The organism is Robertmurraya sp. DFI.2.37, assembly GCF_029211245.1.
GTDB classification, from domain to species: Bacteria; Bacillota; Bacilli; order Bacillales; family Cytobacillaceae; genus Robertmurraya; species Robertmurraya methanolica_A.
Window position 1 is genome coordinate 230,686 of record NZ_JARGEJ010000001.1, and the last position, 57,671, is coordinate 288,356.

Sequence of the window (57,671 nt, forward strand, 5' to 3'; positions counted from 1 at the left end):
TTTGAAATAGGGGAATAATCTACTTTCACATACTTTCCAAATAAATAACCTGCTCCCAAAATTATTAAAACCGGCACAATTACATTTATGACCAAAGAAACACCTTCTAAATTAAAATTCCTTTTATAAAATAGCCAAAATAACCTTCCTCCCTCTATCATTCGCTTTTACTTTTTGAGAAAGAGCAAGCTTAATGAATCTTGGAACGATAAAATCGGGCAGATTTTCTGTAAAAAATGCTTTCTCTTCATGCGATACTTTTTTCATTAGAGCAAAGAATAATAAGCATTTACTTTATCCTCATGACAGCAGGCTTGTTTTGCTATAAACGGCTGAATCTCCTTTAAAACAACATTTAAAGCGTTTTCAATAAATCTTTAATCAATCTCTATAAAAAAGTTCATGTTTAAGTGAGCCTAACAATTGATGACCCGATTTTGTTAATACAATATCATCTTCTACCATGACAGCACCTAAACCAGGAACCATAAACTTTGGTTCAAGTGTAATTACAGCTCCTTGGGGGAGTGGCTCCTGAAATCCTAGACCTAAGACAGGATCTTCATCAAGTTCTAAACCAATTGCATGACCAATATAGCTCCCCCGACTATTGCCAACCCCCATAAAATTGTTTAAATACCCTTTCTTTTCTGCGATTTTTTCCGCATAAAGAAACAACTCTTCCCCCGTAACTCCAGGTTTAACTTTTTCAATCACCAATAAATGTAATTCAACTAAATGATTCCATAGATCCTGCTGGTTCACTGTCGGCTTTCCAATACAATATGTTCGTGCCATATCGGCATGGTATCCTTTTTTACAAATGCCATAATCAACAACTATGAGCTCTCCCTTTTGAATTTTTCGAGAAGAGGCTCCCCATGGTAATGTTTCATCAAGACCTACGCCAGTAACCGTCATCGCATGACCGGATACTATCCAGCCATTGGGCCCTGAAGTAACAATTCCTCCCCCCGGTAAAACCGCATCCCATCTACGAAACCAAACTAGTCCATCTCCTCCGTTATTTCTTGCTGCAAACTCCATACTTGCAGATAACTCATATTCATGGATTCCTTCTCTCAATGCGTGTAAGATAGCAAGGTGCCCCTTTTCCCATAATTCAATTGATTGCTTGATTGCTTCTAACTCAATATCGTCTTTTACTAGCCGTTGCTTTTTAATCTCCTTCGAAATATTAACAAATTCAAATTGACTAAGGTTGTTCCTGATGCTAAAGCCAATATTTGTTGGCAATACATCCTCTTGAATCCCGACGACACTTCCTCTTTTCGGTAAGCTCCCTAACTCCGTTAGAGCTTTAAGCATATCTTTAAAGCTTCCTGCAGGAATCGAATCCTTTATCCAACTTGCTTCCTGTGCCAACTCATGAGCTCTTCTTGTAAATAAAACGGGTTTTCCGTCTGCAGGGATCCATAAATTTGCTGGTTGAGCAGTTCCCGCATAATAATAAAGATCACGAGAATACATTATGAGCGCTGCTTCGATTTCTCTCTCACTTAGCATTTTCTGGAGTTTTTGTATCCTTTGTTGAAATAACCGGCTTTCCATATTTCTCAACTCCTTTGAAAATGTGAATGTTTGTTCAAATGCCTCACTTAATCGAATTCATTAAAAACTCACTGGTTCTGTCTTCGAGCATGCCTTTGCAAACAAATTGTTTAGAGTCTTCTTTTCCATAGATACCAATGTTTTACATAGGATAAATTATTAATAGCACTGTTTTCACAAGAAAGTCTATTAGTCAGACAAATAAACTAAATTTGTGATTAAAAATGGTGAAAAATTCGCCATAGTCATTTTTGAAGACTTTTTTCCACCTGTAATAAGTTCAAAAATATTGATCTAAAATTGAAAAAGTGTAGCTTTCGATCATTTCGATTAGCGAGAGAAAGTTTGTTTGTCAGACAATATGATCTTTATTTAGCGATCTCAAGTAAAATTTGCTCGTATGCATTTTTTTCAAACCTCTGAATTTTTTTGAATGCGCTTACAATATGTTTATGAACCATTGAGTTCGCACACTCTAATTTCCTTGCTATTTCTGTTTTACTAAACCCTAGAAAAAAATACATCACTATCGCATCCTTTTGCTTCTGATTCAATAGTGCCATATAGCTTTCGACTAATAACTTATTAATAACACGCTCTTCAATATTTGAATATGAATCAGAAACACATTGAATATTCATAAATTTCATTTCATAAGAACCACTTTCAAGAAATATACTTACCATTTGCTGCATTCCGTACACTAAATCAAACGCATCATCACGAGAAATTCGAAATTCCTTCATCGTGTCTTCAATGCTTGGTTCTTTTGAATACCGCTCTCGGTATTTATCGTAAAACCTCAAATATTTAGGATATAGCGCTCTAATTCTTTGGCTAATGATCATCGAATTAGAGTTATTCGATCGTGAAAACTCCCTAATTTCCCCTTGGATACTTAAAAATAAAAAGCGAACATATTCATTCTCTGATTTCTCAAAATCCAATTTTTTTATGCCTTTATACAGGCCAATCAGGCAAGCTTGATATAGGTCTTCCCACTCCACTTTGTGTTGTTGCATAAAGCGAGCAGGATTTTTCGTATATGCCTTTATGACATATTTGATAAATCTATCCACCTCTTCATGCTCCATTAATTGATTCATATATTTTTCATCACAGCTTGCTTGTAAAAGAATGGATTTATTTCTTAAGATCAATTTATCCCCCTCTTTCTTTTCCCTTTGCTTAATAATATATTTTCAGTTATCCAAAAAGTCAATATATTTTAAATATTATTTCTTATTAGTTTTTTAAACATATAGTATATTTTTGTATTTGAATTTAAAATAAAAAAGTTATATGAATAGCATATATTCCTTCCCATTACTCACCTTTTCACACACTCGATACTATTTACTACCAGAACAGGAGGTGGCACGTTATAATTAATTCATCAACAAATAAGCGGAGGAAGATATATTGACAAAGATTACAATTTATACACAGCCAGATTGTCCACCATGTGAAATAGCGAAACTTTTTTTACAAGAATACGGCTTTACGTTCGAACTTAAAGATATAAAAAAGGACAGTAAGGCTCGCAATGACTTAATCAACAAGTATCAGTCATACTCAACCCCTACCTTTATCATCAATAATGACACTGTCATTACAGGTTTTGAAATTGACAAGCTTAAAGAAGCATTGGCGATCGAATCATAAATAATATTTCATCAAGCATAACCTCTACTTAAAAACAAAACCGCCAAGAACAAAGCGATTTTCAATCATCACAATAAAAAAACGATAGACAAACTCGGTTGTTAGCGAGTTTGTCTATCGTTAGCACGTATTTACCAATAAACTGCTGTAAAAATGATTAACAATAGAACTAAAACTGCAAAAGCAAAATAAGTAATAAAGACCGGATTACGTTGATAGATTCCTTCTTGAACTTTGCCAGGGATGGATGTATCCAACTCCCCCTTTAGTCTTTTTTGAGTTTTTGTAACGGCCAATGTGTACCCTAAAGCAAAAAGAACAATTGCAACTGCAATAATCGTCAAAACAAGCATATAAGTTGTCAATATTCTCACCCTTAAAGAATGTATTACTCTTACATTCCCTCTAAAGGCACGGGATTATTCGATTTCTCTTTTCCAAATTACAGCAATTCAAGATGCTCTAAAATGAAATCATACGATATATCTATAAATAAAAACTGCTTATCTTTCAATGGATAAGAAAATGTTCGCACATTTTCCCCTGTTTCAATGTCACTGTATAAATCCGAAAGAATTCCCTTCTTTTCTTTTCTCATTTTCAAAATATTCTCAAGAAAGTACGGCCGCCAACTCCAATTTTTGTAGGCATATTCATGTTGTACAAGCCATTCATTTTGAGTTTTGAAAAGATTAGGAGAGAGCTGAAAGCCGTTTTCATCGCAAATATACATCCTAAAGGCGAAATTTTCCATTTCCTTTCCTAAGACCAACAATAATTCCTCATATTTTTCTATTTTACGATACTTTTGCAATAACTCAGAAACAACGTTCTGGAACTTCTCCGTTTGTTCAAAAAGGGCAGCAAGTTTTTTCTTTTCACTATCAATAAATTGCTGACATTCATTTTTTAATTGTTCCTTCAATATATCCCGATCAACGAAATGAGGATGCGGTTTTTGCAAATAATACCCCTGATAATATCTTCCTCCATTTTTCCACGCATATTGAAGCTGATAGACCATCTCAATATTCTCGAATAAAAGGGTTGCCCCAATCTTTCTTGCTAATAGCGAGTAAGAATAAATAATATCTTGAAAGCTTGAGGCCAGTCTTGTTGATCTTAAAGCCTGCAAATCAACTTTTAGAATAGTAGGTGAAATCAGACCAATGAGGTCAATTTGATGACTATTATCTCCGAGTTTATCAAAGGCGATTTTAATCCCATACGTTTTGTAATAGTTAATTAAATGGCCCATTCTTTCAGCATCCTCTAATTGATTATTGAAAGAAATTTCAATGACAATCCTTTCGACTTTGATTCCTTTTTCACTAAATTCAAGAAGGAGATTAAGTAACTCTTCATTTTCATCATATAATAATAAATCTGCATCCCGATTAATAAAAAGAAGAACATCGTCATCAAGTGCCATTGCCTGTTGTAATGCTTTTCTTAAAACTGTATTGTCAAGCTCTAAGCGATATTCCTCAGGAATGCTATCATCAAGGAAATATGGACCAAGGCTAAGATGATCATCGTCAGTTTTAAATCTGCCTAATACCTCATACCCAATTACACGATGTTCATCGGCACTGAATATCGGTTGGAAGAATGGAATGACATTTTCTAGATTCGTTAAAATATCCAATGCATCCATTTACATCCCTCCTATCAAAATAAACTAGCCTTAAAAAAATTATATCATGTAATAAAGTTGATTTCACAATGGACAAAAGCAATGTAAAAAAACAGCACCGTTCTCACTGCTTTAGTACAAATTTAAAAATATTCATCTCCCCATTTAACTTTCCCCGTCGTCTTAAACTTCCACATTATTTATGCGATTCATTTAATTTCAAAATGAACAATTCCTTCCAAAGATAAACATCCTTCTTTTTCTTCTTATTTTTTGATAGTATTAACTATACAAGCTCATGCTTATTGCGTTCTTGAGTATTACCTATGACGATTCAATCATATGATCTAGGACAGTCCTATCATTCAAAAAATATACAATAAATGGTTTTTATTTCATGATAGAGAGAGCGGAATTTTTAAAGTTAGGTTGGTACAGAAAATGCCCAAAAAAGTTTCAAGAAGGTCTTTTTTAAAAAGATTTTTCGGTACATTATTAACGACAGTTGGATTGTCAGTTGGTGGATATACTTATGCTGGAAGGATAGAGCCGAAACTGCTAAAGATCAATAAATACCAGATTTCGCATCTTGATATTCCTGTTGATTTTGAAAATATAAAAATTATCCAATTCAGCGATACCCATTTAGGGTTTCAATATACATTAGAGCAGTTACAAGAATTAGTTGAAGAAATTAATAATCATAAGCCAGATATTCTCTTTTTTACAGGGGATTTATTAGACGAACCGAATAAATATGGAGAATTTGAACGTGTGATCTCGATTTTAAAAAAACTTGAGGCTCCATTCGGGAAGTACGCTGTATATGGAAATCATGACCACGGTGGATACGGGACAGACATTTTTAAAAGAATTATGGAAGAGTCTGGTTTTACTTTACTTCTAAATGATTCCATTAAAATTGAGAAAAATGCTCAAAGCTCCATCTATCTTCTTGGCATTGATGATGCCATGCTTGGCCGACCTGATATTAGTGCAGCACTTGCCAACGTACCTGATGAAGCGTACAAGATTTTATTATCCCACGCTCCAGATCTTGCGGATAACGCTGCAAACTTTAATATTCAATTGCAACTAAGCGGTCATAGTCATGGGGGACAAATTCAAATTCCGTTGCTGGGAGCATTAGTCAAACCGCCATATGGTGAAAAATACTATGAGGGATTTTACACAGTAGGAGAAGAAAAACCTTTAACATTATATGTAAACAGAGGATTAGGTACAACAAGACTACCCTTTCGATTCCTATCCGTACCCGAATTAACGATTTTCACTCTTTCCCGCAAGTAATGCTGTCGTTTTTACAAGTAGCGATGACTTTCTCCCTATTCAAAGAATAGGAGGTTTTTAGTCTCTACCTGCTGCATTATGCTCATGTTAACATCGAGCCAAAAGTATGAACAACATGTGCTAAAGATTCAGTCACAGCGCTTTTTTTGAAAAAATTCAGCTTTTCTACAAATGGGATCGAGAGTATTAATGTCTATTATTTTCACACGAAATTGCGGGTGAATTCATTAATTTCCACTCCAGTACGTACTTTCCACGGGGAGTTCGCCAAGCTTTCTCGTTTTCAATTTTCCAGAACCGTTATGTAGCTCTCAGGTATATGCTTAATGAATACTTTGTTTTATGCCGTTGTTGATTTTTGGCTCATCTCGTGTGAAACCAAGGTTTCACACGCCTTTCAGGTCCTCTGATTCCACGAAACAAAGGTGAATTCCGGGAAAATAGTAATTAATCCGGAATTTTTCTGTTTAATTCCGGAAAAAGCAGACGTATTTCCGGAAAAATTGCATTGATTCACCCTTCATTTCCGGAAAGTGTTAAAATGATTTTAGGCCCATTTCATGTGAAATGGGCCCAAAATCAACACCAAAATATAACAGAGCCTTCTTAAAAAATAACCATTTCCTCATTACCGTTGTTAAAGATTTTGAATTCAACATCTTTTGCACTGATCGGTCTGGAGAACAAGTATCCTTGACCTTTATGGCAATTCGCTCTCATCAGAAACTCAGCTTGTTCCTTATCTTCAATACCTTCAGCCACTACTTCTATACCAAGACTATTGGCTAGATGGATGATCGTTGTGGTAATTGCTGCATCCTTCTCATTATTAATAACATCTCGAACAAATGACTGATCAATTTTTAAAACATCAATAGGGAATTGCTTAATGTAATTTAATGATGAGTAACCGGTTCCGAAGTCGTCAATGGAGATGGTTACCCCCAGTTCTTTTAAACTATTAAGAATAGGTGAAGTTTCAGCTGTATCTTGCATCGCACCTTCCGTTATTTCAATTTCTAACAGTGACGGTTCGATCTTATATTTCCGGATCGATTCTTTAATCGTCTCGACAAGCTTTGGTTGTAAAAACTGTTTTGGCGATATATTGATGGCAATTTTTATTCCTTTTTTGCCCAATTCAGACCATTTCTTAATTTGCTTGCATGCAGTGTCGATCACCCAGTTACCGATCGGAATAATTAAACCTGTATCTTCAGCCAAAGGAATAAAATCTGCTGGTGAAATCAGCCCTAACTCCTTGCTATTCCAGCGTATTAATGCTTCAAAGCTCTTGACCTTCCCAGTAGCTAAATTCACCTGGGGCTGATAAAACAACATAAATTCATCTTTGGCAAGAGCTTTTCTTAAATGAGTTTCTAATGAAACAATATGGGCACCTACAGAATTCATTTCTGTTCGATAAAATTGGAAATGCGCTTTGCCCCTCTCTTTGACACGAAACAGCGCCTCGTCGGCATTTTTTATGATTGTCTCGGCATTCTTTCCATCATGCGGATATATGCTAATACCAATACTTGGTGAGATAAAATATTCTTGATAATGGAGATAAAAGGATTTAGTAAAAAGTGAAAGAATTTTTTGAGCTAACAATGTAATTTCTTTCCTTGAACCCTCAAAAAGGATGCTGAACTCATCTCCACCCTGTCGATAAACCTTAATATTGTCTTTGTTAAATACACTTAATCGCTCGGCAACCTGGATCAAAACTTGATCACCGGCTAGATGTCCTAGTGTATCATTCAAATATTTAAAGCGATCCAAATCGATTGAAAGGAGCGCAAACGTGCCTCTGTTTTTATTTGCCTTAATCAATTGCTCCAGATCATTTAACAAAGCTCGACGATTATAAAGACCTGTGAGGTGGTCATGGAAAGCCATATACTTAATTGTTTCAGCATTTTTCGCTTGTTCAGAAATATCTCTTGTGATGACATAAACCCCTTCAATTTTCGAATTGATGACAATCGGAATTGTCTTAATGTGAGTGGTTATGCTGTATCCTTTTGAATGAATTAAGCGACAATCAAGTGACTCCAAGGCAACGCCTGTTTCGACTGTTTGTTGAAATAACCCGATGAATTTTTGCACCTCTGCATCAGGAATTAAATCAAAAAAAGAACGTTGTGTCATCTGTTTTTCAGCATACCCTAACAATAGTTGCCCAGAAGGATTTACTTCTAAAATCTTGCCTTCTAATGATATGGTAAAAACACCATCTAATGTATGATCAACGATCGATCGGTATTTTTGCTCTGCATGAATTAGTCGATTTCGTTCTTCGACCAATTCTGTAATATCCCTTGTCACAGCAACAATATATTTTATTTTATTATGTTCATCTCTAACAGGGGTTAATAAGGATTCTGTATAGCCCATGCTTCCATTTGGAAACATGATTTGGTCCGAATAAGTAACCGAATCATTTAATAAGACAACACGATCGTAAGCCTTTTTGATTTCTAAGTAACGTTCATACGGCAGAACATCCTCCATCGATTTCCCAATCGCTTCTTCTGATATCCCCGCATAAATCAGCCCCATCTCATTAACAAATAAGTATTGAAATCGAGGACCTTCTTCTACCTTCATGACAAAAACCATATGCTTTACATAATTGAAAATTAAATTGTAAATGATCGATTCAACTGTACTATCATCTGATATTAGCTTCTCATTTCCCTTTGCATTGCTTCTCAGTGGCCCCACCATACCAACCTCATTCCATTGAGAAGGCTTTTTCCTTGATTATCACTTTGCCAGACACCGCTTTTTGAAGTTCTTCTGGGCTGCCACCACTCAGACTGAGTACAACAACGTTTCATCTTCCTTTAAGCAGGAAGAAATTAGTTTTGTAGACAAATAAATTCCAAAAAACAATGTTTGCAGAATACTCCTCATCAAGTAAAAAACCTTATCGTATCTATCTATTCGTTTAAATGAATTAATGCATTAGTATAATATATTATAGCATTGCTTAAATAGTTCAATCAATTTCATAATGTGGATGTTCTCCTAGAAAACGAACATTTCCAATCATTTTCTATTTTTTTTCGATATATTGACGAAATATAATTATCTTTTTAATGTTAATATTCGTTTTTAGCTGAATGATTTTATTTCACAAATCTTCAAATTTTTTAATTAGATTATTATTTTCAACTTTTTTTGCAAGATATGTTTAGTAACACCTTTCCTTATCGTTACCATTTATTCAAGATATTATCAATCACCATTTCCTTTTTTATCAAAAAAAGGGTATACTATGAGAAGAAGGAAATTTCATTTTGAAAGGAGCAAGCATTTTGAATCGGGATAGGAATCACTCTCCTCAATTGGACCCAACGATAGAAAACCTCTCACAAGCAATCTTCACGGTTAATCGTCATGCAAAAACGGCTCCAAACCCCAAATTTCTTTATAAGTTAAAGCATGATGCCTTAAAAAAATTACTAAAAGAAGGGAAAGCCAAAAAAGTTGGTCTTCATTTTTCAAATAATCCTAAATATAGTCAACAACAATCAGATGTATTAGTTGTCTGTGGCAAATATTCTTTCCACTTGCCCCCTTCAAAGAGCGATTTTACGTATTTACCTCATTTAGGAAAACTAGATAAAAATGTTCGCAACCCTAAAGCGCATCTTTCATTGTATGAAGCGAAAAAATTACTTTCACTATATACTGGACTAAAAGAAGAAAAAACACAGTCTAATAACAATAAAAAACGCTATGAGAAACCTGTATTTAAAAGACTCGGAGAAAATTATTTTTAATTCGAGAGCCAAAGCAATTTCACAAAAATGGTAAGCGTAGAATTTAACTAAGCCCATTTTACGTTCGATTAAAAGCATTGACAAAGACATTGGGAGAATCACTTCTCACAATGTCTTTTCTATTTTCCAAAGGATACATAAAAGTTGTTTAAGTTTCCCGCTTAAACTTAATTTCAGAGTTCACCTTCAGCAACAAGACTTTGTTAAATAATGATGCTGATCAAACAATTTTTAGCACAACATTTACATATGATAAAAACACCCCTAACTCGTTAAATTTTTACTTTTAACAAATTAGGGGGTAGGTATAGCTTTCGTTTATCAAGTTCGCATCCCGTTTTTAAGCATGCTCTTTTATCGGCGAATCTTCTCTACTAAGTTCTGAGGCAGCCAATGACCTCATTTATACATGGATGAAAGAGCGCAAAATCCGCTCACTTATAAGATAAATTCATCAATCAATAAGACTAATTCAGCTATCTCTGGTTTACTAACTTGCCCATCAGCTCCTACCATTTGACCTTTGTGGCGTAAATCATCGGTAATTAGGGAAGAAAAGATGATTACTGGAAGCTTTGCAAGTTGTGAATCTTCCTTAATTCTTTTGGTCAAATGGTGACCATCCATCTGTGGCATTTCAATATCTGTAATAACTAATTGCACAACATCTGCGACATCTTTGCCAGACTCTAAGACAGATTCTAAATAATTTAACGCATCACGGCCATTTTCAAAAAAATCAACTTGTTCATAACCTGCTTCACCGAGAGTGTCGCTAAGAAGTTTACGCAATAATGGGGAATCCTCCGCGACAACCAATTTTTTCGATGACCGCTCTCTTTTTCCTAACTTCTTAATTTGTCCAACATTAATACCTGAATCAGGGTTAATTTCCACAACAATCTTTTCAAAATCTAGCAATAACACCATTTCATTATTAATTTTTACAACACCGATTACTTGGCTATCTGCCCCCTGATACATGTCAGACGGTTTTTCAATTTGATCCCATGAAATACGATGAATTTGAGTCACACTATGTACATGGAACACTACCTTTTGTTTATTAAACTCTGCAACAATAAATTTATCGAGCTCAGGGGTAGCTGATGGTGGGAAGCCTAGAGCTGCCGCTACATTAACAACTGGTAAAACTTCTCCCCTTAATTCAATAATCCCTTCGACATTTTGGTGAGCATGGGGAATTTGCGTTATCGCAACAGGATTAATAATTTCTTTTACTTTTATTACATTAATTCCGAATTTATTTTGACCGATGCTAAATTCAACCATTTCTAACTCATTTGTACCGCTCTCTAATAATATTCCTTTGTTCATTTCCATCCCAGTTCTTCCTTCCTATTTCTTAAGTAACATATATACTTACTAATATACCATGAATAGGTGACAGAACTAATTCCATTTTTCATTTTCATGATAAAAAATTTACCTCCTCTTCATCATTATTGAGCATTATGTGAACTTTATAACAATCATCTAGACTTTTTAGCCCTAGAGGAATACAATTCAGTTGAACAAATACGTTAGGATTAAAAGAGGTGCAATTGCTAATGAAGGGAACAGCCATTCTGTATAAGAAAGACCAGACTCTTACAATTATTGAGAATATCGATCACTCTGTATTTAATGAAATCCAAAAACAATGTGGATGCGATCAATGTACCTGTAAATATGATAACAAGGTTGTTAATTTCGGAGCTGTGTCACCAGTATTTTGGCACGAAGACGAAATTGATTGGGATTATGGATATTAATTATTAGTGCTCCCTCTGCTTATCGCAGAGGGATTTTTTATTGTTTCTAGCAATGAATGATATTTCATAATCAACTTCACTTTGCTAAAATAGATCCATAAATGGAGGTTGAGGTTATTGGAGCATTTAATTAATGACAAAGTTAAAAATATAGAAATCTCAGGAATTCGGAAATTTTTTAATTTAGTTGCTGGCACGGAGGATATGATTTCCCTCACGATCGGGCAACCGGATTTTCCGACACCCTTTCACGTCAAAGCAGCGGGAATTAAAGCAATTGAGGAAAACTTTACTTCCTACACACATAATGCAGGAACGTTAGAACTTAGACATGCAGCAGCACAATTTGTCAAAGAAAAATATCAGCTTCACTATAATCCAGAAACAGAAATTATTACTACTGTTGGTGCAAGTGAGGCCATCGATATTACCTTCAGAACTATACTAACTGAGGAGTCCGAAGTAATCTTACCTGGTCCAGTTTATCCTGGATACGAGCCAATCATACGATTATGCGGTGCAAAGCCAGTATACGCAGATACAACGACAAATCAATTTCGATTAACTGCAGAGATAATCGCAAACTACATAACGGATAAAACTCGCTGTATTGTTCTTCCTTACCCTTCGAATCCAACTGGAGCAAGCTTAACAAAGGAAGAGCTAACCGAAATCGCTGCGCTAGTAAAAGAAAAAGATATTTTTATTGTCGCTGATGAAATTTACAGTGAACTCGTCTATGAACGGGATCACTTTTCAATTGGAACTATACTTAAGGAAAAAGCAATCATCATCAATGGCTTATCGAAATCCCATTCGATGACAGGTTGGAGAGTGGGCTTTATCTTTGCCCCCGATGTCATTGCAAAACATATTTTGAAGGTTCATCAATACAACGTCTCCTGCGCAACTTCAATCTCGCAACATGCTGCCCTTGAAGCGCTAACAAATGGAAAGAACGATGCACACGAAATGAAAGAGGAATACTTAAAAAGAAGAGATTATATGTATATGCGTCTTAAGAAGATGAACCTTAATGTCGTAAAGCCTGACGGCGCTTTTTATTTCTTTGTTAAACTGCCCTCCCAATACAAAAATTCCTTCGAATTTGCCCTCACACTCGTTGAGCAAGCTCGAGTAGCTGTTGTTCCGGGCAGTGCATTTTCTCCTCTAGGAGAAGGGTATGTGCGGTTATCTTTCGCCTATTCAATGGAAACCATAAAAAAAGCGATGGATCGCATGGAACAATTTTTCCTGACCTCCATCTAAAATATGAGCAATACTTGGCTGAAACGTTCCAAGCCGAAAAGCATCTTGGTGTCCCAAAAGCTGAGCTTTTAGGGGCACCTCTTTTTTAAAGAAATTGAAAAGATAAACAATCAGAAAAAGACGTAGGGTATAAAGGAAAAAGTAAATCCCCCTTTTATCCATCATAATAACTAAAAATACGTAATAACTTACACAAAATAAAAAACTGATATCAAAAAGTCGTTTCTAACGACTTTTTGACACAGCTTCATGCTTTTTTTATGCAAGCAACATTACGCCAAGTCGAGACAGCAGCCTTAACAATGTATATAAACCTGGCATGGATTAGCCTTAATAAGCTCCATTATTCTTCCCAGCTTTTTTCTTCTTCGCTTTATCTTTAGCTTTTTGATTACTATCTGCACTTCCCATTTCATGAGAAAATTCTTCATTTAATACGGCAGAATCAAAGCCTTGTTTATTTTTTTGCTTAGCACCCTTTTTGCTGCTCTTTTTTGCCATATATTGCACCTCCTCATTTGATGTTTTGCGCACTAATATTTTGTGGCAAATGAGGAATTCTATGTGCTTTTTTAATAACGGCTTAATTATTGGCATTTTAGCATGACGAATGACATATGATACCAAGGCTTCACACGAAATGAGTCAAAAATATTTGAGCAACAACCGTCGTTTACAAAACTAATTATTAAACAATCATTGCCAATATTTATATAACGCTTGTGTGCCGCTATTTTCCTCCCCTTGCTCAGCCAGCTCTTTATATAATGACAACGCTAATGCTAAACCTGGTGCTTCCATTCCCATACTTTCTGCTTCTTTAAGAGCAATAGACATATCCTTTATAATATGTTTAATAAAGAAACCAGGTTCAAAGTTCCCTTCAATCATTTTCGGTGCTAAATTAGAGAGTGACCAGCTTCCAGCAGCTCCAGAGGAAATGCTTTTTAAAACGTTTTCTGGCTCAAGTCCGGATTTGACTGCATAAGCCATCGCTTCACTAACCCCTATCATTCCTGACGCAATGGCAATTTGATTACACATTTTTGTATGCTGTCCAGCACCTGCCTTTCCTTGATAAACAATATTTGTTCCTAATACATTCAAAATCGGCAACACTGCTTCAAAATCTTCCTTTTCCCCTCCAACCATGATTGAGAGTTTACCTTCCCTTGCACCGATATCGCCGCCTGATACAGGGGCATCAAGTGCATGTATTCCCTTCCGTTTAGCTTCCTCATATATTTCAACAGCAAGACTAGGTGTGGAAGTTGTCATGTCAATTACATAAGTATCGTGATTCCCATTTGGAATTAAACCATGCTCACCTAAATATACTTCTCTGACATCTGAAGGATAACCGACAATCGTGATAATCACATTAGCTTTTTCAGCAACCTCTTTACTTGAATTCCCCCACATTGCTCCTTCTTCAAGAACGCTTTGTGCCTTTGCTTTTGTCCTTGTAAAAACGACAACAGGATAACCTGCTTTTAAGAGATTCGCGGCCATACTTTTCCCCATCACTCCTAAGCCTATAAAGCCGATGACTGTTTGCTCCTTCTTTAACATGCATATTCCCCTCTCATTTTTCAGCATTTTCGAAATTTATGTCATTATTCTATCATTTATTATCAAGACAGAGGAGACTTTAGATGAAAAAAAGCCGACCGGAAAAACCAGTCGACCTTAAAAAGGGAGAAAATAGGTTTACCAAGTGCCTTGGTACCTATACCCTTATTTTTATCCAATTAAACCTGCTTCTTACTTGTAGCAGCCGTCACCATTTCAATAACCTCTTCAGTTGTTGATTTCTGTAATGCCTCTGCCGCTAATTTTTCCATCTCAGTCTTGTTTAAATAACGGATCTGAGAGCGTGCTTTTAAAATCGAAGTTGCACTCATGGAAAATTCATCTAAACCAAGACCTAATAGTAGTGGAATGGCTGTTTCATCTCCGGCCATTTCCCCACACATGCCTGTCCATTTTCCTTCTTTATGAGCAGCATCAATAACCATTTTTACTAACCGTAAAATAGAAGGATTATATGGTTGGTAAAGATATGAAACTCTTTCATTCATACGATCTGCAGCCATCGTGTACTGAATTAGATCATTTGTACCAATGCTAAAGAAATCAACTTCTTTTGCAAATTGATCTGCAAGAACCGCTGTTGAAGGAATTTCCACCATAATTCCAACTTCTATTTTGTCTGAAACCGCGATACCTTCACTTTGGAGGTTTGCTTTTTCTTCCTCAAGCATTGCTTTCGCTTGTCTGAACTCATCTAAAGTCGCAATCATCGGGAACATTATTTTGAGATTTCCATATGTACTAGCTCGAAGTAATGCTCTTAATTGTGTTCTAAAGATTTCTTTTTCTTCTAAGCATAAGCGAATCGCCCGGAAGCCAAGGAAAGGATTCATTTCTTTCGGCAATTTCAAATATGGAAGCTCTTTATCTCCACCAATGTCTAACGTACGAACAACAACTGGCTTCCCTTCTAAGCCTTCGAGAACAGCCTTGTAAGATTCAAACTGTTCTTCTTCTGTTGGCAGCTCATCTCTTCCCATGTAAAGAAATTCAGTTCTATATAGGCCGACGCCTTCTCCCCCGTTATTCTTCACACCTTCGAGATCGTTTGGCGTTCCAATGTTAGCAACTAATTCCACTTGATGCCCATCTGCTGAATAAGTATGTTCATTCTTTAGCTTTGCCCACTCGGCCTTTTGTGCTTCAAAGTCTTCAGTTGCTTTTTTATATTGTTCAACAAGCTCAGGGGTAGGATTAATATGAACCTCTCCCTTTAGACCATCAACAATAACTAAATCACCATTCTCAATATCCTTTGTTGCTGTTTTTGTACCAACAACTGCTGGAATTTCTAAAGAACGGGCCATAATTGCTGAATGCGATGTTCTCCCGCCAATATCAGTTGTAAAACCTTTGACAAACTGACGGTTTAACTGAGCTGTATCTGAAGGAGTTAAATCCTCGGCAACAACGACAACCTCTTCTGAAATCATACTAGGATTGACAATTTTCACGCCAAGTAAATGGGAAAGAACTCGTTTCGTGACGTCACGAATATCAGCAGCTCTTTCTCTCATATATTCATTATCCATGGATTCAAACATGGAAACGAACATATCTGCTGTTTCCTTTAGAGCAAATTCGGCATTTACTTTATCAGACTTCACCTTATCCTTAATTGGATTTAATAATTCTGGATCGCTTAATACAAGGAGGTGAGCTTCAAAAATAGCCGCTTTATCAGCACCTAGATTTTCTCTCGCGTTATCGCGAATTGTTTCTAATTCACTTTTAGATTGAGAAATAGCTGCCTCAAAGCGTTCAACCTCTGAATCTACCTTCTCAATCGTCTTTTTTTCAAAAGATAAATCAGGCTCAACTAAACGATAAGCCTTCGCAATTGCAATTCCACTTGATGCAGCAATACCTTGTAAAAAGCTCATTATGCAGTTAACCCTTCTTTTTTCATTAGTTCTTCAAGGCTTTGAAGAGCATTGGCTTCATCTCCACCTTCAGCAGAAATTGTAATTTCAGCTCCTTGACCAATTCCTAAAGACATGACACCCATAATTGATTTCAAGTTTACTTTTTTACCTTTATATTCAAGTTGAATGTCAGCTTCAAATTTACTTGCAGTTTGCACTAATACTGTAGCTGGACGTGCATGGATTCCTGTTTCAGCGATTACTTTAAATTGTTTTTCTACCATAATTCATCAAACCCCTTATCAAATTTAATAATGTTACATGTTTACTTTATAATATATAATACCATTTTTATAAAAGGAATACCTACCTCCATTATTGTTTTACAAATAAACATGTTTCATGTAACCTCGAGGGAGCTTTTCTATCTAATTCGACAAAAAAAGCACTCAGTGAAAGAATAACAAAAACTTGAGTATTATACAAAAAAATCGCATCAACTTATGTGAAAAATTTGTGAACAATTACACAAAATTTTTCGACATTTTTCATATTGCTTTGTTTAGCAATTAACTGTATCATAATCAATAATTCATTTCCATAGCAAATTCTCATATACTGACAGAAAATTTCAGATCTTTTCAAATTACTCAGTAAAATTGTTGAGCATCTGTTTGCTACCATCTTGAACTTATGAAATAGTTGTTTGTAAGTACGAAAATATCACTTTCCTGCGCAGTCAACTATTCATTTCCCATGCTTTTTAACTTTATTTAATAGGAAGGCTTTGTTATATAAAGGTTATGATTTTTACTCATTTTAATTAAACCAATAAAGACTTGTGAAACGACAAGCTGAGTAAAAATCTTTTTCAACCATATTGTTTCTTAAAGCCCATAGAAAAAGGAGCGCTTCTGCATGCTTTTTAAAAGAGATGAGTCCTTTCGTTTTATGTTCGAGAGTCCGGTTGAGGCTACATTCAAAATTATTCGCTCAAATCAGCTCAATGCCCCTTTAAAAGAAGGCTCTGCCTTGATTATAGATTTGAGTCCTAACGGTTTGAGACTCTCTTCTCCTTTAGACCTAGCGATAAATGAAAAAAATAACGTATTGATGATTTCGTTTGTATTAAACACTCAACCACTTACGATCATGGCCGAGCCAATTTGGAAAAAACGTACTTCTGCTACTTCCTTTTCCTATGGGCTTGTAGGTGTGAATGACGAGGAAACAAAGGACATGATTATAACTGAATTAAAAGAGTTTACAAAGAAAAACAGCACTCATCATATCTAAACGGTCTGTTAATGCCTTAAAATTGTTAGTCAATTTTGGTTTATTTTCTCTTTGCCTCCATGTAAGCAAGTCTACACATGCACTAGGTCAAAAAACATTTTTCAATGATAAATCTTCATAAATAAAAATAATTGCGGATTTTCTACGATTTCACTAAAAATGTGGATATTCGCTAAATATTTACACCTTTTTCTTTACGAATGATGGAATTTAGTGCAAACTGTTACTTATAATCATTCGACTTTGGGAGAAAAAGGAGAGAGGACAGATGAAAAAAGCAGAAGTTGGGAATATTATAGAATTTCGCGATGGCCTTCAGGGTGTTGTTGAAAAAGTAAACGAAAACTCTGTTATCGTGGATTTAACCTATATGGATAATTACCGCGACCTCGAACTTGAACAAAGAACCGTTGTCAACCATAAGAACTATAAAGTAATTAAGGAATCAATTTTGTAATATGTGCAGCACAAAACCCTAATGGTTCTCCAATAGGGTTTTTGTATGCTACAAAAGGGAAATCCGTTTAGACTGATTCTTACCTTTACCTCTTCTATTAAAGGAATACATTTTATCTATATATAAGGTTGCTGTTCTTTGTTCTTATTCTCTTTTTCTTTTTTGTTTTAGTCAAATAATTGTCCTCCTTTTATCTAACCTATATAATGAACTAATAGATTTACTTCTCTTCCATTTTCGATGGAAAAGAGATAGTTCTTAAGTGGTTGCAGCCAAGTCAACTCCTGCCATTTGACCGATAGTAGAAAGGGGCGTTTTCATATGGCCATACCTAATTGGGCGAAAGATCATCGATTTATCATTGGTTTTCTTCTTGCTCATCTGTTGATCTTTTTCACCTTCCAAGATAAGAATATATTTTGGTATATTTTCACTGCGACAATGCTATTTCTTATTAGCTATTCAATTATACATGAAGAAATTGAAGATAAAGTTCCACTCTTCACATATTTATCTCTTGGAGGTATATCAGGGGTCATACTTTTTGTCATATTTTTACTAGGGAGTCTTCTAATCGATTTATTTCAGCTCCCCTTTACGAACGAAATTGCAAGGTTATACAGTCGTCTCTCTCCTACTGTTCTTTGGCATTATATCGTTTTGCTGCTTGTGATCATCCCAGGTGAAGAGATATTTTGGAGAGGCTTCATTCAAAAAAGACTTCAAAAGAATGCCAATGTGACAACAGCTGTACTCATGTCGTCTATCCTGTATGCATCCGTACATGTTTACTCAGGCTCATTTATTCTTCCCCTTGCTGCTCTTATTAGCGGTATTTTTTGGGGATATTTATACGCATGGAAAAAAAGTCTACCATTAGTAATCGTCTCTCATCTTATTTTTGATTTATTTTTGTTTGTCATCTACCCATTAAATTAAAGTTTATGGAACAATCCATTTCACAAAGCTGTTTTAAAAAAATGAGGGTGTCCCAAAAGCTTAGCTTCTAGGACCCCTCTTTTCTGATGTGCACTATAAAATAGATGATTTCCACTCCACTTTGGGGCCGCTCCTCTTCCCTTGCTCCTCTCGGTCCAGAGTCTCGATTTTCCCACTTTTCCTACACAAGTCGCCACCTTCCACTTCATTCAATAAAAATGAAAATCTTTCATTTTGGTATCATTAGCTCACCACGACCAACACACCTAAAGGGAGATTACCTTATGTACATGAATAATCCTGATACTACCAACTAGTTCTACCAGTGGATTTTGAAATTCTAAAGCGAGAACACCACCTAAGCCGAATTCCCGATTTAACAATAACAAATGAAGCCATCCCTACTCACTTCTCTTTATACCAGATGACTTTTCAACCACAGTTAGTTAAATTTTTTTTCAATCTTATCAAGTGGCTGCAGCCAGAGCAAAATGATGAAAATAATGCTAATATAGCCAAAAACTGGATACAAATAGGATAATAACGTACCATACTCAATTTGACTAATTAGAAAGGCAATCGCAAGTATACCTCCTACAATCGCTAAACTTGGCAAAGGCATAAAAGTTTTGATTTGTCTTTCTAAACCAAAAACATTGCCGATTACAGAAGTAAATATTTCACCATAAATAATTAATATATACAAACTGTACAAACCTGCTGCTAAATTTTTCATGACTACTGCCATTGGAATTTCAAATGCTTCCACGTTAGGTAGCATTACCAATGTGAAATGGCTTGATAAGAGAATGAGAGTTAGTGCAACCCCACCAATAATACCTCCCCATTTTACCGTTTGTTCATCCCTTATTTCTGCCGCAACCGGAACCAATACTGCTTGAGCAAGCCCTAAGTTCAACGCAGTATATGAAAATGGGGCAACAACTGACTTCCAGCCGTCATCTACATAGGGAATGAATAACAATTGGTCAAAAAAATTTGGCAGTTGCATCGAAATAACCATTAAAATAAAGCTAAAACTAATCATTAACGGAACTACAATTGTGTTAGCTGCAAATAGTCCTTTTATGCCGACGATCATAACGATGATGGAAAGAGATAATGTTAAAATTAGCCCAAAGCTTCTCGATAAACCAAGCTGCTCACTAAATACCGCTCCAGCTCCGGATAGCATAACAGCACACACTCCTAAGAGCATAATGAGCATAATGACATTTATGATTGAACCGAATACTCTCCCGAATAAAAAAATGTTAAACTCCTGATAAGAGGTAGCGCCGATCTTGGCAGAAATTCTCATCAGTTTTGAGCCTTGAGAGATAAAAATATAACCACTAATTAATATTCCTATTAACCCTATAAAGCCGAATCTCGTAAAAAACTCAACGATTTCTCGTCCTGTTGCGAATCCAGCTCCAACGACAGTTCCCACGTAAACAGCTGCAATTTGGAAGGCAGCTTTCCAATTTGTTTTCATAATATATCCTCCCTCCATTTCAATATATGAAAAGAAGGACAAACAATGACGAGCATTTTAAAATGAGCACAAATTGCATGCTAAATTGAACATTTTTTCCCCTTTTACGTTAAATTTCCAATACATATGGGTTAGATTCTCATGCAAAATACTTGAAAGTCAAAAAAGGTCAAATTATAATAAAGACATAAGGTCAAAGTTAGTCAAAGTCAAATAATTAGGAGGAATGTGAAATGCTTTGTCAAATTTGTCAGCAAACTGATGCTCAAGTACATGTAACGATGAATTTAAATGGGGTAGAGAAGCAGCTCCACCTCTGTCAAAATTGCTACAAGGTAGAGAAAGCAAAATTGACTTCATCCTTTGGTCCAAGCATGTCAGGTTTCTCTCCCTTCAATCAAACACCAATGGAAGATCTATTTAAGAAATTTTCAGAGGTAAATAATCAGCAGCAGATGAACATACAATCTTCACACGGCCATCGAGGATCCGGGGGCTTTATTGATCAATTTGGTCGTAATCTCACCCAAATGGCTCGAGCTGGGCTCATTGACCCTGTTATCGGCCGTGATGAAGAAGTTAATCGTGTAATAGAAATCTTAAACAGAAGAAATAAAAATAACCCTGTCCTAATTGGGGAACCTGGAGTTGGAAAAACCGCGATCGCTGAAGATTTAGCTGTTCGAATTGCCGATGAAAAGGTACCCAATAAATTAAAAAATAAAGAAGTATTCCTATTAGATGTTGCTTCTTTAGTTGCGAATACAGGAATTCGTGGTCAATTTGAGGAGAGAATTAAGCAAGTTATTGCAGAGCTACAGCAGAGAAAAAATATTATTCTCTTTATTGATGAAATTCATCTAATTGTTGGTGCAGGCTCTGCTGAAGGTTCGATAGATGCTGGAAATATATTGAAACCAGCTTTAGCACGGGGAGAATTACAATTAGTTGGTGCAACTACCCTTAAGGAATATCGTCAAATCGAAAAAGACGCGGCACTTGAGCGTAGATTCCAACCTGTTCAAGTGCATGAACCTAGCGCACAACATGCAATTGAGATTTTGAAAGGATTAAGAGAAAAGTATGAGAACTTCCATGAAGTTACTTTCTCTGATGAAGCTCTTGAGGCATGTGTCACACTATCACAACGCTACATTCAAGATCGCTTTCTTCCAGATAAAGCAATTGATTTGATGGACGAAGCAGGCTCAAAGCTAAACTTAAGCTCTGACTACAGTTCTGTAGAAAAAATAGAAAAAAGACTTGCAGAAATTGCAAAAGAGAAAGAAAAGATGCTAGAAACTGAAAATTACGAAGCAGCAGCTAAACTTCGCCAAGAGGAAATGAAGCTCGAAAAAATGCTTAGTGCCAATCCCAATCAGAAGCGACCGATTGTCGATCTAGCACAAATTCAAGCATTAATTGAGCAAAAAACTGGAATTCCTGTAGGAAAACTTCAAGTAGATGAGCAAACCAAAATGAAAAATCTTCATAAAGTGCTTGCAGAAAAAGTGATTGGTCAAGGAGAAGCTGTTGAAAGAGTTACAAAGGCCATAAGAAGAAGTCGTGCAGGATTAAAAGCGAAGAACAAACCAATTGGCTCCTTCCTTTTCGTTGGCCCAACAGGTGTAGGGAAAACAGAGCTGTCCAAAACGCTCGCACTTGAGCTATTTGGTTCTAAAGATGCGATGATCCGCTTGGATATGAGTGAATATATGGAAAAGCATAGTGTATCGAAGTTAATCGGCTCACCTCCTGGCTATGTAGGGCATGAAGAAGCGGGTCAATTAACTGAAAAAGTCCGCAGAAACCCTTATAGCATTATTCTACTAGATGAAATCGAGAAAGCTCACCCTGACGTTCAGCATATGTTTCTACAAATTCTTGACGATGGTCGTCTTACTGACAGTCAAGGTAGAGTCGTCAGTTTCAAAGATACAGTGATCATTATGACAAGCAATGCTGGTATCGGGCATAAACAAGTGAAAGTTGGGTTTGGTCAGGATCATACAGCGAAAGAGCTCAACATCTTGGATTCTCTTGGAAGCTTTTTTAAGCCAGAGTTTTTGAATCGCTTTGATAGCATTATTGAATTTAAACCGCTAGAGAAGGATGATTTATTAAAAATAGTTGATTTAATGCTGCAAGATCTAAATGCGATGTTAAAAGAACAAAATATGACGCTTAAGGTCACAAACGAAGCCAAGGAATATCTTGTAGAAAAAGGATACAATCCAACATTTGGTGCACGACCTTTACGAAGAATCATCCAAGAAATACTCGAGGACAAAATCACCGATCTAATCATCGATGATTCCTCAACGCAAAACTTCATCGCTGAACTAATTGATGGGGAGCCTGTCATCAACCGTTTATAATTGAATTCAGTTGACAGCACAAGTTATCCCTGTCAAAATAAAGAAAAACACTGTACATATTACTAATTGCACAGTGTTTTTCTTTTTTAAGCTTTTTTATTTTTTAGGCTGTTGAGCCGGGAAGTAATCATTTGTCGCATGATCCTTCTTCTTAAAGTTATCTGGCTCATTCTTAACAGCCTCTTTTACTTTTTCTATCTCTTTATCTAGCTCTTCAATACTTACACCTTTTTTCACTAATTCCTCTGTCGCTATTTTAATCGCTCTGAATGATTCTTCTGAGGAGATTTTCAGTGTATCCATTGCACCTTGTGGATTATGGAACCCAGCAGCATTTTCGGCTGCAACATAATCCCAGTACCACTGTCCTTTACGGATATGGTTCTGTGCCTCTTTTATCTTCTCTTCACTTACTCCTGAAGTAATCATTTTGTTGACGTAATAATGGGCATTAACAGATATATCCTCTGCTTCATGCAATGCTTTCATATGATTATCCTGAATTTCTTCTACACGATCTGCCAATTCATCTAAATCGCGATTACTATGACAGGTTGCACAAGACTGTTCCATCGTCTTCAAAGGAGATGTCCACCAATGGGAAGTAATTTTCTTTTTACCGTCAGCACGTTCATATGGCATATGACAGTCCGAACAAGTAACATCGGCCTGTCCATGAGGACCAGTCATATGGGTTTCAAACTCAGGATGCTGAGCCTTTAAAATCGGTGTCCCTGATATGTTATGAATCCAATCCTGGTTAAACCCACGATCTTTTGCAACAGTCTCATAGTATTCATACATATCCTCTGCTTTAAATCCTTCAGACCAAGGGAAAGTAACCTCGCTATTTTCTGGAGCAAAATAGTATTCAACATGACATTGACCGCAAACATAATTGCGCATTTCATTTTTTGTTGGATTAGACATGTCTACTCCTTGTGATTCCATTGCCTTAATAAAGCTAGGACGGGTAATGCGTAAATCCATTGTTTCTGGATCATGACAGTCAGAACAGCCGATTGGTGAGTGACCCATTGCTTCTGCTGCTGGCCAAATGTCATTATTGAAATTTCCACCCCAATAATCATCACCCATTTCTTCGATTAAATGTGGTACAGCAGTAGATTTACAAGTTAAGCAAGAACCGACTGAAGCATCAGTAATACGTGCAATTTCTCTTACATCTTCATTAGCATAAATGTGGCCGCGGTCTTCATTATACTCTGTTGCAAATCCATAACCATTAAATAATATTGGAAGCAGCGGTTCCTTATCTTGATCATACTTACTTCTCTTTACAGAACCACTATATTTTGTATCTTCCATTTCTTCATTTTTCATGTAGCTATCATACTGAAGCGGAAATAGATCTTTAAACGCTTCATTGCTTATTTCATCTTTGCTCAAACCGGTTTTGGCATCAGCGGATGCCTCTGTCTTATCTGAACTTGAACAGCCTGAAACAAGCAAAATGATAGCGACTAGGAGCAAATATGCCCAGTGAATTTTCCTAGCCATTATTCATTGTACCTCCTTTGTTCTCCAAAAGTTCTCCTGGTTTCGCTGGTTTAAAATAATCTTCTGTCTTGAAATCATTTCCATGCGGAAGGCCATCATGACAACTAGTACAGCTATCCTTTGCATCATGGGAAACATTGTTTAACGTCTGCTGATGACAGCCTATACAGTTTTCGTTTATGATCTCCTGCGAATTTTCTGTTGTGTGTAGCACTTTAGGAATTTTATCCGCTCCTAATGTGTTGTAATAAACATGCCCTACACCTGATTTTGCCTTATTTGCTAATTTATTGACAACTGAGTCATGGGGCAAATGGCAATCACTACAAGCTAATTCGGCATGAGTAGAATCAGCAAAAGAATCATGTACTTGAGTCATAATATGGCAGCTACTACAAAATTCAGGTGAATCTGTGTAAGCTAACCCTTTTACTGTAACGACAGACAAAATGATTCCTACGAAAACCCCGATAAACAAGAGTATTTTTTTATCGATTGACAGGAACTTTTTTAACATTTTCTCACCTCCCTCCAAGTAAAAGCTATTTAGCTAAACTGTTTTAGAGTGAGGCTTTCTCTTCAATTAATTTAATGAGCTCAGTTTTTTTTGTCGGCCCCGTAAAGCGCTCTACAATGACCCCTTCTTTATTAATGATGATGGTGTCAGGCTGACCGATTACCCCATATTTCTTTGAAATCTCCTCTTTCGTATCGAGCAAGTAGAGCAGTTTTGAATTCGTTTCTGAAATATATTTTTCCATTCGTTTCTTTGACTCACCCTTTGCAATAATTAAGAGCTGTGCACCTTTATATTCTTGGGCAAAAGCTTCCAGTTCAGGAGCTTCGTCAATACATGGTTGACACCAAGTAGCAAAAAAGTTTAACACAACGGTCTGCCCTTTAAAATCAGAAAGTTTATACATATTTCCGTTCACGTCTTTAAGTTCGAAATCAATCGCATCCTCACCTGGATTGGTCGTTGCTTTGCCTTCAAGACCACTTATCAGTGAAGCAACGATCCCAAGTAATGCACAGATGATCAATATTGGGACAATTTTTTTTGCCATCACTACCACCCACTTTTTGCTTTAAGCATTATTGTTCACTGTTCCATTCCTCTAATTGCTTCAATTCCTTTTTTAAAGACATTTGTCTTTTCCCCAGCACCATAATATAGCCTGCAATAAGCGCCCAAGTAACTGTATAAGCGATAAATAAATAATTCATCTTTACTACCTCCTTATTTTAAATAATTCTAGCCTGCTAATTTGTTAATTAATTTATTTTTAGACTTTTTAACGATATTCCGCATTTTATCAATCTCTGCGCCCTTACGCATAAGAAACACATAAAGAACGGTAATCGTAAAAACGGAAAATAGTAGAGTTGCCAGCATTTCCGGTTCAATTCCCCCTCCAGATTGATTTTTTCCTTCACCAAAAACAACTGGATGAAGCTTAGAATTCCACCAGCGGATTGCCATAAAAACAATTGGGACATTCAAACAGCCAATGATTCCAAACACGGATGAAAGCTTGGCGATTTTTTCCCATGAACCATCCATTTTTCTAATAAATAAATAAGCGACATAAATAAACAATAAAATCAGGGTTGTCACAAGTCTCGGTTCCCAGCTCCACCATGTATTCCAGCTTGCTCTTCCCCATGTCATTCCCGATAATAATGTAATTGTTGTAAAAACAACGCCGATTTCAGCAGAAATACCTGCGTAAATATAGCGATTCATATTTGGCTTTATCAGTGTCCAAACGCTATAGAAGCCGACAACAAAGAAGGCAAGAAAGGCTACCCATGCTGTTCCTACATGGATGTAAAATATTTTTTGTGTTTCGCCCATAATTTTCTCAACAGGGGACCAAATAAAAATCAAGTACAATAATATAAAAACTGACGGGATAAGAATATATAGCAATATTCGATCAAATAGATTTTCCTGTCTCATTAAGATTCCTCCATAATGTATTCAAATAGCAAAAAGCAAACAGCTAAAAACAGAAAATCATATGCTAACATTAACTTTAGCCATGAAATGGCGTCCGTTATTTCGAGATTCTCGAGAACAATTCTTGTAGCTTGAACTCCCGCGATCAATAATGGACTAATTAACGGAAGGAGCAAAACAGGTAGCAGCATCTCACTATTTTTTGCATTAGCAGCAAGTGCTGCTAAAAAGGTACCGACAATAATGAAGCCAAAAGTGCCACAAATTACGATACAGCTAAACCAAAGATATGACCCGGTAAAGCGATAACCAAATAAAAGAAATAAAACCGGGATGCTGATCAGTTGTACGGAAGTTACGAGCGAAAAATTTGCCATCACTTTTCCTAAATAAATGCTTGATGGATCAATCGGTGCTGTTCGCAAGCCTGTTAAACAATGATTCTCTAACTCTGAAACAAAGGAACGATTTAAACCGAGAATGCCTGCAAAAATTGTAATAACCCAGACAAGTCCCGGAATAACGGCCTTAACCGTATTATTGGTAGGATCAAAGGCAAAGCTAAATATAATGATGACAAGTGCCGAAAAAACGAGCATCATTCCTATCGTTTGCTTTGACTTTAATTCCCCCTTTAAATCCTTTCCTGCTATTGTTAGGGCATCTTGCAAAATTGTTTTCATCCTTTCGATACCACCTTTTCATACCATTCCTTCATCTCATAAAGGTTCGAGTCTCCTCTCATCGTAAGAGTGTCGATAATCCTTCCGCTTTTTAAAACGGCGACACGATCGGCCAACTTATGAACTTGCTCAAAATCGTGTGAAATTAGAATAATCGATATTCCTGCTGCCTTTTTGCTTAAGATAATGTGATTGAGAAGAGCTACTGCCTCTTGATCTAGTCCAGTATGAGGTTCATCAAGCATTAATATTTCCGGTTCAGAAAGGAGTACTCTAGCAATAGATAACCGTTGAATCATTCCTCTGGAAAAAGAGCGAATCGGTACGTCCTTAAATAAATGAAGACCTACCTCCTTAAGAAGTAAAGGAATCTTCTCTTCTAAATGATTCACCTTATATAATTTTCCATAAAATAATAAATTCTCAACAGATGATAAAGAATTATATAAATAAGATTCGTGACCAAGAAAGCCAATTTTACGTTTTGCTATTAGCGATTTTTTCGTCAATTGTTGTCCTGCAAAAGAGACCTCTCCACTACTTGGCTGTAGAAGGCCGACTGCGCATTTGAAAAATGTACTTTTCCCCGCCCCATTTGGTCCAATAACAGCTAGAATCTCTCCCTTATTTAATGTAAGAGTGATATTTTTTAAAACTAATTTATCATTAAGGACCTTGGTCAAATTTTTTATTTCAAGCATATCAGCCAACTCTTTCATCAAGTAATTTTCTTTTCCAATTCATAGGAGCTCAATTTCACTTTAACCGTCTATGTGAACTCTCGTAATTGCCCTTTTGTCAAACGTAATTGCCTTTCCAATTCCTTCTGCTTCCTTGATGTTTCACCCGATCCATCATGTTGAAGCATCAATAGTTCTTGTTCGAGCATTTGCTTTTTCTTGAGCAAATGTTGAAATTGAACCTCCTCCTGATCGATTGCCGCACCGCTCCTTTTCTTTCGCCTTATTAGAAAGATAACAACGATAATCGTGATGACAATTACAAGCATAAGATGAGGATCTACCTTATTTAATCCAGGAGTGCTAAGCCAAAAATGTATGAGCCAGCTCGGATGTAATGGAGGTGCATCCATTTTTTATCACCCTTCCTGTTTTCTAAGCTTGTGAAGCTCTGCTAATAATTCAAGTTCAAGATGGTCAGTATGTTTCGGTTGTGATCGCTTTTTCTTTTTAACTCCCATTTGCTTCATCATGTTAGCGGCAAGCAGTTGGTATTCTTCCTTTAATTGTAAGTAGTGCTCTTCGTTTACTTTTTTCATCAAATAATCCATCTCAAGTTCATTAACGGCTCGATAAATAGCTTCAAGCGTTACTTCATCTTCGATCCCGTCTACTTTTTCTCCATCGTTTTTCTTAGTGAGAAAAAAGGGAGAAAGTATAAAATAAATACATGCTAGAATAATAAACGAACTTATAATTAAAAAAATGTAAATCATGATTATCAGCTCCTAAAAATGCTTGCGGCGCTCTTCTTCAAAAATTTTCTCTGTGATCTCTTTATCTTCTTCAGACTCCCAGGCTATTTCTGACACAGGAGAATCAATACTTACTTTTTTCTTTCCTCTCTTTAACCAATAGAAGAGAACAGTGATTCCAGTTAAAACACCTACTATCGGCATGCTCCAAGCAATTAACCCACTTCTATCTTTTGCAGGCTCCTTTAATGCTGATTGGCCATATTCATCTACATAAAACTGGATGATCTCTTCAGGGGTCATACCTTCATCCAGCATTTCCTGCACTTCTTTGTAATACATTTGCTTGACCTTACAGGTTGCTAAATCATCATTGGAATGTCCTTGCATATCAAGCTGGTTCACTACTTCTTGAAATTCCTTTGAATTGTAATCATAATCATTATCTCCCCAAGCAACAGTAGGAAATGTTAGAAAAAGCAAAACAAACAGCAAGTATGTTCTTTTCACTTTAAACACCTGCCTTTTTGTGTTTTATTCCCGTTTTGTACGCACGAGAAGTGGTCGTTTTACCTCCAATTAAGGCTATAGCCGTACCAAATACCATTAGGATACCGCCAAACCAAATCCAGCTTACAAATGGGTTGACCTTAACTTGGAATGTCGCTTTATCCTTGCTTTCCCAAGAGCTTAATACTACATAGAGATCTTCTTTCCAATTTGTTTTAATCGCTACTTCTGTTGCTGGTTCTGGCCAGGTTTCATAGAAGATCTTTTCCGCATTTATGGTCCCGACGCTTTTTCCTTTATACGTAGTCTCCAAAGCTGCAACAACAATACCATTTCCGTTCTTCGAATGTTCCGTTAAACCGTTAAATGTTAATTGATAGTCGCCAATCTCCACTTTTTCACCAACACTTACCGTTTGCAGCGTGTCTTTTACATAGGCGTGCGACGAGATAACTCCAATGGCAATAACAGCGATGCCAATATGAACGATATAACCACCATATCTCCTTTGATTTTTAATTAATAGCTTAAAGGAAGCCATAACTACACTCTCTTTTGTTGCTTTTCTTCTTGCCCTAATACCGTCATAAAACTCCTTTAGGTGGGAAGCAAACATAAAAACGGTTGAGGCGAGACCAATAATTGCAAAGCTCCCTTTTATACCGAGCGCAACTAAAATGATAGCTGATATCAGTCCAGCAATAAGGGGCCATAGCGCACTCCTAATAAACCTTTCAAATGTGGCTTTTTGCCATGCAATAAGCGGACAAATTCCCATTAATAAAATTAATCCAAGCAGTATCGGCGCCATAACTTTTTCAAAGTATGGGGGACCAACATTTACTTTTGTTCCCGTCAGAGCCTCAGATATTAAAGGATACATTGAACCCCACAAAACTGCGAATGCTCCTCCAACTAGAATCAGATTATTTAATAAAAATGAGCTTTCTTTTGAAAAATACGATTCAATTGGATTTGTATCCTTTTTAATCAACTGGTATCTCGTTAACACGACATATAGTGATAATACAATCATAAAGACCATAAAAATAAGAAAATATGCACCTAAATCTCCATCACCAAAAGCGTGGACGCTTGTCAAAACACCGCTTCGAACTAAGAAGGTTCCGAATAATGTTAATAAGTAAGATACAATAACCAAGCTTATATTCCATGTTTTCAGCATTCCTTTTCTTTCTTGAATCATAACCGAATGCAAAAATGCTGAAACAGTTAGCCATGGTAGAAAACTGGCATTTTCAACCGGGTCCCAGGCCCAGTAACCTCCCCAACCTAACTCTAAATAAGCCCACCAGCCGCCAATTATGTTCCCTAGTGTTAAAAAGATCCAAGCGACCAATGTCCATCGTCTTGTCAGTTTAATCCATTCCGCATCCATTCGTTTTAAAATAAGGGCAGCAATGGCAAATGCAAATGGGACAGCGAGTCCAACATAGCCAAGATATAATGTCACTGGATGCAGAATCATACCAGGATGCTGGAGCATCGGATTCAAGCCCTTTCCATCTGCCGGTATCGTGTCTGTCATTTCAAACGGATTGCTACTAATAACGATGACAATAAAGAAAAAGAGAATATTTAGAAGCATAATAATGGCAGCATACGGCATCATCGGATTCCTTTTTTCCTTAGAAAAAACAAGAAATCCTGTATATAGACAAAGTAAAAATAACCACAGTAGTAGTGAACCGGCGTTGCCAGCCCAAAAGGCAGTTAATTTATAAACTAACGGTAGATTTTCACTTGTATATGCAGCTACATACTTGTATTGAAATTGACTTGTTCCTAAGTTGTATAACAAAAGAAACGTCGCTATGCTTGAAAGAAGAACAAGGGATAAAACTCCTCCACGTGCGCTGTTAATCATTTTATTGTTTTTATTTTTCAATCCCCAAACATACAGAATAATTGAATAAAACGCGATCCCAATCCCTAAATAAAGACTTAAATTACCAATAATATACATGCTGCTCACCGCCTGTCTGACTTAGTCTTTTTGCTCCCCTAAAATCTCTTTATGTGTCTCGACATCATAATTTTCCATATCTTCTCCCTCATATTTAGAAGGACATTTCGTTTGCACCTTCTCAGCTTCAAAGACGCCATTTTTATCGAGCATTCCCTCAACGATTACGATGATATCGTCTGAAAAATTGTCCGGTTTAATTCCTTTATGAAAAACAGGTAGTGCCACATTATTTTCATCGTAAATTTCGAACTGAAGCTCAATTTTATCAGCATCCCATTCAATAGAATCCTTTTTTAATAGACCTTGTGTCATTAAATATTCTCCAACATATTCAGCTTTATTTTGTTCTAATTCAGAAATCGAGATTTCCTTACTTCCCGCACTTGGCATCGATGAGAACATCATGATTGTAATGGCGGCTGCCGCAAGTATTAATCCCGTAATGATTTTTTTGTTTTTAGTCATTTTTTCAGCCCCCTAGCTTTTTCATTAATTCGTTGTATTCTTCCTCTGTAATGGTACCTTCAAGCAGCATTTCACGAAGCTTCGCTTTCTTTGCATGATTTTCATCTTTATTTTTAGATTGCTGTAAGTTTTTCTTTGGTGCTGCACTGTATTTTTTTAGAAAATACACAAGCAAAATCGTAGACATAACTGTAATGACACTAATGACAGTAATAATTAGCCATGTCGGAATCTTCTCCTCGTTATTTCGCACAGACGCTTGTTGCATTCCAGCACTTCCTGCCATTTCTTCCATGATTTTTGTGGTTGTTCGATCATCTGCTCGTTCATATTCCAATTTTATTGATTTTTCTTCTCCTTTTTTCATCCCTTGAACTTGGTACAGAAACATATTCATGTTATAACTATTCTTTTGATGCGTTTCAGCTTCCGGTTCAAGCTTAAAGCTTTCGGTCTTTAGCGGCTCCACGAAAATCAAGTTCATTAAACCAATATCGGCAAAGCTTTCGAAATGAAAGTCCAATGTCTTTTTATCTCCATCAACGATAGAGTCTGTATAATACTCAATCACAAAGCGATACAATTCCTGCGGTTGAATTTCTTCACTTGTCTCCCATGAGATAAAGCCCTCTTTTTCATCCAATTCATACTCAATTTCATACATATCTCGCATATCTGCTGAGTAATCTGCAACAAAACCTATTTTAAAATTCTTCTCCTTTGTTGGAAGAGGAATCTGAATTTTCCCTTTCTGTGCCTTGTCTGTATTATTTAATAACGAACCATGATAGCCAACAAGCAAAGGCGGTCGCTTTCCTTCCTTATCTTTTGGATGATAGGAATACTCAGGCAATATCTGGACAGTAAGTTCTTCCATTTTCAGTGAATCTTTTGTTTCTTCAGCACTTGCACTTCCCGTTACCATCAAACTTAAACAAAAAACAAACGTCCATAAGAACGATAATCTTCTCAATGTGTGTACACCCTTTCTCCCTTTATGAACACAATAGTGACATTTTTGTGAACTTATTCACATTAATGCTAATTAATAACGAATTCCTCTCCATCATTCAATCATTTATATCAATTCCTCTTCTGTGATATATCGCACAAAATATGATCATCCTATTACCAAATTGTGAACAAATAGAGAGCCCCTTATTTACAACAAAGCATTATAAACAAAGAAAGCATCGCTCACCCAATGGTTCGAGAGAGCAATGCTTTCTTTTACAAAAGTATGTATTAAATCGTCTTTTTCGTTATTTCAATTTGAGTTAATTTATTATCCTCAATTGCTTTAATTAGGAAATGCAAATGATGATATTCTAATGTCTCCCCTACTTTAGGGAAATAACCGAACTCCTTAAATAAAAAACCAGCTAGAATATCTTCATCTTCTGGAATCTTTGTTTTAAATACTTCGTTTAGACGACGAATGCCTAATTTTCCATGACAAACGATATGAGAATCGGTCAGTTCTTCAATTAGAACTTCTTCATTTAAATCGGTTTCATCTTCAATTTCCTGACCAAGCATAGCCTCGATAATGTCCTCATGACTAATGATTCCTTTCGTACCGCCGTACTCATCTAATACGATTGCAATATGCTTTTTTTCCTTAAGCATCATCTTAAAGAGCTTCTCTATAGAGAGTGCTTCTATAACAAAAAGTGGCTTTGTATCAATAAACTCTTGTAAATCTTTCTCTTCCTGCAATGACCACTCTAATAACTGCTTTGAGTGAAAGACACCAACAATATTATCCATATCCTCTTTATAAACTGGATATCTCGTATAATTGTTACTTATAACAATATCTCTTACTTCTTCATACTTAGAATTCAGTGGGATCCCAACAATATCCATTCTCGGTGTTTTTAGGGCATCGCGCACGTCCATATCATAAAAATCGATAACCCCTTTAATTCTCTTTGTTTCCTCGTTTTTAAAGGTTCCTTCTGTCGTTGCAATATCTACCATTGTCATAAGCTCTTCCTTGGAAATGGAAACCCCCTCAGCATTTTCCTTTGCCAAAAATTTAATAATAATTCTTGTGAATTTCGATAGCAAAAACGTCAACGGCTTCAGTAAAATCAAGAGACCAGAAATCACAGGGAAAACCAGATACGATATTTTCTCAGAAAAAGTAGCTGCAATAGATTTCGGAAGCACCTCGGCAAAGATAATCAAGACAACAGTCAATATTCCTGTAGCGATTCCAACGTTTATGCCATACTCAATTGCCATAATGGTAACAAGTGTCGGGAGCATAATATTCGAGATATTATTTCCGATCAGAATGGCCGTAATCAACTCATCTGGCTTTGAAACAAGTTTCAATAATTTTTGTGATTTCACGTCTTGCTGATCAGCTCTTGTCTTTATTTTCATTTTATTAACAGCGGTTAAAGCCGTTTCACTCCCTGATAGAAAAAAAGACATTAACATAAAGAACAGAATTGCCAAAAACAATTTTTTTCCCTCCAATTAAAAGCACACAAGTGCCTCTCACTTTGCTAGATGACAATTATGAAGAATTGTATCGGCAGATTATATCGGAAAATATGCCTAACACAGCGCTTTATTTTCTATAATACTGATTCCTCCAAAGGAGATCATGTATTATTAAAAACTCTCATCTCTAGTTCTTACCTTTGGCACAAACGAAATTGAACTATTTATTTCGTTAAAACTTTATTTTGCAACATCTTCTTAATCTGATTGTTCATTAAAAAAATGCGATGGAGAATGTTAACGCTGAAACAAATAAATTTATCGTCCTCAATCAGGACAGCTTGCGGCAACAAAGCAGAAGCAATCGTCCATATATGAAGATCATAAACATTTATTACGCGATCTATTCCTTCGAACTTCTTTCACCTTCTACAGTTTAAATATTTTTGATTTTTCCACCTTCAAAATATGAAAGTGTACTCCCCCCGATTTACATATAACTAGCAGCACATAACAGCTTACACATTGCGAATTTTGATTTGATGATTGACAGTGACATTTAGTAGCAATAGTGATTTGCAATACTTTTTGCAATCTGACAAACTAAAGATTCTTCTTGAAATAGGATAATGAATTCAAATATTTTCACCATTTTCAGTTCCTGCTAATGTTTCAAAAATTGGTGGTTTTTTTAATCGAATTATTTACGTATAACAAACGATACATGAACAGATGCTCATTTATCTATAATTAGATTACCATATTACCCATAAATGTAAAGAAAAACCGACTAAAATTCAGCCGGTTTCAAAGCCATTATAAACTTTTATCATCAACGGAGTTTAACCATTTTTCGATTTCTCCAACAACGGACTGTACACAGCCTTCTTTAAATGGAGAAATTAGGTTTGCTTCCTTTACGAGTTCTGTAAACGGCAAACTACCTCCTAATTTGCACAGCTTCAAATAGTCACCCCATGCTTCTTCATGATTTTCTCTGGATCGCTTCCAAAATTGAAAAGCACAGATTTGAGCTAAAGTATAATCAATATAGTAGAAAGGTGAATTATAAATATGGCCTTGACGCTGCCAAAATCCGCCATTCTCTAAATATGCAATTCCATCATAATCTCGATGCGGCAAGTATGTTTTTTCAATTTCTCTCCAGGCAGCCTTCCGTTCCTTAGGTGAAGCTGTCGGATTTTCATAAACCCAATGCTGAAATTCATCTACAGAAACTCCATATGGAAGAAATAATAAGCTAGAACTCAAATGAGAGAATTTGTATTTTTCTGTATCTTCCGCAAAAAATAATTCCATCCATGGCCAAGTAAAAAACTCCATACTCATAGAGTGAATTTCTGCCGCTTCATATGTTGGCCAATAATACTCTGGAATGTCAAAATGACGGCTTGAATAGATTTGAAATGCATGACCAGCTTCATGCGTTAATACATCAATATCCCCGGAAGTACCATTAAAATTAGAAAATATAAACGGAGCTTTGTAATTTTCGATAAAGGTACAGTAGCCGCCACCCGCTTTCCCCTTTTTTGCTACAAGATCCATTAAGTTTTCTTCTCTCATATATTGAAAGAATTCACCTGTCTCTTTGGAGAGCTCATTATACATTTGTTGACCGTTTTCAATAATCCAGTCAGGGTTGCCTTTAGGAATCGCATTGCCAGAAGTAAAATTGAAACCTTCATCAAAGAACTTTAATGAATCGACACCTATTCTTTCCTGTTGACGTTTTCTTAATTTACTAGCGATCGGAACAATAAATTCTTTTACTTGATTGCGAAATTTAGCGACCATTTCCGCATTGTAATCCGTTCTATACATTCTATAATAAGCTAGTTCAACAAAATTATTATAACCAAGTTTCTGAGCAATCTCAGTACGAACCTTTACTAACTCATCATAAATACGATCCAATTCATCCTCATGTTCTGCGAAAAATCCAAAACGTGCAGCACTTGCTTTCTTTCTCATGCTGCGGTCCTTTGATTCTGTAAAGGGCTCTAATTGAGCAAGCGTTCTTTCTTCACCTTCAAACATTATCTTCGCAGAAGCGATAAGCTTAGTATATTCACTTGAAAGTTTATTTTCCATTTGCAGCAGTGGCACTACTTCTGGCGAAAATACCTTTAGTTGTGCTTCTGCAAGAGCAAATAACTGTTTGCCCCACTTCTTTTCAAGCTCAGGGCGAAATTTTGAATGAACTAATGCTTCATAATATTTGGTCACAAGCCCGTCAATTTGCGGTTCTAATTCATCGGTGGCATCCTGTTCTTGCTTATAAAATTCATCGTTTGTATCAATCGAATGTCGAATATAGACTAAATTAAACATTGTTCCTACATCATTGCGAATATCATTAATCTCTTGCATTACTTTATTTTGCTCGTCAGCGGTTTTTGCTTCATTGAAACTTTTGATCAACCTCTCAAAATTTCTTTCAATTGTTTCTAAATTCGGTCTCGTATATGTAAACTGCTCAAATCCCACTAAATAGCCCCCTATTCGAAAAATTTAGAAATTACAAAGTAATTATACAGGAAAAAGACGAACCAGTCTATTTAATAGAAAAATAGGCTTTTGTTGCCGTGATGATTTTTTGGTTGATTCCGTGCGAAACAAAGATCTATACAGCATGAGCTAGAGAAAGACAAATTGATTTAGATTTAAACAATCGTTTACATTTTATAATTTCCATAAGTAAAGAGCATGAGGCAAAAACAAAAAAGGAATCCTCCTTTTATCGATTATTTAATAAGCAAAATCCCTAAAGACCTACACACAAGAAAAAGCTGATATCAAAAAGTCGTTTCTAACGATTTTTGACACAGCTTCTCACAGCAATATGGCATTTGCTTTACTTACGAAACAGACAGACCAAGTTTTTTCAAAAGCGCAATCGCTTCATTCTTTTCATCATTAGAAAGCTCGGACATTAGTTGATGAATTTTTTGTTCATGCTGAGGGAAAACATCTTCGATGAATTTTTTTCCGCTATCGGTAATTTGTGCAAACGTAACCCTTCTATCATTTGGACAAGCTACCCGAACTAAATACCCCTTTTCCTCCAACTTGTCAACGACGTAAGTAATACTTCCGCTTGCTAAAAGGATTTTTCCGCCTATTTGTTGGAGTGGTTGCTCCCCTTTATGATAAAGCAATTCTAAAACAGCAAACTCTGTCGGATTTAATCCATAAGTATGAATTAATTTATTGACATTTTCATTGACCGCGCGATAGGCACGGGACAATACGATAAATAGCTTAAGAGATTGTTTAATTTCATCGTTATTCATATATCTCAAATCCTTTAAACGAAATATAGTTTTTCAAGGCCTCCTATGCCTGCTTAGCTCAATAATATGGCAAAAACCTCTAATATCTTGATTTAAAACTATTATAGAGAAAACTCCTGTTCTATGTCAATTTCATGAAGCTTTTGTAAAAGAATTACTAAATCAAAGACTCTGTTATATGTTCGTGCTGATTTTTGCCACACTTTCTCAACCTTTCAGCATAACCTGATAGTCGTTCAAAACCAAGACTGCACCCGAAATAAAACAATAACTGTCTTATCTACAATATTGTTAAACAATAACAAAAAAGTTCGTCTCTATAAATAATTCGATGTTATTTAATGCTATAATATTAATGAACTATCCAGTTTTTACAAAATTTCAAGCACGGTTAAACGTATAATTCAGCATTACAACTTTTCTTTTATGCTGGAAAATTGTTTATGGCGGAATTGCTTAAACTTTGACCTATCAACAGCATGTGTTATTTTTTTGCAATTTCTCGCTCAAATTTGATAAGGTGTGTATATTAACAATTTTACTTAACTAAAAAATGAATAAAGCTTTGGAGCCACTTAATGAAAAAACATCTGAAATTATTGATTATCTATCTTATTGTCGTATTTGTTCCAACCATCATTGGAAGTTCTTATTTCATCCATTTACGATCGATAATTAATTTAAATGAACGAATAAATGAAGCCAACTGGATTGCCTCGATTCATGAATCACATTGGGATAAGTTTATTAGCGGGACGGTAACCTCCCTTGAAATGATCGCTATGACCGCAAAAACTTTATTCGACGATCTAGAGCAAATGAAGCCTTTGCTCGAAAAGGCTCACCAATCAGATCCTCGCTATGGGGGGATTTATTTAGTAGGAAAAAATGGGGGGATTATTGCCGGTTCAAACCAGCACTTACCCGAAAGTACTTATATTGAAAAAGAGTTAGTTAATGAAGTCACGAAAACAAAGGATGTTATCATTTCAAATGATTCGTTTTCTTTAGAAAACGGACAGACGGTCATCGGACTTGCCTACCCTATATTAGCCGAAAACAATGAATTGATGGCCGTATCATTGGCACTGTTACGAATTGATTACGTCGAAAACTTAATGAAAGTTCTCACACCTGACTCAAAAATCTTGCTATTAAGCGCAAATGAAAATATATTAATGACGTTTAATATGAAAGAAACCGAAAAAATTGAAGATCTTACAAATGAGGAGAAATGGGTCACTTATCCGATCGAGCGTCTGCCATGGAAGTTAAAAGTAAAAGTGGATGAGAAAGAAAAAACTGTGATAGATTCATTGATGATTATTGGAATTCATCTGATTCTTACCCATATTCTATTTTTACTAATCAATTATTTATTGCTTAAGCGTCAGGCAGCAATCGAAAGAAAAGAAAATGAAGCGCAAAAGCTAGAACTAGTCGGCACACTAGCAGCTAGCACCGCCCATGAAATCCGCAATCCATTAACGGGAATTAAAGGGCTTGTACAACTTCTTAGTGAAAAATACGATGAACCGACTGATCGCATGTATTTTTCCGTCATTGATAAAGAAATAGAACGGATCAATGAAATTGTGAGTGAATTTCTAATTTTAGGGAAGCCGACAGCGCAAAAAATGGAAATTGTTGATATTTCTGGTGTTCTTAGAGAACTTTATCCATTAATCTTATCGGAAGCAACTTTTAATAGAGTTCATCTTCATTACGAAGTTGCAACAGACCCCATTCTTGTCAAATGTACTAAAGACCAAATGAAGCAAGTTATTTTAAACATTACAAGAAATGCTTTTGAAGCAATGAAGGGCGAAATAAAATCCGAGGGAATCCTGACAGTAGAATTGCGTAAAGAAAACCATCTTTGCGAAATTATCATTACAGATACCGGAGTTGGAATCAACGAAAAAGTGATTGAACAAATATTTACTCCTTTTTATACTTCAAAAGAAACAGGTACTGGACTCGGTTTAGTCGTGTGCAAACGTATTTTACAATCATTTAACGGAGAAATTTTGATTACTAGCGAAGAACATAAAGGAACTACAGTCATACTTAAACTACCTCTAATTAGTTCTTCCTAACAAATAACCAACCTCTAAAGGCAGGTCTGTTTTCAGCCAAAAACAGGCCTGTCTTTTTATATTCTGATGACGAAAGCATTGTTGTCAAATATCGATGAATAATAGGGAAGATTGCCTTCAGTGCAAGCACCTCTAATTACCTTAATCAAGCTGATGTTTGATAGAAACTAGACGTAAATTCACTCATTTCAGGGAAGTATTCACATCATAAACCTTATAACTCAACGAGCGGCATCTTCCTTTCAATGCGCGCTCTTATTTCCTTTAATAGACTTTTGACCCGTTCACTGCGATCAGCTGGGGCAATTTTCTTATGAAATACAGTATACAGCGTTACATCCCTTAATCGCAAAAAAAGGGAAACTTGTTTTTTCCATTCATCGGGCAAAATATTTTCTGTCGTATAGCCTGCTAAGAAAGACTCTAAAAAGATACTAGCAAATGCCTTCCTTTCTCCTTTCTTATTTTCAGGGTAACGAAATAAAGTAGCGTAATATAACCAGTGAAAGCAACAATCATCAAAATCAAAAACATGAATATCCTTTCCATCATAAAAGAAATTACCATGATGAAGATCAGAATGAATCAAGCCGTATTGGTCATCCGTTCTTTCTAACCGTTCAACATCTGAGATCAGCTTCTTCGCATTGGCTATGACTAGCTCCTCATCCTTAGGAATGAATCTCTCAATTGCAAGAAGCTCATCTTCATTCCAATGTAACCTTTCTTTGATTTCCTCCCCTCGGCAATACTCTTTCGTTGCAGTATGAATTTTCCCAACCGTTCTCCCCCATTGATAAAATAATTTCTTCGAAAAACTCTCATCATTAACCTTAACTGGACGACCTGGAGCCTTTGAGAATAAGCACGCAAAAAAAGTAGAGCCATCCCTTGCCCGTATAGCTGTGACAAGCTTGCCATTAACAGTTTCGTAGACCTTTGGCACATTTATCCCGTATTTGTAAAGATAGTTGATCCAATCCAATTCTGAACAAATGGATTCCGCACTTCTATGTGAACTATGAGTGAGCCTTAATATATATGTTTTTTTATCCTTTATTACTTCGTAAACATAATTCTCAAAATCACCAAGCTTTTTCACTTCTCTTTGAATGGCAAACTGTCGTAAAGCTACCTCCATAATTTCATCGGTAAATAAATTAGCAACATTTTTTTCCAAGCACATCAGCCTCCGAGTTTCATTCTTTTAAATTTTTTTGCAAAACTGACCAATTTCCTCCCAATTTCTTGTAAGATAGCATTATCACAATTCGAAAGAAGGGTATAAAATTGAGTCAAGCTGCCATAACTTCTCAACTATACAAAAAAGAAATGGAGAAGACGAATTACAAAATTTTGATCATCATGGGTATTTGCCACTTATTAAACGATTCCATTCAGGCGGTTGTTCCTGCTATGTTTCCCATCCTTGAAAAATCGATGGGATTGACCTTTACACAATTAGGAATTATCGCTTTTGCATTAAATATGGTCGCCTCCATTATGCAGCCTGTCGTTGGAATCATGACTGATAAAAAACCTATGCCCTATGCATTACCTATTGGTTTAACATCAACATTGATTGGAGTATTGGGGCTGGCTTTTGCCCCCTCATTTGCTTCAATAGTCTTGTCTGTCCTCTTAATCGGTATAGGCTCAGCCGTTTTTCATCCAGAGGGTTCGCGAGTGGCTTATATGGCTGCTGGTAAAAGGAGAGGCCTCGCTCAATCTATTTATCAAGTAGGAGGAAATTCTGGGCAAGCACTTGCTCCGCTCATTACTGCTCTAATATTAGTGCCTTTGGGACAAAAAGGTGCAGTCTGGTTTACTTTTGTTGCGGCGATCGCCGTTTTGCTTTTAATATACATCGCAACATGGTATACAAAGAAGCTACGCTTCGATTTAGAAATATTAAAACGAAAAGGTAAGGGAGCGACTGCAACAACCTCCCCTTACTCAAACAATATCGGGCTCTATTTAACGCTGCTATTATTTTTAATTTTTGCCCGCTCATGGTACGTATCTGGAATGACCAATTACTATGCGTTCTTTGCGATTGAAAATTACCAGTTTTCCATTCAAAAAGCTCAAATTTATTTATTTGCCTTTTTAGTGGCTGGAGCCATCGGGACATTTTTTGGCGGTCCTTTAGCTGACCGCTTTGGAAAAAGAAACATTATTTTGCTATCACTAATCGGAACATTACCATTATCCATTTTGCTTCCATTCGCTTCACCAGCTTTTGCTTTTATCCTATTGGCATTAACAGGATTTGTCCTAATGTCAAGCTTTTCTGTTACTGTTGTTTATGCTCAGGAACTTGTTCCTGGAAAGATTGGATTAATGTCTGGTTTAACAGTTGGTCTGGCATTTGGAATGGGAGCCATCGGTTCAGTAGTATTAGGATATATGGCCGATCAAATTGGGATCACGTTAACGATTATTTTGACAGGTTTTCTCCCTATTTTAGGGATATTGACATTATTCCTACCTCAAGATAAAAAATAACATTTCTTCAAACAGGAAAATCGACCAAGCAATAGCTGTCCTTATTTTCCTGTTTCTTTTCGTTGTAATCGTTTTAATTTTTCGAAAATTAGTAACAAAATAGAGCTACAATTGCTTGCATTACCATATATAATAATAATACAAAATAAAAAATGATGGAAAGGAGGAGTCTTCATGCATTTCCAAAATTATCGCGATTTTTATCAGTTGAAACTCATTCCAATCAACTTAAATGACCACATGCCATCAAGCGATGTTACACATTGGCTTATCGCATTAGAGGGGCATGCTCCTTCCGATGATTCTGAATTTTATCTTTGGAATGTCGTTGTTTATCAAGCAAACTCCGATGGGTATTTCCATAAGAAAAAACCTTATTATATTTCTTCAAGTTTTAACTGCTTCCATAAAGCATGTGAAGCAGCATCAAAATTAACAGAGAAAATGAAAAACCCCCATTTTAATTTTGTTGCCACTGAAAATATTGGCTAACCTCACTTACTCTTCTATTAGTATCTCCCTTCTTTTTAAAATTTCATGTGAAATACTATACAGATAGTAAGAAGAAGACGATTATAAAATATCGTGAAAATTTTCCACATTACCACGAAATCATTAATAAAATTTTAAATTTAAGACAAACTATCGATAACAGGTGATGAAGAAGGATAACTAATGTGTAAAATGTGCAACTGCTTCATCCTTGTGAAACTTTTTCTCATAAGAAAGGTGGTTTGTATGGAACATTTTAAGGCATTAGCACTTAAATTTATTGCAACGCTGGCACTTTTGTATATTATTTTAGGCTTATACTATGGAATGACGTTTGGAACGGTATTTCTAATCACACTAATCGTAGGAATTATTTCTTATATTGTAGGTGATTTAGGAATTCTCCCAAGAACAAACAATGCCATTGCAACATTAGCAGATTTTGGACTTGCACTTGCTGTCATTTGGGTCATGATTTCATTGTTAACTGCTTCAACGAATGCATTTACGATGGCATTATTTTCTGCTATCGGAGTAACGGTCTTCGAATTTTTCTTCCACAGCTATATGGCAAATATCTTGAAAAATCCTCAAGATCGGGATGATCAAACAAAAAGAAGAAATCTGCAATATCAAACTGAAGCGTCGGAAGAATTTACACCAGAGGTTAACAAAGATTACGAAAATCGAAGATGAAAACAAAAGCGAAAGCGCCTTACTCATCGACGAAAATAACTGGACTTTTCGCAGGGAGAGGACCTGAAATTGGTATCCCCATGGAAAAGCTGTACACAACTGCAAAACCTAAATTTCCTGCAAAGAAATAAGTGGAAGCTGATTGCTTCCACTTTTTTTCTAAGCAAGCCTAAAAACGATGCCATGCCCACCTTTTGGATATTCCCACTTTATGTTTTGTTGAGGGCAGCCGATACGACAACTACCACACTCATGGCAGCCTTCATATCCCACCTGCATTCTCGTTCCTTCCCATTTATACACTTCCGCTGGACAAAAAATGGTACAAAGTTTTTCCGGACAACTCTTCTGGCAAATTTCATGATCAAGAATTGTTAAATGTGACTTTGTATCCGCCTTAAATCGGGTTAAATATTGCTTTTCTTCAATAGTACTTGTTGACATTATTTCACCGCCTTCCATGCACGGTAAAGATCCTTAATTACTGTAAGCGTTCCCTTTTCCCCTGTAAATCCTTTAACAATTTGTTTTTGCTTTTCTCTCTTCGATGTGCCATCGACAGTGAAAAATTTATTCATTGCTTGATTCATCATTGGAACATACTCGTTGAAATATTGTGGGTGATGCTCAAAGGTGTGAGCTGCATCCTTATATTTCTCCAAATCTTTCATGATAAAGCTTTCATACAACGCTTCCCGATACTTATTCAAGCTTGCTTCACTAAAGTCTTCGCGCTCTTTAGCTTTAATAATTGCCTCTGCTGCCATTTTTCCTGACGCCATCGCCATGTTAGATCCTTCGCGATGGATGGCATTGACAAGCTGAGCAGCATCACCAACGACAACCACTCCATTTCCAGCTACTTTTGGAACGGAATGAAAGCCACCTTCAGGTATTAAATGAGCAAGATACTCGGCAGAGTCTCCTCCGGCAAGGAGTGGTGCGACCATCGGATGATTTTTTAAGTAATCTAATAAATCATAAGGTTTTAGTTTAGCCTTCATCATACTCGATAATGTCGTGCCAACACCGATGTTCAAACTATCTTTATTTGTATACAGAAAAGCTGTTCCTAAGTTTCCTTTTGTTGAATCACCGAATATTTCAATCGTACAGCCTTGATTGTCTTCAAGATTGAATCGATCGTTAATTTTTTCCTTCGGTAAATTGATAACCTCCATGACCGAAAGAGCGACTTCATCTGGTTTTAGCTCTTTTCGAAAGCCTAACTGTTGGGCTAAAAGTGAATTAACCCCATCTGCTAAAACAACAACATCTGCTAAAATCTCTCCATCCGGACGGTCTGTTTTAACCCCAACCACTTTATTATTTTCAACGATACATTCTGTTACAACCGTCTCGTTTATTAAAAGAACCCCTTGCTCTACCCCCTTTTGGGCAAACCATCTATCAAAAGGAGCACGTAAAACAGTAAAGTTATTATAAGGCTCCTGTGCCCACTCTAACCCTTTGTAGCCAAATGTAACGGTCGACTCTTTATCCATCATCCAAAAGCGCTGTTCGACTATCGGCCTTTCTAACGGTGCATCTTTCCAAAATTCTGGAATAATCTCTTCGGTTTGCTTACGATATAATACCCCTCCCATTACATTTTTGCTACCAGGGTATTCACCTCTTTCAATTTGCAATACTTTTAAACCGCTTTTTGCACAAAGATAAGCACAAGCGGTGCCAGCAGGCCCAGCTCCAACTACTATCACATCGAATTTCTCAGACATAGCTTACTTCACCACCTTGTTCCACTCGCAATTGTTTTAACTGTTCGATCAATTTCGGAACAACTTCATGGGCATCCCCAACAATTCCATACGTAGCGACCTCGAAAATTGGTGCATTTGGATCATTGTTAATCGCAATAATAAGCTCAGAATTTTTCATTCCGACTACATGCTGAATCGCCCCTGATACCCCGATCGCAAAATAGATTTTTGGAGTAACTGTTTCGCCTGTTTGGCCAATTTGCAACTCATGTGGGAGCCATCCAGCCTCTATTACATCTCTTGTACCACCTACGCTTGCTCCGATTGTATTGGCAAGTTCATGAATTAATTTAAACCCCTCGGCATCCCCAAGCCCTTTGCCTCCACAAACGATGACATGAGCATCAGCCAAATTTGCTTTTTTCGTTACATCCTTCACAATATTGATAACCTTTGTCCTCATTTCCTCTTCATTTAATGCAATCTCCTCTTCGATGATTTTTCCCTGCCTACTTTCATCAAAGGGTAGCGCTTTCATTACTTTCGGACGAACGGTCGCCATTTGTGGGCGATTTTTCTTACATAAAATGGTTGCCATTATATTACCACCAAATGCCGGCCGACTCGCTTCTAACAACCTCTTATCGATATCAACATCCAACATCGTTGTGTCGGCTGTTAACCCAGTACTTAAGTCTGTTGCAACGGCACTTGCTAAATCCTTGCCATTCGGAGTTGCTCCGTATAAGAATATTTCTGGCTTATATTTTTCCGCCAAAAAATTGACACCCTTCATATAGGATTCTGTTCGGTAATGTTTTAAAACAGGATGATCGATTAAATACACAACATCCGCTCCGTAGCCAATAACTTGAGATGAAAGCTCTCTTATTCCTTCACCTAATAAAACGCCTGCGAGCGGAACAGCTAATTTTTCAGCGAGTTTTCTACCTGCTCCTAATAATTCCTTAGAAACTCCGGCAATTTCCCCATCACTTTGTTCTATAAATACCCATACGCCACGATACTCTTCTATCATGTAGGTCTCCCCCATCATCTTAACTTGAAATATTGTTCACTACTTCACATTAAGAAGTTCTTTTTTCTCTGATAATACTTCGATCAACTGTTTTACTTGTACATCGACTGCTCCTTCAAGTCTCTTTCCGCCATCTAATTTCGGAGGTGTAAACATTTTTCCGACGACAGTCGGTGAACCTTTTAACCCGAGCTGGGTTTTATCAACTGCTTCTAAGTCTCCAACAGACCAAACATTTGGCTTATATCGGGCAGCTCTAATCATATTTGGTAATGGAGAATAAGCAATTTGATTAATTTCCTTTTCTACAGTCAATAGGCATGGTAGCTGAACTTCAAGCTCCTCATAGCCATTCGTAAGCTTTCTTTTGACTAAAATGATTTTATTCTCCTTGTCAAATTTAGTCACTTCGATGACATTTGTAACCGGTGGAATATCCATTCTTCTAGCAATTCCAGGTCCTACTTGACCGGTATCCCCATCAATGGCATGCTTTCCACATATCACGATGTCAATTGGTTGCTTTTCAGCTATTTTCTCCAATGCTTTTGACAATGCGTAACTGGTTGCTAAAGTATCTGCTCCAGCAAACGCACGGTCTGAGATTAAATAGCCTTCATCTGCTCCAATCTCAATGCTTTTCTTAATTATTTCAGTTGCTTGTGGTGGTCCCATTGATAAAACAGAAATTTTTCCTTGACCTAAAGACTGCTTGAGTTTAACAGCTTCTTGTACGGCATGTGCATCATAAGGATTTAAAATGGCTGGTGCGCTCCGCCTGTCAAGCGTATTTGTCTTTGGATTAATTTTAATAATTTTTGTGTCTGGCACCTGTTTAACACAGACGACAATATGCATGCGATAAAAACCCCCTTCTTAGTTCGATGAATTTCACCATATATTTTGTAATGACTTCGATACGAAGACATATTACAAACAACTACGATTCGGTTTTAAATAAATGAAGTTTATAATTCATGTTGTTGGACTTTTACGATATTTGAAGTTCTTGAAGCTTGTTGAAGGAATCTATTGGAGTTAGGTTATTTTTACAAGTAAGCCGGTCTTGATAGCGGGTTGATGCAAGACTATAAACTTTTTTCCTATTCAGTTGCCTTGTATTTTGCTGTAAAAACGATCTTTCAATGATAAGCCGTCTCCTAGCTCACTTTTGTGCCAAGTATTATTGGCTCAGAACTAATTATATTGTTTAACGGACCCTAATAAAAACCATTGAAATCGTTTACACTCATCATATATTAATTACTCACTAGGCAACTATGATTTTTATCACATAATTCAAAATTTCCCATTTTTCAATCCTGTTTTTAGCATTGCTTTTGTAAAAATATTGTTGTTAAAAGCATTTTTGCCTCATTGTTTCAGATAACCTTTCAGCATGCGTGTGAAACCCTGATTTAACACGAATTGCTCCAAATAATTAGCAGCGAAGCTTAAATATTTCTAGATCAAAATGATGAGAATCGCGATTATTTAAAACCCTCCTCGTAAAACAAGGCGATAGACAAAGAAAAAGAAGACCTCCTTTGAAGCCTCCAAGCTTGTACAACTATTAAGTTTTTTAGACCAGTACCTGCAATTGTGGGATAATAAACATCATTTGTCTAAAATTTAGCTTCATTTCGTCTTCTCTTTTTCCATTAAAGAAACATTGATATTCATAAATAAGTTGATCTAGCTCTTGGCTGTATCGAATTGTATCATCACTTGTAAAACCTTTTCTATTTGCTGTTTCAATCATTTTCTCTCTCTTTTTTTGTATTTCATCCAGCATTAACCTACTATCATATTGCACCTCATATCCCCCTAATCATCATCCCATAATCCATTTCATTAGGCTCTATTTATTGTATTTCCAATCTGGAACATACGTTTATCATAGTTAATGCCAAAATCATAGGAAACATATCTTTTATAGTATCCTTGATGAATTATTACAAGAATTAATTCAAAAGTAAATAGAATCGCAATATTAGACAAAAAAATCTCCAAACTTAACAATAAATCTCAATCTTCTAAAGAATTTACCAGTTTAATTCGACATTATTCTTCCCATTCTTCACTTTTTAAATGAAGCACCTTCTAGTAGGAGAAGCTGTTCTTTTATATTTGTTTGCTTCCCGGCATAGCCTGTCAACGTTTTATCCTTGCCTATTACTCGGTGACAAGGAATAAAAATAGGTAATTGATTTGCCTTATTCGCCTGTCCGATCGCCCTCACTGCCTTTTCATTTCCAATTGCCAACGCAATATCTTGATAGCTCTTTGTTTTTCCATATGGAATTTCCTTTAATGCCTCCCAAACCTTCATTTGGAATAATGTTCCCTCTCCCCGTAGCGGGAGGTCAAATGTCTGCCTTTCTCCGGTAAAATATTGATGCAATTGGGTTACTGCTTTCATTAACAACGGCTGTTCCTGATCAAAAACAATGGATTTTTGATCTTCTGCTTCAATGAAATCTTCCTTATGAAGATAGAGTGCAGTAATGCTATTATTTTCTGTAACGATATAGAGCTGACCGATGATAGAATCATAGGTTGCATAATATTTCATTATTCTCAACCATCCTTGTTTTTAAAAATACTATTTAATTGGAAAAAGTAAAAGGGCAGGGTGGCACCTACGGCATAATTGAAGTTCAAATTATTCATGCTCTCGTTGAATCGTGCTCAAGTTGGATAAACGATACAGAACTTTTTTCACTAAAAGATACATACGTTACAAGCATCTTTATTTGCCTTATCGTAAATTGTGTACCGATTTGTGAAAGACTCATCGTTTACATCAACTAAAAATCTACCTTTTCGAAAAATATTTAAAAAGCGAAGAGTATGGAACGAAATATTGTCCTTCTCTATTTACCATTGTACATTATGATATCGATTTAATCGGCAATTTAATATGAAAGGTCGTACCTTTCCCCTCCTCACTTTCAACTTCAATCTTCCCTTTATGTTCATCAATAATCCGATAGGAAACCATCAACCCTAACCCAGTTCCCTTTTCCTTCGTCGTATAAAATGGCTCTCCTAGTTTTTGTAGCAGTTCTGGATCAATTCCTTCTCCCTCGTCTTGTATAGAGATGTATATATAATCATTCTCTTCCTTCATTGAAATATAGATGTATCCACCATTGCTCATTACCTCAATCGCATTTTTTAGGATGTTTATAAACACTTTTTTCAATTGATTGGGCTCACAATAAATCGATGGAATATCATTCTTTAACTCCAGCTTAAATTGAACATTATGTAGAACTGCTTGTGGCCTTAGCAGCTCGATTGTCTCCCGCATAATCTGAACTATGTCTTTTTCTAAAAATTTCGTAGCTTGTGGTTTGGCTAACACTAAGAACTCATTAATGATCGAATCGATCCGATTCAATTCAGTTTTTATTACTCCAAAATACATAGAGTGATCTTCGGTCATCGTATCTTCCAATAATTGAATAAACCCTTTCAGCGCTGTCATCGGATTGCGAATTTCATGGGCAATTCCAGCGGCAAGCTGTCCAACTACACTTAAAGTATCTGATTTGCGCAGATGTTCTTCGATTTGGAGTTTATCGGTAATATCTCGAAACGTGCTTAAATTTAAATTGGAGAACACATTTTGCTTCGTTGAATATTCCATATTCAGACGAACACCGTTCTCGAGCGTCAATGTTAAAACGCCTGTTGCATGTCCGTGTAACTGCAGCTGTCTTAAATGCTCCTCAATTTCCTTTGAATCAACTTTTTTATTTGCAAGTATATCGAGCAAAGAAAAACCAACTAAATCTTCTTTATGACCCCTAAAAAGCTTTTCTCCTGCCGGATTAACATCTACAATTTTAAATTCATTGTTCCAAAGCAATAAGCCCTCTAAAGTTTCCTCAAAAATACTCCGAAATTTCCTCTCTCTTTCCCGCAATTCTTGTTCCATCTCGTATCGCTCTGTAACATTCTGAAAAATAGTCATATGATGATCATTTACTGAATGAAGCTTTGTCGTAAATTCGAGTATTTTCTTTTGACCATTAGGCATAAGAAAAACTAGTTCATCACGTATTGAATCTTTATTGTACATTTCATTAAGCACTCTAATCGATTTGCTAGACTTGCTATAAATAAAGTCCTCGATTTTTTTATTTTTTAATTCTTCTTCACTGCTTTCAAAGATTTTACACGCAGATTGGTTCGCCTCAACAATTCCCTTTTCACTGCTCCAAAATATGATTCCATCTAACGCCTCTACAAATAAGTCCCGGTACAGTTCTCCCTGTTTTTGCACCTTATCTTCACGCATTGGCCATCTTGCGTCCTTTTTTACGGCTACTGATTGTAATTCCATATGTTCTTGCTGACACTCTTTCACCGTTTTCCCCCCTTTGTGCAAAGTAAATGAAATCCTCTAGGCTTTTCAAAACTTTATCCTACAACACTGTAAGTTTTTGAAAAAAGACGGCGTTTCGCAACCTTAATAGGCACTATTTTGCTATTTCCTGCGGTTTTAAAACTGCTATAATTTTCCTAAGGAAAGATGAATATAGTTTCTATTCTACAAAAGGGAAAAAAACCCTTCCTTCTTAATTAGAAAATGAAGAAGATTTGTTGAGAATGTTGAATCATATCGAATAAAATCCGTTCCTATTTAAGCCGTTTACATAATTCTGAACATTAACCATAGTGAACACGCAGTAAGCTCTTTTCCTAAATAGAGAAAAGAGCCTACACATAATCATTACTATTTTAGACAAACGTCCACGATTTAGCCCCGTCAAAAAAGACCTACTATATAGTTATAATAAATTTTTATGCAGCTTTAAACAAACAAATAAATGGTTAATACATCACTTTGACATAAAAAACCTACAAAAATGGATTTTCATCCTGTGCCTTTAAGCGATTCCATCTTCTTTCAATTTCTTTCTCAAAATTTGCAAGAAGTTCTTTGTTCTCTTCTTTTAATAAATGCTTAGTTTTTCCCATATATTTCAACCATTCAGTTAAAGGGATCGTCTTTTTCCTTGTTTCAGGATTATACGTAATCGTTGTTTCCCCTTGTTCCACTTCGTATAGTGGGAAGAAATTACAATTTACCGCTGCTTCCATAATCGTATTTCCATAGCGATCTTCGGATTTCCAGTTTAAAGGACAAGTAATTAAAATTTTTCCGTATACGGTCCCAACATTTTGTGCGTACCACTGAGCTTTTGCTGCTTTCTTCACAAGATCCTGAGGAAATGCTTCAGTCCCAGTAAAAACATATGGAATATTTGTCGATGCCATAATTTGTGCTGTATCCTTATGGTGGAACGCCTTGCCTTGTTGTCCTTTGCCGACATTGGTTGTACTTGTCATATTGCCAATTGGAGTTGAATAGGACATTTGAGAACCGGTGTTCATATAACCTTCGTTATCATATTCAAGAATGATCAGTTTATGATTACGAAGTGCCGTTCCAATCGCTGAACCCATTCCAATATCCATACCACCATCACCAGTAACCATAACAAATGTGACATCATCAGATACTTGAACCTCTCCTCGCTCCTTTAATTCTAAAAAAGCTTCCAATGTACCAGAAAGAGTCGCTGCACCATTTTGAAATAAATTGTGAATCGTCGTTTGCTTATGGGAAGAATACGGGTATGCAGTTGTCGTCACATAGGCACAGCCAGTTTGGAATAAAACAACAACATCACCCTCTATCCCTTTAAAAAACAATTCCAGCCCACCAAAAATACCACAACCTGGACAAGCTCCATGCCCTGACGCAATTCGCTTTGGTTTTGAAGTCAAGGCCCTTAACGGTGGAATTTTAACCTTTAATTTCTTTGTTTCCTCATCTTGTGTTACTTCAATAAGCCCCGATTTGTACACATCTCCATGCTGCGGCTCGATCACTGATTTCAAGGCATTTTCAGCTTTACCTGATACTTGTCCATAATAATCGAATGGTTCTTCGGCGTAGCCTCTTTCCATAGCTTCCAACGCCATTCCGAAGAAATTTTCTGCGTCATCAGCATAAAAGTCTTTTCCTCCTAGACCAAAAACCCTGCTTAAAACAATTGTTTTATTTTCTTTATCATCTTGTAGTGCAGATTTAACCTCATGGGTTAAATTTGGACCGTTCGCACCGTAAGAGTCTGCTCTTTCTCCAACAAGTAAGGCTTTGACATTTTTCAATGCATTTCTAATTGCTGCAGAAGGAAATGGTCTAATCATATTCGGACTAATGACACCAGCTTTTATTCCTTGCATGCGCAATTTATCAACGACATCCTTGGCAGATTCTGCCGCAGAATTTAAGAGGAATAAAGCAACCTCAGCATCTTCCATTTTATATAAATCAAGAACAGGGTAATCACGGCCGGAAATTTTTGCATATTCCGCTGCTACTTCTTCAAACACTTCAGCAGCTGCATACATTGCTTCTGATTGTTGATAATGATTGTTTGTTAAATCTTCCCCGTTCATATGAGCTCCAATTGTTACTGGCTTTCGCGGATCTCTAGCAAAGTGATAATCCGTTGGACATTGCCCCACAAAGCTTTGCACAACATTGCGATCTTTGAAATAGCTTACTTTCCGCTTCTGGTGAGAGGTAAAGAAGCCATCATATGCCACTATAACAGGAAGGCGTACTTTAGAATGTTCCGCAATTTTTAATGCCATAATGTTCATATCATAAACAGCTTGAGGAGTTCTTGCTGTTAAAATGACCCACCCTGTATTTAATGCATAATAAAGGTCTGAATGATCACCACGAATATCTAACGGGCCGCTAATCGAGCGCGTTACTAGATTCATTACCATAGGAAAGCGCGTCCCTGACTGAACGGGTAGCTGCTCGAGCATATACATAAATCCATTTGCACTTGTAGCATTAAAGACCCTTGCTCCAGTTACCGCTGCACCATAGCAAATTCCTGCTGAACCGTGCTCTCCATCAGCTGCAATTAGCTTAATATCATGTTCTCCTCGAGCCTTCATTTGATCTAAATATTGTGCTACTTCGGTGGATGGTGTAATCGGAAAATACCCCATAATATGATAATTAATTTGAGCAGCTGCCATCGCTGCCATTTCATTTCCTGATTCAAAGGTCATAAGTTGTTCTGCCTTCGTCTCACTTAACTCAGTTTCTAATATCGACATTAGGAAACACCTCCTGCTACAAATGGGAAGTTATGCTTCACTTGATGCTCTTCTGCAAAACCGATTTTCTCCCTGATTTCTTTTAAAGCTGACGTTGGACATGCTTCCACACACTTTAAACAACCTTTACAAAATTGATAATCAATTCCCTTCAGAAACATTTGCTTTCTCCCTCGTTTGTCTTCTCCCTCTTCCCAGACAAAGCAATAATCGGGACAAACATTGTCACACGCCGCACAGTGAATGCATTCTTCACGGTTTAATTCCGGCAAAAATCCTTGCCTTGAGCCACTTAAATCTTTTAATACACTATTTCCTTGAGCAGCAATGACTCCACCAATAGCTTGAGTCTCATAGCCTAATAATGGCTCAGGTCTGCTAAATGTTTTGCCGATCGCATTTGCCGGAGTTTCAAATGTACGGAACTGCACCTCTTGATAGCCTCGATCAAAAGTGCGAATATTGGGCTCAACTAAATGGGGATATTTTTTTTCAAATGTTTTGCGAATAACTGATTTCATTGCATCTGGATCTAAAAAATCACAAATGCGAAAAAGTGCACCTAACATTGCTGTATTGACTTTTGTCCGTTCTTCAACAGCAATACCGAGGGCATCAACAATCGCTAACGTACCATACTCAATTTGTAAATCTTCCTTTATAGCTGAAAAATCTCTTGTTGAATTTACGAGCACGATTCCATCCGAGGCAAGGCCGCTGACAACATCTACTGTTTTGTAGAGCGCTTCATGAAACACGCCAATCACATGAGGCTGTTCAATCGGACTGTGATCTCGAATTTCAACCTCTTCATCGCAAAAACGGATGAAGCTTTTTACCGGGGAACCTTTCTTTTCGGAACCATAGGATGAAAAGTTTGAACCATTTAATCCTAGACCAAGTACACCAGCTTCGGCTAACATTTTTCCTGCCAGATTTGCTCCTAATCCACCGATTGATTCTAGACGTATTTCAAAAAAACCTAACAAATTTTTTTTCGGTAAAATAGACATAATCTCCCTCCCTATACGTACTGTATGAATAGTGTTTAATTTTTTTTATCCCCAATTATTAGTTTAGAGTAATTCATTTTTGCAAGCTGTGATAAAAATCAAACATATGCATAAAAAATTTGAAACAGTTAAAAAAATCTATATACACAAAGGATAAACGTTATATAACAGATTTAGTTTTGTATTATAACAGAATTGTTCGATGTCTAACAAAAGCGTTGTGTTTCATGCCCATCCTTATGTAAACGATCAAGGGAGAGCATCTAAAGCTTGTGTCGCACTAGGGCCCGTCGCAAATAGACAAATCAAAAGAAATATCCACCACAATGAAGTCGACTATTGCCTAAAACGAAAAAAGTCGCATCTAAATTAGATGCGACTCAAACTATTAAAGTACATTTCTATTTCAATTGATTTCTTGAACTATTTCAGCTTTTTTCATGAGTTTAACGAACAACATTTTATAAATCCTCAATGATAATGTAAGTTGCTTTAATTGGGCCATGAACACCAACTACTAAAATCATTTCAATATCCGCTGAATTACTCGGTCCGGTAATGAAGTTCACACATGATGCTACTTGCTCACCGTTCTTAACTTTTTCACGTATAATTTTCGCAGCTTGTGTCATTCGCGGTACGATGCTGCTCTTCGGAACAAGAATAATTGAAGTTGCCGGTAAAAAGCTAACTGTTCTGCCCCGATCCTTGTTGCTGAAAAGAACAGCAGTTCCAGATTCAGCTAATGTAATATCACTGATCGTAATTCCCACATTAGCATGGTTGGCCTTTTCAATATTTTCCGCGCCTTTTGTATAGTCCCATTCATGGAGAGAAATTCCTTTTGCCGCCCACACTTCCTTCATTAAAGCCGAAAGTCCAAATTGGGCAAATCGCTCGTCCCTCCAAGATACGATTGGGCCTCCACCATAACCTTCTACAACTTTATTTAGCGCGGAAGGGAGAGTATTCGTATCTGCGAGGACAAAATTCGTATGAATGTTTTTGCATTGCTCCCTTAAAACTTCTACAAGCTGATCCTGAGAAGCATCTTTCAGAACCTCCTCTTGAGGATTGTAGTTCCATTCAGGTTTCGCAACTTCAGTCCGTCTTTCACGTCCAAGACGACTCGCTAATTTATTTAAAAAAGCATCGCGATTTTGGATTGTTCCAATCATGAGTGTCCCCCTCCTTTTGAGCGATTCTTGAACCAATCACGGAATCGTTCTTTGTTTGGCGTTGGGAAATCGCGAATTTCAGTCCAAGCCTTTAATGGGCCAGGTCCCTTCGAGATTTTCTCCCCGTCAGAAAAAGGATTCATCGCGGCTGGTGCCATTTTTGAGCCAATTTTATATAGTGCCGGTGTTGAGGCACCAATCCCAAATGCTTTCATTAAGAGTTTTTCTGAAATAGGGGCTCTCCCCTCTTTTTCAACGATCACTTGGCGATGCTTATGAAGAAGATCATGTAACGGAATCTTAACCGGACAAGCTTCGGTACAAGCACCACAAAGAGTAGATGCATATGGTAATTCCTTATAATCATCATATCCACCTAATAAAGGTGACAAAACAGCACCAACTGGTCCTGAATAAATGGATCCGTATGAATGCCCGCCAACATGGCGATAAACTGGACAGACGTTGACGCAAGCTGCACAACGGATACATTGAAGAATCGATTGAAATTCTCCTCCTAATATTTCAGAACGTCCATTGTCAACTATGACAAGATGAAACTCCTCAGGTCCATCAACATCTCCTTCATCCTTCGTTCCTGTTAAAGTCGTAATGTAGCTAGTAAGTTTTTGCCCCACCGCACTCCGAGTTAACAGGCTAACAAGAACTTCCATTTCTTCAAATGTAGGTACTAACCGCTCCATCCCCATCACTGTAATTTGTGTTTTTGGCAATGCTGCAACTAAATCAGCATTTCCCTCATTCGTTACTAATGTAACAGATCCTGTCTCTGCAACCGCAAAGTTACAGCCTGTAATTCCCACATCTGCTGATAAATACTCTTGACGTAATTTTTCACGTGCATGCAGTGCCAATTCTTCTGGCTGATCAGAATTTTGATACCCATGCTTTTCTTTAAATACATCCCGTATTTGTTGTCTATTTTTATGGAGTGCCGGCACAACAATATGTGAAGGTGGTTCGTGATCATCAACTTGAAGAATATATTCCCCAAGGTCAGTCTCAATGACATCACAGCCTATCTTCTCAAGACAAGCGTTCAAGTTGATTTCCTCTGTAACCATAGATTTCGATTTGACTATTTTTTTCGCATTCTTTTTCTCTATTACTTTTTCAATATATTCAGTTGCTTCTTCTGCCGTCTCTGCAAAAAAAACATGACCTCCACGCTTCGAAACACTTTCGCTTAGCTCATATAAATAATAATCAATATTATCTAACACATGCTGACGAATTTCTTCACCATGTGAACGCCATTCTTCCCAATTTCCTAACTCTTCAGCAGCGCTTAATCTTCGAGATTGGAAACGTTCCTGCGCACTTGAAACAGCTCCACGCATAAAAGCATCTTGAATACCTTTATCAACTCTTTCCCCAAACTTTTCATTGCTCGTTTTCATTGCCATATGCTATTCCCCCTTTTGTCGATGTTCGTTTTTCACTACTTTTACATGCTCATCGACTATTAAGAACCTCCGCTATATGCATTACCCGGACCGGCTTTCCTTTTCGGTCAATTCTTCCACCAATATTCATTAAACAACCTGCATCAGCACCAATTAGAATATCTGCCTCTGTTTCTTCAACACATTGAACTTTTTCATCTACCATCTGTTCTGAAATGTGCGTCATTTTAACAGAAAATGTTCCTCCAAAACCACAGCATTTGTCTTTCGAAGGCAATTCAGTAAATTCAAGACCCTCGACATTTTTCAACAATTCCATCGGAGCTTCTTTTACACCTAGCAATCTAGTCATATGACAAGATGTATGATAAGTAGCTTTGCCTTTAAGACTTGCCCCAACATTTTTTACTCCCAACACTTCAACAATAAATTGAGTTAACTCATATGTTTTGTCTGCTAGCGCTTGTGCTTTTGCCTCCCAAATTGGGTCACCTTTAAAAATATGCGGATACTCTTTAAAAAAATAAGCGCATGAACCAGATGGGGAAACGACATATTCAGCATGCTCAAATGCTTCAATCATTTTTTTCATTGCTGGTTTCGTATCCTCAACATAGCCGCTATTATAAGCTGGCTGCCCACAACAAATTTGCGATTCAGGAAAATCGATTTCACAGCCTAAACGTTCTAGTAACTCTACAGTTGCCTTTCCAACATCTCCTTGAAACATATCTACTAAACAAGTAGCAAAAAGGGTTACTTTCATTATCCCCGCTCCTTAAAAAACTTTTTTTGAAATTCTACCTTCAGTCAACCGGTCATCTGATGACTAAAAACTGGAAGATTCAATTTCTGTTATTTTTATACTACTACAAATAATTGCAATAATGAAAGAGTTTTCATCAAAAAAATAATTATGGAAAATATATCCTCACTTAATCTTAC

54 protein-coding genes (1 of these 54 running past the window's edge) are annotated in these 57,671 nt (G+C 36.6%); 13 read left to right on the forward strand and 41 right to left on the reverse strand.

Annotated features, from left to right (window positions below; genetic code table 11):
* The 3 genes from PZE06_RS01140 to PZE06_RS01150 form a co-directional block, all read right to left on the reverse strand.
* Positions 1-95, reverse strand: the start of a protein-coding gene (locus tag PZE06_RS01140) for an AEC family transporter (RefSeq protein ID WP_150913140.1). Its footprint begins 826 nt before the window's first position; 95 of the gene's 921 nt are visible here — the first part of the coding sequence; the start codon lies at positions 93-95; its stop codon lies off the left edge, out of view.
* 286 nt (positions 96-381) lie between these two features.
* Positions 382-1,572 carry a M24 family metallopeptidase gene (locus PZE06_RS01145; RefSeq protein ID WP_150913138.1) on the reverse strand — a complete coding sequence of 397 codons (1,191 nt, stop codon included), beginning with the start codon at positions 1,570-1,572 and terminating at the stop codon, positions 382-384.
* Between the two features lie 368 nt (positions 1,573-1,940).
* Positions 1,941-2,732, reverse strand: coding sequence for a sigma-70 family RNA polymerase sigma factor (locus PZE06_RS01150; RefSeq protein WP_150913136.1), 792 nt, complete (start codon positions 2,730-2,732; stop codon positions 1,941-1,943).
* A 262-nt stretch (positions 2,733-2,994) separates the two neighbouring features.
* Between PZE06_RS01150 and PZE06_RS01155 the strand changes: the two genes are divergently transcribed.
* Positions 2,995-3,237 (forward strand): glutaredoxin family protein, encoded by a 243-nt coding sequence (locus PZE06_RS01155; RefSeq protein WP_150913134.1) that lies wholly within the window; start codon positions 2,995-2,997, stop codon positions 3,235-3,237.
* 131 nt (positions 3,238-3,368) lie between these two features.
* Here PZE06_RS01155 and PZE06_RS01160 read toward each other — a convergent pair whose 3' ends face one another.
* Positions 3,369-3,602: a hypothetical protein gene (locus tag PZE06_RS01160; RefSeq protein WP_150913132.1), complete on the reverse strand. Its 234-nt coding sequence runs from the start codon at positions 3,600-3,602 to the stop codon at positions 3,369-3,371.
* A gap of 77 nt (positions 3,603-3,679) precedes the next feature.
* On the reverse strand, positions 3,680-4,894 hold the full coding sequence (locus PZE06_RS01165) for an EAL domain-containing protein (RefSeq protein WP_150913130.1): 1,215 nt from the start codon (positions 4,892-4,894) through the stop codon (positions 3,680-3,682).
* A 420-nt stretch (positions 4,895-5,314) separates the two neighbouring features.
* Here PZE06_RS01165 and PZE06_RS01170 point away from each other — a divergent pair, with 420 nt between their 5' ends.
* Positions 5,315-6,184, forward strand: a complete 870-nt coding sequence (locus tag PZE06_RS01170; RefSeq protein ID WP_150913128.1) for a metallophosphoesterase — start codon at positions 5,315-5,317, stop codon at positions 6,182-6,184.
* Positions 6,185-6,790: 606 nt separating this feature from the next.
* On the opposite strand, the gene PZE06_RS01175 is transcribed toward PZE06_RS01170, so the two are convergent.
* Positions 6,791-8,917 carry an EAL domain-containing protein gene (locus tag PZE06_RS01175; RefSeq protein WP_225310571.1) on the reverse strand — a complete coding sequence of 709 codons (2,127 nt, stop codon included), beginning with the start codon at positions 8,915-8,917 and terminating at the stop codon, positions 6,791-6,793.
* A gap of 593 nt (positions 8,918-9,510) precedes the next feature.
* Here PZE06_RS01175 and PZE06_RS01180 point away from each other — a divergent pair.
* A complete protein-coding gene (locus PZE06_RS01180; protein ID WP_150913126.1) occupies positions 9,511-9,978 on the forward strand; it encodes a YkyB family protein in 468 nt (155 codons plus the stop codon).
* Between the two features lie 438 nt (positions 9,979-10,416).
* Here the strand turns inward: PZE06_RS01180 and PZE06_RS01185 are convergent, their stop codons facing one another.
* The gene (locus tag PZE06_RS01185) at positions 10,417-11,322 is read right to left on the reverse strand and encodes a chemotaxis protein (RefSeq protein WP_150913124.1); all 906 of its coding nucleotides are present in this window, start codon (positions 11,320-11,322) and stop codon (positions 10,417-10,419) included.
* Positions 11,323-11,549: 227 nt separating this feature from the next.
* Between PZE06_RS01185 and PZE06_RS01190 the strand changes: the two genes are divergently transcribed.
* A complete protein-coding gene (locus PZE06_RS01190; RefSeq protein ID WP_095313520.1) occupies positions 11,550-11,753 on the forward strand; it encodes a hypothetical protein in 204 nt (67 codons plus the stop codon).
* A gap of 117 nt (positions 11,754-11,870) precedes the next feature.
* Positions 11,871-13,022 (forward strand): aminotransferase A, encoded by a 1,152-nt coding sequence (locus tag PZE06_RS01195; RefSeq protein WP_150913122.1) that lies wholly within the window; start codon positions 11,871-11,873, stop codon positions 13,020-13,022.
* 330 nt (positions 13,023-13,352) lie between these two features.
* Here the strand turns inward: PZE06_RS01195 and PZE06_RS01200 are convergent, their stop codons facing one another.
* From PZE06_RS01200 to PZE06_RS01215, 4 genes are all read right to left on the reverse strand, one after another.
* Entirely contained in the window at positions 13,353-13,523 is a 171-nt protein-coding gene (locus tag PZE06_RS01200; RefSeq protein WP_191963114.1) for a hypothetical protein, read from the reverse strand.
* A gap of 195 nt (positions 13,524-13,718) precedes the next feature.
* On the reverse strand, positions 13,719-14,594 hold the full coding sequence (locus PZE06_RS01205) for an NAD(P)-dependent oxidoreductase (RefSeq protein WP_150913120.1): 876 nt from the start codon (positions 14,592-14,594) through the stop codon (positions 13,719-13,721).
* 179 nt (positions 14,595-14,773) lie between these two features.
* A complete protein-coding gene (ptsP, locus tag PZE06_RS01210; RefSeq protein WP_150913118.1) occupies positions 14,774-16,498 on the reverse strand; it encodes a phosphoenolpyruvate--protein phosphotransferase in 1,725 nt (574 codons plus the stop codon).
* Positions 16,498-16,764 carry a phosphocarrier protein HPr gene (locus PZE06_RS01215; protein ID WP_095313529.1) on the reverse strand — a complete coding sequence of 89 codons (267 nt, stop codon included), beginning with the start codon at positions 16,762-16,764 and terminating at the stop codon, positions 16,498-16,500. The genes ptsP and PZE06_RS01215 overlap by 1 nt, the downstream gene beginning before the upstream one ends.
* A gap of 634 nt (positions 16,765-17,398) precedes the next feature.
* On the opposite strand from PZE06_RS01215, the gene PZE06_RS01220 reads away from it, so the two are divergent.
* The 3 genes from PZE06_RS01220 (at position 17,399) to PZE06_RS01230 (ending at position 19,172) form a co-directional block, all read left to right on the forward strand.
* Positions 17,399-17,776 carry a PilZ domain-containing protein gene (locus PZE06_RS01220; protein ID WP_150913116.1) on the forward strand — a complete coding sequence of 126 codons (378 nt, stop codon included), beginning with the start codon at positions 17,399-17,401 and terminating at the stop codon, positions 17,774-17,776.
* A gap of 268 nt (positions 17,777-18,044) precedes the next feature.
* Positions 18,045-18,233 (forward strand): YkvS family protein, encoded by a 189-nt coding sequence (locus tag PZE06_RS01225; RefSeq protein ID WP_019153004.1) that lies wholly within the window; start codon positions 18,045-18,047, stop codon positions 18,231-18,233.
* Positions 18,234-18,554: 321 nt separating this feature from the next.
* Positions 18,555-19,172, forward strand: coding sequence for a CPBP family intramembrane glutamic endopeptidase (locus tag PZE06_RS01230; protein WP_191963115.1), 618 nt, complete (start codon positions 18,555-18,557; stop codon positions 19,170-19,172).
* Between the two features lie 442 nt (positions 19,173-19,614).
* On the opposite strand, the gene PZE06_RS01235 is transcribed toward PZE06_RS01230, so the two are convergent.
* On the reverse strand, positions 19,615-20,670 hold the full coding sequence (locus tag PZE06_RS01235) for a YkvI family membrane protein (RefSeq protein ID WP_150913114.1): 1,056 nt from the start codon (positions 20,668-20,670) through the stop codon (positions 19,615-19,617).
* Positions 20,671-20,903: 233 nt separating this feature from the next.
* On the opposite strand from PZE06_RS01235, the gene PZE06_RS01240 reads away from it, so the two are divergent.
* Positions 20,904-23,048, forward strand: coding sequence for an ATP-dependent Clp protease ATP-binding subunit (locus PZE06_RS01240; RefSeq protein ID WP_150913112.1), 2,145 nt, complete (start codon positions 20,904-20,906; stop codon positions 23,046-23,048).
* 96 nt (positions 23,049-23,144) lie between these two features.
* On the opposite strand, the gene PZE06_RS01245 is transcribed toward PZE06_RS01240, so the two are convergent.
* The 16 genes from PZE06_RS01245 to PZE06_RS01320 form a co-directional block, all read right to left on the reverse strand.
* Positions 23,145-24,569 (reverse strand): ammonia-forming cytochrome c nitrite reductase subunit c552, encoded by a 1,425-nt coding sequence (locus tag PZE06_RS01245; protein ID WP_150913110.1) that lies wholly within the window; start codon positions 24,567-24,569, stop codon positions 23,145-23,147.
* A complete protein-coding gene (locus PZE06_RS01250) occupies positions 24,562-25,086 on the reverse strand; it encodes a cytochrome c3 family protein (RefSeq protein WP_150913108.1) in 525 nt (174 codons plus the stop codon). The genes PZE06_RS01245 and PZE06_RS01250 overlap by 8 nt, the downstream gene beginning before the upstream one ends.
* Positions 25,087-25,129: 43 nt before the next feature.
* Positions 25,130-25,636 (reverse strand): TlpA family protein disulfide reductase, encoded by a 507-nt coding sequence (locus tag PZE06_RS01255; RefSeq protein ID WP_150913106.1) that lies wholly within the window; start codon positions 25,634-25,636, stop codon positions 25,130-25,132.
* Between the two features lie 28 nt (positions 25,637-25,664).
* A complete protein-coding gene (locus PZE06_RS01260) occupies positions 25,665-25,796 on the reverse strand; it encodes a CcmD family protein (protein ID WP_150913104.1) in 132 nt (43 codons plus the stop codon).
* A gap of 28 nt (positions 25,797-25,824) precedes the next feature.
* On the reverse strand, positions 25,825-26,532 hold the full coding sequence (locus PZE06_RS01265; RefSeq protein WP_150913102.1) for a cytochrome c biogenesis protein: 708 nt from the start codon (positions 26,530-26,532) through the stop codon (positions 25,825-25,827).
* On the reverse strand, positions 26,532-27,215 hold the full coding sequence (locus PZE06_RS01270) for a heme exporter protein CcmB (RefSeq protein ID WP_150913100.1): 684 nt from the start codon (positions 27,213-27,215) through the stop codon (positions 26,532-26,534). The genes PZE06_RS01265 and PZE06_RS01270 overlap by 1 nt, the downstream gene beginning before the upstream one ends.
* Positions 27,212-27,916 (reverse strand): heme ABC exporter ATP-binding protein CcmA, encoded by a 705-nt coding sequence (ccmA, locus tag PZE06_RS01275; RefSeq protein ID WP_191963116.1) that lies wholly within the window; start codon positions 27,914-27,916, stop codon positions 27,212-27,214. Before ccmA ends, PZE06_RS01270 begins: the two co-directional genes overlap by 4 nt.
* Positions 27,917-27,984: 68 nt before the next feature.
* On the reverse strand, positions 27,985-28,308 hold the full coding sequence (locus PZE06_RS01280; protein ID WP_150913096.1) for a hypothetical protein: 324 nt from the start codon (positions 28,306-28,308) through the stop codon (positions 27,985-27,987).
* A 6-nt stretch (positions 28,309-28,314) separates the two neighbouring features.
* Positions 28,315-28,671, reverse strand: coding sequence for a hypothetical protein (locus tag PZE06_RS01285; protein WP_150913094.1), 357 nt, complete (start codon positions 28,669-28,671; stop codon positions 28,315-28,317).
* A gap of 12 nt (positions 28,672-28,683) precedes the next feature.
* Positions 28,684-29,160 (reverse strand): cytochrome c-type biogenesis protein, encoded by a 477-nt coding sequence (locus tag PZE06_RS01290; protein ID WP_150913092.1) that lies wholly within the window; start codon positions 29,158-29,160, stop codon positions 28,684-28,686.
* Position 29,161: 1 nt separating this feature from the next.
* Complete coding sequence (locus tag PZE06_RS01295) at positions 29,162-31,147, reverse strand: heme lyase CcmF/NrfE family subunit (protein WP_150913090.1); 1,986 nt, start codon at positions 31,145-31,147, stop codon at positions 29,162-29,164.
* 21 nt (positions 31,148-31,168) lie between these two features.
* Positions 31,169-31,615 carry a cytochrome c maturation protein CcmE gene (locus PZE06_RS01300; protein ID WP_150913088.1) on the reverse strand — a complete coding sequence of 149 codons (447 nt, stop codon included), beginning with the start codon at positions 31,613-31,615 and terminating at the stop codon, positions 31,169-31,171.
* Positions 31,616-31,619: 4 nt separating this feature from the next.
* Complete coding sequence (locus PZE06_RS01305) at positions 31,620-32,588, reverse strand: hypothetical protein (RefSeq protein WP_150913086.1); 969 nt, start codon at positions 32,586-32,588, stop codon at positions 31,620-31,622.
* A gap of 272 nt (positions 32,589-32,860) precedes the next feature.
* On the reverse strand, positions 32,861-34,090 hold the full coding sequence (locus PZE06_RS01310) for a hemolysin family protein (RefSeq protein ID WP_150913084.1): 1,230 nt from the start codon (positions 34,088-34,090) through the stop codon (positions 32,861-32,863).
* Positions 34,091-34,888: 798 nt separating this feature from the next.
* Positions 34,889-36,583: a M3 family oligoendopeptidase gene (locus PZE06_RS01315; RefSeq protein WP_150913082.1), complete on the reverse strand. Its 1,695-nt coding sequence runs from the start codon at positions 36,581-36,583 to the stop codon at positions 34,889-34,891.
* Positions 36,584-36,954: 371 nt separating this feature from the next.
* Positions 36,955-37,389 carry a MarR family winged helix-turn-helix transcriptional regulator gene (locus tag PZE06_RS01320; protein WP_150913079.1) on the reverse strand — a complete coding sequence of 145 codons (435 nt, stop codon included), beginning with the start codon at positions 37,387-37,389 and terminating at the stop codon, positions 36,955-36,957.
* A gap of 578 nt (positions 37,390-37,967) precedes the next feature.
* Between PZE06_RS01320 and PZE06_RS01325 the strand changes: the two genes are divergently transcribed.
* Positions 37,968-39,488: an ATP-binding protein gene (locus PZE06_RS01325; RefSeq protein ID WP_150913077.1), complete on the forward strand. Its 1,521-nt coding sequence runs from the start codon at positions 37,968-37,970 to the stop codon at positions 39,486-39,488.
* A gap of 214 nt (positions 39,489-39,702) precedes the next feature.
* Here PZE06_RS01325 and PZE06_RS01330 read toward each other — a convergent pair whose 3' ends face one another.
* The gene (locus PZE06_RS01330) at positions 39,703-40,668 is read right to left on the reverse strand and encodes a phosphotransferase enzyme family protein (RefSeq protein ID WP_150913075.1); all 966 of its coding nucleotides are present in this window, start codon (positions 40,666-40,668) and stop codon (positions 39,703-39,705) included.
* Between the two features lie 152 nt (positions 40,669-40,820).
* Here PZE06_RS01330 and PZE06_RS01335 point away from each other — a divergent pair, with 152 nt between their 5' ends.
* From PZE06_RS01335 to PZE06_RS01345, 3 genes are all read left to right on the forward strand, one after another.
* Entirely contained in the window at positions 40,821-41,996 is a 1,176-nt protein-coding gene (locus PZE06_RS01335) for an MFS transporter (protein WP_150913542.1), read from the forward strand.
* 174 nt (positions 41,997-42,170) lie between these two features.
* Entirely contained in the window at positions 42,171-42,488 is a 318-nt protein-coding gene (locus PZE06_RS01340) for a hypothetical protein (protein ID WP_150913073.1), read from the forward strand.
* A 246-nt stretch (positions 42,489-42,734) separates the two neighbouring features.
* The gene (locus tag PZE06_RS01345; RefSeq protein ID WP_150913071.1) at positions 42,735-43,184 is read left to right on the forward strand and encodes a YndM family protein; all 450 of its coding nucleotides are present in this window, start codon (positions 42,735-42,737) and stop codon (positions 43,182-43,184) included.
* 159 nt (positions 43,185-43,343) lie between these two features.
* Here the strand turns inward: PZE06_RS01345 and PZE06_RS01350 are convergent, their stop codons facing one another.
* The 12 genes from PZE06_RS01350 to PZE06_RS01405 form a co-directional block, all read right to left on the reverse strand.
* Positions 43,344-43,628 carry a ferredoxin family protein gene (locus tag PZE06_RS01350; protein ID WP_150913069.1) on the reverse strand — a complete coding sequence of 95 codons (285 nt, stop codon included), beginning with the start codon at positions 43,626-43,628 and terminating at the stop codon, positions 43,344-43,346.
* Positions 43,628-44,923 carry an FAD-dependent oxidoreductase gene (locus tag PZE06_RS01355; protein ID WP_150913067.1) on the reverse strand — a complete coding sequence of 432 codons (1,296 nt, stop codon included), beginning with the start codon at positions 44,921-44,923 and terminating at the stop codon, positions 43,628-43,630. Before PZE06_RS01355 ends, PZE06_RS01350 begins: the two co-directional genes overlap by 1 nt.
* Positions 44,916-45,944 (reverse strand): electron transfer flavoprotein subunit alpha/FixB family protein, encoded by a 1,029-nt coding sequence (locus PZE06_RS01360; protein ID WP_150913065.1) that lies wholly within the window; start codon positions 45,942-45,944, stop codon positions 44,916-44,918. The genes PZE06_RS01355 and PZE06_RS01360 overlap by 8 nt, the downstream gene beginning before the upstream one ends.
* A gap of 39 nt (positions 45,945-45,983) precedes the next feature.
* Positions 45,984-46,802 carry an electron transfer flavoprotein subunit beta/FixA family protein gene (locus PZE06_RS01365; RefSeq protein ID WP_150913063.1) on the reverse strand — a complete coding sequence of 273 codons (819 nt, stop codon included), beginning with the start codon at positions 46,800-46,802 and terminating at the stop codon, positions 45,984-45,986.
* A 724-nt stretch (positions 46,803-47,526) separates the two neighbouring features.
* A complete protein-coding gene (locus PZE06_RS01370) occupies positions 47,527-47,760 on the reverse strand; it encodes an aspartyl-phosphate phosphatase Spo0E family protein (protein ID WP_225310573.1) in 234 nt (77 codons plus the stop codon).
* Between the two features lie 264 nt (positions 47,761-48,024).
* Positions 48,025-48,519 (reverse strand): methylated-DNA--[protein]-cysteine S-methyltransferase, encoded by a 495-nt coding sequence (locus PZE06_RS01375; RefSeq protein ID WP_150913061.1) that lies wholly within the window; start codon positions 48,517-48,519, stop codon positions 48,025-48,027.
* A 318-nt stretch (positions 48,520-48,837) separates the two neighbouring features.
* Positions 48,838-50,322, reverse strand: a complete 1,485-nt coding sequence (locus PZE06_RS01380) for a PAS domain-containing sensor histidine kinase (RefSeq protein ID WP_150913059.1) — start codon at positions 50,320-50,322, stop codon at positions 48,838-48,840.
* 494 nt (positions 50,323-50,816) lie between these two features.
* Positions 50,817-53,108: a thiamine pyrophosphate-dependent enzyme gene (locus tag PZE06_RS01385; RefSeq protein ID WP_150913057.1), complete on the reverse strand. Its 2,292-nt coding sequence runs from the start codon at positions 53,106-53,108 to the stop codon at positions 50,817-50,819.
* Complete coding sequence (locus PZE06_RS01390) at positions 53,108-54,121, reverse strand: 2-oxoacid:acceptor oxidoreductase family protein (protein WP_150913055.1); 1,014 nt, start codon at positions 54,119-54,121, stop codon at positions 53,108-53,110. Before PZE06_RS01390 ends, PZE06_RS01385 begins: the two co-directional genes overlap by 1 nt.
* A gap of 461 nt (positions 54,122-54,582) precedes the next feature.
* Positions 54,583-55,299, reverse strand: coding sequence for a LutC/YkgG family protein (locus tag PZE06_RS01395; RefSeq protein WP_150913053.1), 717 nt, complete (start codon positions 55,297-55,299; stop codon positions 54,583-54,585).
* Entirely contained in the window at positions 55,296-56,726 is a 1,431-nt protein-coding gene (locus PZE06_RS01400) for a LutB/LldF family L-lactate oxidation iron-sulfur protein (protein WP_150913051.1), read from the reverse strand. The genes PZE06_RS01395 and PZE06_RS01400 overlap by 4 nt, the downstream gene beginning before the upstream one ends.
* A 49-nt stretch (positions 56,727-56,775) precedes the next feature.
* On the reverse strand, positions 56,776-57,492 hold the full coding sequence (locus PZE06_RS01405) for a (Fe-S)-binding protein (protein WP_150913049.1): 717 nt from the start codon (positions 57,490-57,492) through the stop codon (positions 56,776-56,778).
* Between the last annotated feature and the right edge of the window lie 179 nt (positions 57,493-57,671).

What these genes read in the sequence shown, in the direction of transcription:
- PZE06_RS01145 (WP_150913138.1), bottom strand. Translation starts at nt 1,572, where the DNA reads ATGGAAAGCCGGTTATTTCAACAAAGGATACAAAAACTCCAGAAAATG.
- PZE06_RS01165 (WP_150913130.1), bottom strand. Translation starts at nt 4,894, where the DNA reads ATGGATGCATTGGATATTTTAACGAATCTAGAAAATGTCATTCCATTC.
- PZE06_RS01170 (WP_150913128.1), top strand. Translation starts at nt 5,315, where the DNA reads ATGCCCAAAAAAGTTTCAAGAAGGTCTTTTTTAAAAAGATTTTTCGGT.
- PZE06_RS01175 (WP_225310571.1), bottom strand. Translation starts at nt 8,917, where the DNA reads ATGGTGGGGCCACTGAGAAGCAATGCAAAGGGAAATGAGAAGCTAATA.
- PZE06_RS01185 (WP_150913124.1), bottom strand. Translation starts at nt 11,322, where the DNA reads ATGGAAATGAACAAAGGAATATTATTAGAGAGCGGTACAAATGAGTTA.
- PZE06_RS01190 (WP_095313520.1), top strand. Translation starts at nt 11,550, where the DNA reads ATGAAGGGAACAGCCATTCTGTATAAGAAAGACCAGACTCTTACAATT.
- PZE06_RS01200 (WP_191963114.1), bottom strand. Translation starts at nt 13,523, where the DNA reads ATGGCAAAAAAGAGCAGCAAAAAGGGTGCTAAGCAAAAAAATAAACAA.
- PZE06_RS01205 (WP_150913120.1), bottom strand. Translation starts at nt 14,594, where the DNA reads ATGTTAAAGAAGGAGCAAACAGTCATCGGCTTTATAGGCTTAGGAGTG.
- ptsP (WP_150913118.1), bottom strand. Translation starts at nt 16,498, where the DNA reads ATGAGCTTTTTACAAGGTATTGCTGCATCAAGTGGAATTGCAATTGCG.
- PZE06_RS01215 (WP_095313529.1), bottom strand. Translation starts at nt 16,764, where the DNA reads ATGGTAGAAAAACAATTTAAAGTAATCGCTGAAACAGGAATCCATGCA.
- PZE06_RS01220 (WP_150913116.1), top strand. Translation starts at nt 17,399, where the DNA reads ATGCTTTTTAAAAGAGATGAGTCCTTTCGTTTTATGTTCGAGAGTCCG.
- PZE06_RS01225 (WP_019153004.1), top strand. Translation starts at nt 18,045, where the DNA reads ATGAAAAAAGCAGAAGTTGGGAATATTATAGAATTTCGCGATGGCCTT.
- PZE06_RS01230 (WP_191963115.1), top strand. Translation starts at nt 18,555, where the DNA reads ATGGCCATACCTAATTGGGCGAAAGATCATCGATTTATCATTGGTTTT.
- PZE06_RS01235 (WP_150913114.1), bottom strand. Translation starts at nt 20,670, where the DNA reads ATGAAAACAAATTGGAAAGCTGCCTTCCAAATTGCAGCTGTTTACGTG.
- PZE06_RS01240 (WP_150913112.1), top strand. Translation starts at nt 20,904, where the DNA reads ATGCTTTGTCAAATTTGTCAGCAAACTGATGCTCAAGTACATGTAACG.
- PZE06_RS01245 (WP_150913110.1), bottom strand. Translation starts at nt 24,569, where the DNA reads ATGGCTAGGAAAATTCACTGGGCATATTTGCTCCTAGTCGCTATCATT.
- PZE06_RS01250 (WP_150913108.1), bottom strand. Translation starts at nt 25,086, where the DNA reads ATGTTAAAAAAGTTCCTGTCAATCGATAAAAAAATACTCTTGTTTATC.
- PZE06_RS01255 (WP_150913106.1), bottom strand. Translation starts at nt 25,636, where the DNA reads ATGGCAAAAAAAATTGTCCCAATATTGATCATCTGTGCATTACTTGGG.
- PZE06_RS01260 (WP_150913104.1), bottom strand. Translation starts at nt 25,796, where the DNA reads ATGAATTATTTATTTATCGCTTATACAGTTACTTGGGCGCTTATTGCA.
- PZE06_RS01265 (WP_150913102.1), bottom strand. Translation starts at nt 26,532, where the DNA reads ATGAGACAGGAAAATCTATTTGATCGAATATTGCTATATATTCTTATC.
- PZE06_RS01270 (WP_150913100.1), bottom strand. Translation starts at nt 27,215, where the DNA reads ATGAAAACAATTTTGCAAGATGCCCTAACAATAGCAGGAAAGGATTTA.
- ccmA (WP_191963116.1), bottom strand. Translation starts at nt 27,916, where the DNA reads ATGCTTGAAATAAAAAATTTGACCAAGGTCCTTAATGATAAATTAGTT.
- PZE06_RS01280 (WP_150913096.1), bottom strand. Translation starts at nt 28,308, where the DNA reads ATGGATGCACCTCCATTACATCCGAGCTGGCTCATACATTTTTGGCTT.
- PZE06_RS01285 (WP_150913094.1), bottom strand. Translation starts at nt 28,671, where the DNA reads ATGATTTACATTTTTTTAATTATAAGTTCGTTTATTATTCTAGCATGT.
- PZE06_RS01295 (WP_150913090.1), bottom strand. Translation starts at nt 31,147, where the DNA reads ATGTATATTATTGGTAATTTAAGTCTTTATTTAGGGATTGGGATCGCG.
- PZE06_RS01300 (WP_150913088.1), bottom strand. Translation starts at nt 31,615, where the DNA reads ATGACTAAAAACAAAAAAATCATTACGGGATTAATACTTGCGGCAGCC.
- PZE06_RS01320 (WP_150913079.1), bottom strand. Translation starts at nt 37,389, where the DNA reads ATGAATAACGATGAAATTAAACAATCTCTTAAGCTATTTATCGTATTG.
- PZE06_RS01325 (WP_150913077.1), top strand. Translation starts at nt 37,968, where the DNA reads ATGAAAAAACATCTGAAATTATTGATTATCTATCTTATTGTCGTATTT.
- PZE06_RS01335 (WP_150913542.1), top strand. Translation starts at nt 40,821, where the DNA reads ATGGAGAAGACGAATTACAAAATTTTGATCATCATGGGTATTTGCCAC.
- PZE06_RS01340 (WP_150913073.1), top strand. Translation starts at nt 42,171, where the DNA reads ATGCATTTCCAAAATTATCGCGATTTTTATCAGTTGAAACTCATTCCA.
- PZE06_RS01345 (WP_150913071.1), top strand. Translation starts at nt 42,735, where the DNA reads ATGGAACATTTTAAGGCATTAGCACTTAAATTTATTGCAACGCTGGCA.
- PZE06_RS01350 (WP_150913069.1), bottom strand. Translation starts at nt 43,628, where the DNA reads ATGTCAACAAGTACTATTGAAGAAAAGCAATATTTAACCCGATTTAAG.
- PZE06_RS01355 (WP_150913067.1), bottom strand. Translation starts at nt 44,923, where the DNA reads ATGTCTGAGAAATTCGATGTGATAGTAGTTGGAGCTGGGCCTGCTGGC.
- PZE06_RS01360 (WP_150913065.1), bottom strand. Translation starts at nt 45,944, where the DNA reads ATGATAGAAGAGTATCGTGGCGTATGGGTATTTATAGAACAAAGTGAT.
- PZE06_RS01365 (WP_150913063.1), bottom strand. Translation starts at nt 46,802, where the DNA reads ATGCATATTGTCGTCTGTGTTAAACAGGTGCCAGACACAAAAATTATT.
- PZE06_RS01375 (WP_150913061.1), bottom strand. Translation starts at nt 48,519, where the DNA reads ATGAAATATTATGCAACCTATGATTCTATCATCGGTCAGCTCTATATC.
- PZE06_RS01385 (WP_150913057.1), bottom strand. Translation starts at nt 53,108, where the DNA reads ATGTCGATATTAGAAACTGAGTTAAGTGAGACGAAGGCAGAACAACTT.
- PZE06_RS01390 (WP_150913055.1), bottom strand. Translation starts at nt 54,121, where the DNA reads ATGTCTATTTTACCGAAAAAAAATTTGTTAGGTTTTTTTGAAATACGT.
- PZE06_RS01395 (WP_150913053.1), bottom strand. Translation starts at nt 55,299, where the DNA reads ATGATTGGAACAATCCAAAATCGCGATGCTTTTTTAAATAAATTAGCG.
- PZE06_RS01400 (WP_150913051.1), bottom strand. Translation starts at nt 56,726, where the DNA reads ATGGCAATGAAAACGAGCAATGAAAAGTTTGGGGAAAGAGTTGATAAA.
- PZE06_RS01405 (WP_150913049.1), bottom strand. Translation starts at nt 57,492, where the DNA reads ATGAAAGTAACCCTTTTTGCTACTTGTTTAGTAGATATGTTTCAAGGA.